The sequence below is a fragment of the Salmonella sp. SAL04157 genome (genome assembly GCF_046551635.1).
Taxonomy (GTDB): Bacteria; Pseudomonadota; Gammaproteobacteria; order Enterobacterales; family Enterobacteriaceae; genus Salmonella; species Salmonella enterica.
This window is the reverse complement of sequence record NZ_JBGDVS010000002.1, coordinates 1-57,671: the sequence shown is the minus strand read 5'-3', so window position 1 is coordinate 57,671 and position 57,671 is coordinate 1. Positions and strand designations below refer to the sequence as shown.

General features: G+C 53.0%; 42 protein-coding genes, 1 tRNA gene and 1 pseudogene. 14 read left to right on the top strand and 30 right to left on the bottom strand.

What is annotated here, in order from left to right:
* Positions 1-21: 21 nt before the first annotated feature.
* From mukB to cmoM, 4 genes are read right to left on the bottom strand one after another with little or no spacing between them, the layout of a single operon-like run.
* Positions 22-4,488: a chromosome partition protein MukB gene (gene mukB / locus ACLJRE_RS03730; RefSeq protein ID WP_000572739.1), complete on the bottom strand. Its 4,467-nt coding sequence runs from the start codon at positions 4,486-4,488 to the stop codon at positions 22-24.
* Positions 4,488-5,192, bottom strand: a complete 705-nt coding sequence (mukE, locus tag ACLJRE_RS03725; protein WP_000060025.1) for a chromosome partition protein MukE — start codon at positions 5,190-5,192, stop codon at positions 4,488-4,490. The genes mukB and mukE overlap by 1 nt, the downstream gene beginning before the upstream one ends.
* Complete coding sequence (gene mukF, locus ACLJRE_RS03720) at positions 5,173-6,495, bottom strand: chromosome partition protein MukF (RefSeq protein ID WP_023212159.1); 1,323 nt, start codon at positions 6,493-6,495, stop codon at positions 5,173-5,175. The genes mukE and mukF overlap by 20 nt, the downstream gene beginning before the upstream one ends.
* Complete coding sequence (gene cmoM, locus ACLJRE_RS03715; protein ID WP_001154025.1) at positions 6,488-7,291, bottom strand: tRNA uridine 5-oxyacetic acid(34) methyltransferase CmoM; 804 nt, start codon at positions 7,289-7,291, stop codon at positions 6,488-6,490. The genes mukF and cmoM overlap by 8 nt, the downstream gene beginning before the upstream one ends.
* Before the next feature lie 135 nt (positions 7,292-7,426).
* Here cmoM and elyC point away from each other — a divergent pair, with 135 nt between their 5' ends.
* Positions 7,427-8,203 carry an envelope biogenesis factor ElyC gene (gene elyC, locus ACLJRE_RS03710; RefSeq protein ID WP_000899567.1) on the top strand — a complete coding sequence of 259 codons (777 nt, stop codon included), beginning with the start codon at positions 7,427-7,429 and terminating at the stop codon, positions 8,201-8,203.
* On the opposite strand, the gene ACLJRE_RS03705 is transcribed toward elyC, so the two are convergent.
* From ACLJRE_RS03705 to ACLJRE_RS03640, 14 genes are all read right to left on the bottom strand, one after another.
* Complete coding sequence (locus ACLJRE_RS03705) at positions 8,183-9,076, bottom strand: YcbJ family phosphotransferase (protein WP_023212158.1); 894 nt, start codon at positions 9,074-9,076, stop codon at positions 8,183-8,185. The genes elyC and ACLJRE_RS03705 overlap by 21 nt on opposite strands.
* 210 nt (positions 9,077-9,286) lie before the next feature.
* A complete protein-coding gene (gene kdsB, locus ACLJRE_RS03700; protein WP_023212157.1) occupies positions 9,287-10,033 on the bottom strand; it encodes a 3-deoxy-manno-octulosonate cytidylyltransferase in 747 nt (248 codons plus the stop codon).
* Positions 10,030-10,212, bottom strand: a complete 183-nt coding sequence (gene ycaR, locus ACLJRE_RS03695) for a protein YcaR (protein WP_000350055.1) — start codon at positions 10,210-10,212, stop codon at positions 10,030-10,032. The genes kdsB and ycaR overlap by 4 nt, the downstream gene beginning before the upstream one ends.
* A 51-nt stretch (positions 10,213-10,263) precedes the next feature.
* Positions 10,264-11,496, bottom strand: coding sequence for a winged helix-turn-helix domain-containing protein (locus ACLJRE_RS03690; RefSeq protein ID WP_023212156.1), 1,233 nt, complete (start codon positions 11,494-11,496; stop codon positions 10,264-10,266).
* A 43-nt stretch (positions 11,497-11,539) separates the two neighbouring features.
* A complete protein-coding gene (gene lpxK / locus ACLJRE_RS03685) occupies positions 11,540-12,517 on the bottom strand; it encodes a tetraacyldisaccharide 4'-kinase (protein WP_000561679.1) in 978 nt (325 codons plus the stop codon).
* Complete coding sequence (gene msbA / locus ACLJRE_RS03680; RefSeq protein ID WP_000551246.1) at positions 12,514-14,262, bottom strand: lipid A ABC transporter ATP-binding protein/permease MsbA; 1,749 nt, start codon at positions 14,260-14,262, stop codon at positions 12,514-12,516. Before msbA ends, lpxK begins: the two co-directional genes overlap by 4 nt.
* Positions 14,263-14,298: 36 nt before the next feature.
* Positions 14,299-16,563, bottom strand: a complete 2,265-nt coding sequence (locus tag ACLJRE_RS03675; RefSeq protein ID WP_023212495.1) for a ComEC family protein — start codon at positions 16,561-16,563, stop codon at positions 14,299-14,301.
* A 229-nt stretch (positions 16,564-16,792) separates the two neighbouring features.
* On the bottom strand, positions 16,793-17,077 hold the full coding sequence (gene ihfB, locus ACLJRE_RS03670; protein ID WP_000167332.1) for an integration host factor subunit beta: 285 nt from the start codon (positions 17,075-17,077) through the stop codon (positions 16,793-16,795).
* Between the two features lie 155 nt (positions 17,078-17,232).
* The gene (gene rpsA, locus ACLJRE_RS03665; protein WP_000140324.1) at positions 17,233-18,906 is read right to left on the bottom strand and encodes a 30S ribosomal protein S1; all 1,674 of its coding nucleotides are present in this window, start codon (positions 18,904-18,906) and stop codon (positions 17,233-17,235) included.
* Positions 18,907-19,019: 113 nt separating this feature from the next.
* Positions 19,020-19,703, bottom strand: a complete 684-nt coding sequence (cmk, locus tag ACLJRE_RS03660; protein ID WP_000125007.1) for a (d)CMP kinase — start codon at positions 19,701-19,703, stop codon at positions 19,020-19,022.
* A 172-nt stretch (positions 19,704-19,875) separates the two neighbouring features.
* The gene (locus ACLJRE_RS03655) at positions 19,876-20,637 is read right to left on the bottom strand and encodes a M48 family metallopeptidase (RefSeq protein ID WP_023212494.1); all 762 of its coding nucleotides are present in this window, start codon (positions 20,635-20,637) and stop codon (positions 19,876-19,878) included.
* A 143-nt stretch (positions 20,638-20,780) separates the two neighbouring features.
* Positions 20,781-22,064, bottom strand: a complete 1,284-nt coding sequence (gene aroA / locus ACLJRE_RS03650; RefSeq protein WP_000445192.1) for a 3-phosphoshikimate 1-carboxyvinyltransferase — start codon at positions 22,062-22,064, stop codon at positions 20,781-20,783.
* Positions 22,065-22,134: 70 nt separating this feature from the next.
* A complete protein-coding gene (gene serC, locus ACLJRE_RS03645; RefSeq protein WP_000079585.1) occupies positions 22,135-23,223 on the bottom strand; it encodes a 3-phosphoserine/phosphohydroxythreonine transaminase in 1,089 nt (362 codons plus the stop codon).
* A 185-nt stretch (positions 23,224-23,408) separates the two neighbouring features.
* Complete coding sequence (locus ACLJRE_RS03640) at positions 23,409-24,101, bottom strand: DUF421 domain-containing protein (protein WP_000642868.1); 693 nt, start codon at positions 24,099-24,101, stop codon at positions 23,409-23,411.
* A 136-nt stretch (positions 24,102-24,237) separates the two neighbouring features.
* Between ACLJRE_RS03640 and ycaO the strand changes: the two genes are divergently transcribed.
* The 3 genes from ycaO to pflB all read left to right on the top strand — a co-directional run bounded on the left by ycaO (position 24,238) and on the right by pflB (position 29,602).
* Positions 24,238-25,998 (top strand): 30S ribosomal protein S12 methylthiotransferase accessory factor YcaO, encoded by a 1,761-nt coding sequence (ycaO, locus tag ACLJRE_RS03635; RefSeq protein WP_001530487.1) that lies wholly within the window; start codon positions 24,238-24,240, stop codon positions 25,996-25,998.
* 404 nt (positions 25,999-26,402) lie between these two features.
* Positions 26,403-27,260: a formate transporter FocA gene (focA, locus tag ACLJRE_RS03630; protein WP_000642539.1), complete on the top strand. Its 858-nt coding sequence runs from the start codon at positions 26,403-26,405 to the stop codon at positions 27,258-27,260.
* A 59-nt stretch (positions 27,261-27,319) separates the two neighbouring features.
* Positions 27,320-29,602, top strand: coding sequence for a formate C-acetyltransferase (gene pflB, locus ACLJRE_RS03625; RefSeq protein ID WP_001292803.1), 2,283 nt, complete (start codon positions 27,320-27,322; stop codon positions 29,600-29,602).
* A 71-nt stretch (positions 29,603-29,673) separates the two neighbouring features.
* Here the strand turns inward: pflB and sopD2 are convergent, their stop codons facing one another.
* Positions 29,674-30,633: a type III secretion system effector SopD2 gene (sopD2, locus tag ACLJRE_RS03620; protein WP_001145572.1), complete on the bottom strand. Its 960-nt coding sequence runs from the start codon at positions 30,631-30,633 to the stop codon at positions 29,674-29,676.
* Between the two features lie 130 nt (positions 30,634-30,763).
* On the opposite strand from sopD2, the pseudogene ACLJRE_RS03615 reads away from it, so the two are divergent.
* A pseudogene (locus ACLJRE_RS03615) lies at positions 30,764-31,090 on the top strand (cytoplasmic protein).
* Between the two features lie 118 nt (positions 31,091-31,208).
* Positions 31,209-32,006 carry a pyruvate formate lyase 1-activating protein gene (gene pflA / locus ACLJRE_RS03610; protein ID WP_000067928.1) on the top strand — a complete coding sequence of 266 codons (798 nt, stop codon included), beginning with the start codon at positions 31,209-31,211 and terminating at the stop codon, positions 32,004-32,006.
* Between the two features lie 291 nt (positions 32,007-32,297).
* Here the strand turns inward: pflA and ACLJRE_RS03605 are convergent, their stop codons facing one another.
* The 10 genes from ACLJRE_RS03605 to lrp form a co-directional block, all read right to left on the bottom strand.
* Complete coding sequence (locus ACLJRE_RS03605) at positions 32,298-33,719, bottom strand: APC family permease (protein ID WP_001134263.1); 1,422 nt, start codon at positions 33,717-33,719, stop codon at positions 32,298-32,300.
* Between the two features lie 217 nt (positions 33,720-33,936).
* A complete protein-coding gene (locus ACLJRE_RS03600; RefSeq protein ID WP_000109271.1) occupies positions 33,937-35,085 on the bottom strand; it encodes an MFS transporter in 1,149 nt (382 codons plus the stop codon).
* Between the two features lie 349 nt (positions 35,086-35,434).
* Positions 35,435-36,298 carry a dimethyl sulfoxide reductase anchor subunit family protein gene (locus ACLJRE_RS03595; RefSeq protein ID WP_000534681.1) on the bottom strand — a complete coding sequence of 288 codons (864 nt, stop codon included), beginning with the start codon at positions 36,296-36,298 and terminating at the stop codon, positions 35,435-35,437.
* Between the two features lies 1 nt (position 36,299).
* Positions 36,300-36,917 (bottom strand): dimethylsulfoxide reductase iron-sulfur subunit DmsB, encoded by a 618-nt coding sequence (gene dmsB, locus ACLJRE_RS03590; protein WP_000213069.1) that lies wholly within the window; start codon positions 36,915-36,917, stop codon positions 36,300-36,302.
* A 10-nt stretch (positions 36,918-36,927) separates the two neighbouring features.
* On the bottom strand, positions 36,928-39,372 hold the full coding sequence (gene dmsA / locus ACLJRE_RS03585) for a dimethylsulfoxide reductase subunit A (RefSeq protein WP_000850250.1): 2,445 nt from the start codon (positions 39,370-39,372) through the stop codon (positions 36,928-36,930).
* Between the two features lie 237 nt (positions 39,373-39,609).
* Entirely contained in the window at positions 39,610-40,902 is a 1,293-nt protein-coding gene (gene serS / locus ACLJRE_RS03580; protein ID WP_000886699.1) for a serine--tRNA ligase, read from the bottom strand.
* 258 nt (positions 40,903-41,160) lie between these two features.
* Positions 41,161-42,504, bottom strand: a complete 1,344-nt coding sequence (gene rarA / locus ACLJRE_RS03575) for a replication-associated recombination protein RarA (protein WP_000067786.1) — start codon at positions 42,502-42,504, stop codon at positions 41,161-41,163.
* A gap of 9 nt (positions 42,505-42,513) precedes the next feature.
* Complete coding sequence (gene lolA, locus ACLJRE_RS03570) at positions 42,514-43,125, bottom strand: outer membrane lipoprotein chaperone LolA (protein ID WP_001519746.1); 612 nt, start codon at positions 43,123-43,125, stop codon at positions 42,514-42,516.
* A 142-nt stretch (positions 43,126-43,267) separates the two neighbouring features.
* Positions 43,268-47,341, bottom strand: a complete 4,074-nt coding sequence (ftsK, locus tag ACLJRE_RS03565; RefSeq protein WP_023212493.1) for a DNA translocase FtsK — start codon at positions 47,339-47,341, stop codon at positions 43,268-43,270.
* Positions 47,342-47,475: 134 nt separating this feature from the next.
* On the bottom strand, positions 47,476-47,970 hold the full coding sequence (gene lrp / locus ACLJRE_RS03560; RefSeq protein WP_000228469.1) for a leucine-responsive transcriptional regulator Lrp: 495 nt from the start codon (positions 47,968-47,970) through the stop codon (positions 47,476-47,478).
* A 546-nt stretch (positions 47,971-48,516) separates the two neighbouring features.
* Here lrp and trxB point away from each other — a divergent pair.
* The 5 genes from trxB to infA all read left to right on the top strand — a co-directional run bounded on the left by trxB (position 48,517) and on the right by infA (position 54,367).
* A complete protein-coding gene (gene trxB, locus ACLJRE_RS03555; RefSeq protein ID WP_000537393.1) occupies positions 48,517-49,485 on the top strand; it encodes a thioredoxin-disulfide reductase in 969 nt (322 codons plus the stop codon).
* A gap of 114 nt (positions 49,486-49,599) precedes the next feature.
* Positions 49,600-51,366 carry a heme ABC transporter permease/ATP-binding protein CydD gene (gene cydD, locus ACLJRE_RS03550; RefSeq protein ID WP_001044531.1) on the top strand — a complete coding sequence of 589 codons (1,767 nt, stop codon included), beginning with the start codon at positions 49,600-49,602 and terminating at the stop codon, positions 51,364-51,366.
* On the top strand, positions 51,367-53,088 hold the full coding sequence (gene cydC / locus ACLJRE_RS03545) for a heme ABC transporter ATP-binding protein/permease CydC (protein WP_001202249.1): 1,722 nt from the start codon (positions 51,367-51,369) through the stop codon (positions 53,086-53,088).
* A gap of 44 nt (positions 53,089-53,132) precedes the next feature.
* Positions 53,133-53,837, top strand: a complete 705-nt coding sequence (gene aat / locus ACLJRE_RS03540; RefSeq protein ID WP_001241643.1) for a leucyl/phenylalanyl-tRNA--protein transferase — start codon at positions 53,133-53,135, stop codon at positions 53,835-53,837.
* Positions 53,838-54,148: 311 nt separating this feature from the next.
* Positions 54,149-54,367 carry a translation initiation factor IF-1 gene (gene infA, locus ACLJRE_RS03535; protein WP_001040187.1) on the top strand — a complete coding sequence of 73 codons (219 nt, stop codon included), beginning with the start codon at positions 54,149-54,151 and terminating at the stop codon, positions 54,365-54,367.
* A gap of 90 nt (positions 54,368-54,457) precedes the next feature.
* Here the strand turns inward: infA and ACLJRE_RS03530 are convergent, their stop codons facing one another.
* Positions 54,458-55,369: a LysR family transcriptional regulator gene (locus tag ACLJRE_RS03530; RefSeq protein WP_000597928.1), complete on the bottom strand. Its 912-nt coding sequence runs from the start codon at positions 55,367-55,369 to the stop codon at positions 54,458-54,460.
* A gap of 108 nt (positions 55,370-55,477) precedes the next feature.
* Here ACLJRE_RS03530 and ACLJRE_RS03525 point away from each other — a divergent pair, with 108 nt between their 5' ends.
* The 3 genes from ACLJRE_RS03525 to ACLJRE_RS03515 all read left to right on the top strand — a co-directional run bounded on the left by ACLJRE_RS03525 (position 55,478) and on the right by ACLJRE_RS03515 (position 57,271).
* Positions 55,478-56,338: a pirin family protein gene (locus tag ACLJRE_RS03525; RefSeq protein WP_000809969.1), complete on the top strand. Its 861-nt coding sequence runs from the start codon at positions 55,478-55,480 to the stop codon at positions 56,336-56,338.
* Positions 56,339-56,357: 19 nt separating this feature from the next.
* A complete protein-coding gene (locus ACLJRE_RS03520) occupies positions 56,358-57,035 on the top strand; it encodes a hydrolase (RefSeq protein WP_000097893.1) in 678 nt (225 codons plus the stop codon).
* Between the two features lie 148 nt (positions 57,036-57,183).
* A tRNA-Ser gene (locus ACLJRE_RS03515) sits at positions 57,184-57,271 on the top strand.
* Positions 57,272-57,671 lie beyond the last annotated feature (400 nt).

Here is a 57,671-nt window from a genome sequence, read left to right as displayed (position 1 = left end):
ACTTCATTATTTCTGCCGTATTTAACTCGCTTCTGAAGGCGTATCTTCCGTCCGCGTACCGGGAAGCGTTTCCGGAAGCTGCGGCGCAAAGCCACGCAGCCCGACAACATGAACATGCTCAGTATTCTGAAACACTTTACGCACCAGTTTATACGTCGTGCCCTTCTCCGGACTGATGTTTTCCGGCGCGGCGATGATGAGCTGCATCTGCAAACGTTCGCATAGTTCAAACAGCGTGGCGATAGAGCGCGCATCCAGACGCGCCGCTTCATCGAGGAACAGCAGGCGACATGGCGAAATATCTTTCCCGCGCAGTCTGCGCGCTTCGTCTTCCCAGCTTTGCACCACCATCACCAGAATTGACATCCCGGTCCCGATAGCTTCACCCGTGGATAGCGCGCCGGATTCCGCACGCAGCCAGCCGTCAGACCCACGGTTAACTTCAACTTCCATTTCCAGATAGTTACGGTAGTCCAGCAACTCCTCGCCGATGGTCTGCGGCGTGCGTTGCCCCATATCGATCTGCGGATTCAGACGCTGGTACAGTTTCGCCAGCGCTTCAGAGAAGGTCAGACGATTGCTGTTAAACAGATCCTGGTGCTGCTCTTGCTGTTCTGAAAGCACATCCAGCAAGGTGGCATGCGTTTCACGCACGTTGACGTTTAACCGCACGCTATTCACCTGGCCAAACGAGACGCTTTGCAAACCCTGGTTCAGCATACGAATACGGTTCTGCTCACGCTGGATAGTCTTGCGGATGATGTTTGCCACGCTGCGGGAACTGATCGCCAGCTTTTGCTCACGCGATGTCAGCTCTTCCGTCAGACGGCTCAGCTCAATCTCCATTTGTTCAATGGCTTCAACCGGATCGTCGGTACGAATAATATCCTGACGAATACGTTCGCGCAGATGCTGGTAAACGGCCACAAAGAACTGGATTTTACGTTCCGGGCGTTTCGGATCTTCCGACAGACGCAATACGTCGCGCAGATGTTCGTTATCCGCGACGGCCAGGCGCAGCGCGCCCAACGCCTTATCCGACATGGAGCGCAGTTCATCCGCCGACAGATAAGCCAGCTCACGACGGTGCAGACGGCGTTCCACGCCATTGTCTTTCACCATCCGCATGACTGCGCACCAGCCGGCTTTCGCGGTTACGACCTGCTCGCGCATTTCATGATAATCGCGCTCCAGCTTGCGCAGCTTACGGGTCAGGTTCTCCATCTCCGCTTCGCAGAAAGTGAGCGCTTTCTCAAGCTGATTGCGACGCGAACGGTTATTGCTCAACTGAGCGTGCAGTTCATCGCGACGCTGGCGAGCGCGCTCTTCCGCCCCGCTATCGGCGCGAACGCCAATATCCTGTAATTCGCGCTGCAAATCGTTAAGCAGCTCTTTTTTCGTGTCGTAAGAGCTTTTTAGCGAGGCCAGGACCTGGCTGTACTGACTTAACTGCGCGGCATGGCTGCGCAGCGCTTCGCGGGCGCGGGTACGCTCGGCTTCCGCCTGCTCCAGCCGCTGGCGCAGCTTTTCGTTGAGATCGCTGTTGCCGCTCAACATTTCCGCCGAGTCGGAATAGCTGAAATGCGCCCGACGTTCGACGACTTCAGCCAGCGCAAAAGCCTGCTGGCGCGCGTCGCGCTGCATTTGCTGCGACCATGCATAGTCTTCTTTTAACTGCTCAAACTGTTCCGGATCGCTTTGCAGAACGGAAACCACCGGCTCCAGTTTGGCTAACTGGTTGCCATATTGCTGCACAAATCGCGCCGCTTCCTGCGCCTCATCCAACCGTTCCTGAATTTCATCGACCCGATCGGCCAGCGTTTCATCGGCCAATAAATTCAGCCGCGGCAGCAAACGGTTAAGCGCGGAAACGCCCTCTTTCGCCTGCTCAAACTGAAGGCGCTGCTGCTGGTTGTCGCTTTCATGCGTCGCCAGCGCGCGCTCCAGTTCGACGCGACGCCCGTTCAGTCGGCGAATTTCCGCTTCCGGATCGTCCTCAAAAGCAACGGAAAGGTGGCTGCCGATAAAACGGCTGAACGCCTGGTGCAAACGCTGGGTTTTCTGAACGTCAAACGAGAGCGTGGCAAAGCGCTCGGAAAGCACTTCCCGTTCCGCATGGAGACTTTCAATACGGTTCTCGCGCGCCGCGCGGCCAAAAATAGGCAGCGACGGGAAACGCGAATAACGCCACTGACGGTCGGCAATTTTCACGACCACCGCCTTTTCCAGCTCGTCAACGCTGAATACGCTGTCATCAAAAGACTGCGGATCGCCTTCGATCAGGTACAGATCTTCCGGGCAGTCGGTCAGACCTTCAAGCTGTTCGGCTATTTGCGATAAATCCGGTACGACGATCGCATGGCGCGACGGGCCATACAGTGCGGAAAAGTACGGCGCATCTTCAAGACTGACATCATCGTAGATTTCCGACAGCAGTACCCCGCCAAAACGCTCCGCCAGCGCATTCAAACGCTGATCTTCCGCGCCGCCCGGCTGGCTTAAACGTTCGATCTCTTCATCAACCGCATTTTTACGCGCGCCCACTTCGTCGCGTTCGACAATGGCTTCGCGCTCACGCTCCAGCAGCTGTTGCAGGTATTCGGTCACTTCCTGGCTGGACGTAAACTCCTCGCCACACTGTTCGCTAAGCTGGTTAAGGCTGTTTTGCGCCGCCAGCCAGACAGGAGCGCGTTGCATCAGATGCTGGATACGGGATTGAAGCTGCTCCTGCTCCTGACGCAAGGCCATACGCTGTTCGCTGGCTGACGATACGCTATCAGACAAGGACGCGATGCGGGCTTCCAGCTCCTGATGCAGCGCTTCCAGTTCGTCAATATCAAAATTTTTGCCCTGTCGCTTACAGAACTCCGCCAGCAGACGTTCCGCCTCTTGCTGCTCGCGCAGCCGCTGTTCCAGTTCGCTCAGGCGCATCCGCAGCGGCTGTACCTGTTCCGCCAGATGACGCTGGTTCACGCCGTCCCGTAACAGCTCGCGCGCCACGTCCCAGGCTTCGCTACGCGCCAGCGGGCCGTTGATCGCCGCCACCAGCTGGTAAGCCTGCTCAAACTGACTGTGCGCGGTTTGCGCCACGCTCATTTTTTGTTCCAACGACAGCAGTTTTTCCGTAGCTTCCTGCTCTTTTGCCTGGAAAGTATCCAGCCATTCGGCGGCGCTTTCCGGCGTTAGATCCGGCAGATGGCAAAGTTCTTTAGCGCGGGCAAGCGCTGATATCGCCTGGTTATACTGAATCGCGCGCGTTTGCTGTACATCCAGCGCCTGCTGGTAATCCGCAAGCTGGCTTTTGAGTTCATCGACTTCCAGCTCGGCGGCTTCGGCACGCGCTTCATTTTCGTCCTGCATTTCGGCGGCTTCCGCCACCACTTCGTTTTGCTCTTCGAGTCGAATCTGCAGCTCTTCAAGATCTGCTTCGTAGCGTTCAATTTTTTCCTGCTGGCGCAGCGCGGTTTGCACCAGATTCAGGTGATCGCTCGCCGCCTGATAATCCGCTTCAAGAGAACCTTCGGCGCCGTTATGTTCGCCCAACTCACGGGCCATATCGACGTGCTTATACTGCTCTGCCGCCAGTTGCTTGCGCGATGTGTACAGTTCGCGTCGAAACGCCAACGCCTGATCAAGGTGAACCCGACGCTCATTGGCGTGGCGCATATAATCCGCCGCCACATAATCGGTGGCTTCGCTGATCAAATGCTTAAACAGATCGCGATCGGATTGGGTAACACGAATCGCTTCCAGCGTGAGTCGGTTCTCGCGCAGCGCCGCTTCCATATCCTGGAATGCCTTGCGCACGCCGCTGTTTTCTGGCAATAAATAATCGCGCAGCGATCGGGTAATGGCGCTGGAGATCCCGCCGTACAGCGAGGCCTCTATCAAACGATAGAATTTACTACGATCGGAAGCGGAGCGCAGACGACGGGCGATAATCCCTAAGTCAAACATCAGCGAATGATAATCGGTGATGGAGTTAAACTGCTTAAACTGCACGCCTTCCATCTCGTCAAGCTTGTCTTTCAACTCAGCAAGCGACAGTACGCGCGCCTGACGTTCGTTTAATGTCTCCGTCACCAGTTGTGTCGGCTGTACCGACATCGGCAGCCCCTGGATAGCGAACGGTTTGATGTCCACTTTGCGATCGCGCCCAGCGACCTGCTGCAGACGCACGCCGACCACCACCCGCTGATGGCGGGAATTAATGGTGTCGAGCATGGAGTAACAGACGCCCGCCTTCAGCTTACCGTGCAGACCTTTATCGCGCGAACCGCTGGTGGCGCCGGCTTCCGTGGTGTTACGAAAGTGCAGTAATGTGAGATCCGGGATCAGCGCCGTGACGAACGCCGCCATCGTCGTGGATTTTCCGGCGCCGTTGCCCCCGGATAACGTCGTGACCAGTTCATCCAGGTCAAAAGTGCGGGCAAAAAAACCGTTCCAGTTAATCAGCGTTAGCGAGCGAAATTTACCGCGTTCAATCATTATTCTTCCTCTCCACTGTCCGGCTGACTCTCTTCGGTCTCATCATTAAGTTGCAGATGGTTTTCAATGGGCATCGCTTCCCCGTCGCGGATGAGACGACGCTGCGCCTCGCGAGGATCGTCGCCGGCGCGGACATCCGCGCCAAAGCGGAAGACCGATTCGGTAATGCGGAATTTGCTGCTGTCGTGGCCCATAAACCATACCATGCCCAAACGACGCAGGCGGTTCAAAGAAGAACGCACCTTTTCCTGCAGTTTCTGACGATCAACGTCAGATCCCGTCGAGCGGTTATTCACCAGCTTTAGCAGTTTGGCTTCGTCCGCAAGGGTAAGCAGCTCGTCGTACAACTCTTGCTGAGTAAAGATCCCTTCGTTGGCCAGACGCTCCGGGCTAAGATAGAGGTAGCAGAGAATTTTACCGACCATCATATCCAGTTCGGATAACACCGAGCGCGGGATAAGCGTGGTAGAACGCGGACGCAGGTAGAAGAACCCCTCCGGCGCGCGAATCAGCTCCACGTTATAACGCGCGTAAAACTCTTCCAGGTATTCCTGAAAATCCATCAGAAAGGCATGATTATCCAGTTCGTCCAGCCCGATGTGGCGGCCCGAACGTAATGCGCTATCCAGCGCCGGAAATAACGGATTCGCCAGCGCCTGCGCCAGCTTAACCGGCATCACTTGTTCAATATTTGTCAATGACATGCGCCTGTACCTTGGCTCCGTAATCATTAATCGGCTGCCATTTGGCTGGCAGTCCGGTGAAATCTGCTTGCGCTACGCCAAGACGTACCGCTTGATCGATAACAATACGCGCCACGTCGAAATGACGCGCGCGCGGGTATTGCGCCAGATACTCGCGCACCACCAGCCCAAGATCCAGTGGCGTTTGTCTGGTTTTGTAGATAGCCAGCTGTTCTTCAATGATGGCCGCTAACTGCTCGCGGATCTCGTTAAACTCTTCATATTCCAGATCCGGCGGCAACTCCCCGGTGACTTCATCGTCACGCAACGCCATCTCTTCATCGCGCATATCCAGCAGACGATCGGCATTCGCGTAGGTTAGCGCCCACGGATCGTCAAAATAAGTCTGTACGGACTGGCGCAACCGCTGGGCGAAGACACGGTTTTTATCCATATCGATCGCGGTACGGATAAATTTATGCACGTGACGATCGTAGCCGATCCATAAATCAATAGACTGCTGACCCCAACTGATAATGCGGTCAAGTTTACTTTGTAAGTCAAACACCAGCCTGTCGACAAAATGCAGATCATCGTGCGTCATCGTGGCATCCTGAATGCGCAGCAGGTTAGCCTGCAGCTTATCGCCCGCCGCCTCCAGCGTATCCTGCAACTCGCGCAGCGTACCAGACGTTTCGGAAAGCAGCAGTTCACAGCTGGAAATCGCCGCCCGCCAGTCTTTATTCAGCAGTTGTGCGATATCGTCTTTCACCTGCTGCTGCTGTTCATCCATGATGCGCTGGGTCAGATCGATACTGTCGAAAATCTCCGCCACCGAATATTTCAATGGCGCGTAAACGTTGCGATGCCAGTGGAACTCATCGCCACCCTCCGCTGCCGCATCCGCCGCGCGCTTCAATTCGACGGCCACAATCGACAACTGCATAGAAAGACGCAGCGTAGAGAATTCGCGTTGACGAATGTAGTAATCGGTGATGCCAATCCCGAGCGGGGTTAATCGGTAAATCGCATTGCCTTCCGCCTGCTCGCTGGTAAAGCGGTTCAGCAGACGTTGACGCACCATATCGTTAATCGCGTTATTAGCGCGCACGCCGATGGTTTCGCTGGTTTGCTCAAACGCATCACTCACATGGCGGAATGCATCCACCAGCTCGCCTTCACTCATCTCGCCGTCAAGGCGTTCGCCGTTCAACGTGGCGACCGCCAGCAGAAAGGAAAGTCTGTCTACCGGCAGCGAGATGGAAAAGTCGTTTTTTCTGGCCCAGGCAACCAGTTCGGGGACTGTCTGGGAAAATTCACTCATAGGTTATCCTTGCATCTGCGGCTAGCGCCGGGCTTTTAATCGCGGTGACATGAATGTAGCGCCCAAGGCTAATATACGGCTCCTGGCGGCAATAACGCGTTTCCAGTTCGACCAGGGTCTCATAACAGTCACGCTGCTGGTGTTTTTCACGCAGATAATCATGAAACACACGCACGCCGGTTTTACCGGTAATCTGCCAGCCAATCGCCTCCAGCCACTGGTACACCTGCGCGGGGTCGCGCGGGTAGTCAGGCGACAGCGTGCGCTTCTTGCGTTTAGGCATCCCCGCCTGCACGTAGTCAAAATTACCCGCCACCATATTGTGCATCAGCAAACCGTTAGCGTTATAGAACATCAACGACAGCGCGCCGCCAGGGCGCAATACTGACCAGAGCGTTTCTAATACGCCGACAGGATCGGCTACCCACTCCAGCACAGCATGAAACAATATCAGATCAACCGGGCTTTCCAAATGCGAAGCGACGTCCTGAGCCGGGCATTGTATAAAATGCATGTCTTTGCTCACACCTTTTGCCTCGGCCGCCTGCCGCGCGCGGGCGATCATTTCGCCAGACAGATCGCATAACGTCACCTGATGGCCGCGTTCCGCCATCTTAATCGCCGTTTGCCCTTCGCCGCCGCCGGCATCCAGTACCCGCAGTTTTCGCCCGCCAATCTCCTCCAGCACGCGATCCAGGTCTTGCCACAGAATGGCTTGCCGTAGTTGTCCTTTGGTCGTGCCGTAAATGTTACGGGAAAACTTTTCAGCAATGTCATCAAAATTGCGATCCTGCATCGGACTCTCCACAGGCTGGCTTAGGCGTTATCTGATAAAACCGCTATTTTGTCACAGCCACGGCGAGAATGAACCTGTCTGGTGTAATATCATCGTTAATCCTCCGCTATATGGTTAAAAAAGGAACCAAAAAGGATGCTTTTTACGCTAAAGAAAGTGATTGGCGGTATGTTATTGCCGCTTCCGCTGATGTTGCTGATGATTGGCGTCGGCCTGGCGCTGGTCTGGTTTAGCCGCTTTCAGAAGACCGGAAAAGTATTTATCAGCGTAGGTTGGCTGGCGCTATTGCTATTAAGCCTGCAACCCGTCTCTGACCATTTGCTGCGCCCAATAGAAAACCGCTACCCTACCTGGCAGGGTCCGCAAAAGGTGGAATATATTGTGGTTCTCGGCGGCGGCTATACCTGGAACCCGCAGTGGGCGCCGAGCTCCAATTTAATTAACAATAGCTTACCGCGGCTGGCGGAAGGCATTCGGCTGTGGCGTGCGAATCCGGGAGCAAAGCTGATTTTTACCGGCGGCGTAGCAAAAACCAATACGGTAAGCACGGCGGAAGTCGGTGCGCGGGTGGCGCAGTCGCTGGGCGTACCGCGTAACGATATTATTACGCTGGATAAGCCAAAAGATACGGAAGAAGAAGCCGCCGCCGTTAAGCAGGCCATCGGCGACGCCCCTTTCCTGTTGGTAACCTCCGCCTCGCATTTGCCGCGTGCGATGATTTTCTTTCAGCATGCCGGGCTGAATCCGCTTCCCGCACCGGCGAATCAGTTGGCGATCGATTCGCCGCTCAATCCCTGGGAGCGGGCAATTCCGTCCCCGGTCTGGCTGATGCACAGCGATCGCGCTGGGTATGAAACATTAGGGCGACTTTGGCAATGGCTGAAAGGCATATCAGGCAAGCCAGGGGAGTAATGATTTCGCCGCCAGATTAAAATTGGTACGGTTAAAACGTCCGGTATTGACCAATTGCGCAACCTCGTCCCACAGCACATAGAGCCAACGCCGCCAGATGAATGACTCCGCCACTGGCGCGCGTTGCAGATAATGCCAAAGCAATCCCTCCGCCAATGGATTATCCATCAGGCGAAACAGTTCGAACTCTCTCGGCGCCCACAGCATCAGCCCGGGGCCGACCATCGCCAGAAGCTGATCGCTACGGGCGTCTTTAAGCATACTGCGCAGGCAGAAGTTGCCATGCACCAGTACGCAGTTGTCGTTAAACCCTTCAAATAACGAAGGAAGACATTCTCTGGTACGAAACAGAATGCGTTTGTCCTGCATCGTCAGGCCAGTATTGCTGAACTGATTTAGCGTCGTCCACAGCACCTCCACACGCTGACGATACCAGGAAGGCCAGATATTCTCCTGAGTATGGTCTACGGCGCCAACGCAACCGCGGCTATCCTGCCGATGCCAGGCTAACAGCCCTTCGACAATCTGATCTTTTAGCTGTTCCCAGCGTTCCGGAGTGCGCGCCGGCGCCTCGACCGGCACACCGCGCAGTCGTTCCAGTAGCAGCACATCCGGACCAGGATGCTCTTCATGCGTCAATACGCCATAGATTACCGGCATCCTCACCGTACCGCTACGCGCCAGCATTGAGGTTTTCCATGCCAGTTGCTGCGCAACGCCGGGAGTAGTAAAGCTTCGCGCCATCAGCGGCATCGGATTTCCCTGGCTGTCATATAATGACCACAATGCGGAATCCGCTTTCTCATTCACGCACTCTATACGGCTAAGTTTTTCACCCAACAAATGACTGAGTTCGGCCCGCAACTGTTCCATTCCAGATTACCCCCATTAGTGCTACTGCTTTAATAATGAGCGTCGTATGGACAGATGTCACCCGTATCAGATCAAGGGAAGAAAAGAAAAATGAGGAAAATCGTAACGGTACGAGAAAACCGCCACTGATGAGCAAACGTGAGTATTCATCTTTGCGCTATCATACCGCGCTGTTCATGACCGTCTAAGACGATCATGAACAGGATCATGTTAACGCATTTCAGCGCGCACGCGCTCCAGGTCGTCGGCGGTGTCTACGCCCGTGCCGGGCACCGCTTTGGCGACGGCGACATGAATTTTTTCGCCGTACCACAGCACACGGAGTTGCTCCAGCATTTCAATATGTTCCAGCGGGCTGGGTTGCCAGCTCACGTAACGGCGGATAAAACCCGCGCGATAGCCGTAAATGCCCAGATGGCGCAGGCAAGTATCCCCTACCGTTTCCATACTTTTTGCAAAGCGGTCGCGATCCCAGGGAATCGTCGCCCGGGAAAAGTAAAGCGCATAGCCTTCGGCATCCAACACGACTTTTACCGCATTCGGGTTAAACGCTTCTTCGGCGCTGTGAATCGGCACCGCCAGCGTCGCCATGCCAACCTGGCGCTGCGCCAGATTTTCCGCGACCTGGCGAATAATAACCGCCGGGATCATCGGCTCATCGCCCTGAACGTTCACAATAACGGTATCGTCGCTGAATCCGCACTTCTCTACCACTTCCGCCAACCGTTCGGTGCCGGACTGGTGATCGGCGCGCGTCATGCACACTTCGCCGCCAGCCGCTTCTACCGCACGAGCCACGTCTTCATGATCGGTCGCGACAATAATGCGTTCCGCGCCAGATTCACGCGCCCGCTCCAGGACATGAGCAATCATGGGCTTACCATTAATATCCACTAATGGTTTGCCTGGCAGTCGGGTAGATGAAAAACGGGCCGGAATGATGACGACGAAACTCATGATTTACTCTCATCAGATGTCAGGGCGCGAGCTTCATTTTCCAGCAATACAGGAATGCCGTCGCGTAACGGGAAAGCGAGATTATCCAGTTTGCAAATTAATTCTTGCTTTTCCTGGTTATACCAGAGTTTGCCGTTACATACCGGGCAGGCGATGATTTCAAGCAGACGATGATCCATAGTTCCTCCAGATGGACCGGATTGTGAATCCTTCAATATTAACATAATCGGTTATGATGCAGGGTCTATTTCCCAGCCATGACGCATGGCGCTAAACAGGCCTGGCGGACATTGTCCCAGCGTCACGCGCGATGCCCGTTGCCAGGCAGCAAACGCGCTAATAGCCTGCCAGATTCCTTTTTGCAGACTAACGCCAGGGCGGATATCGTCCTCCAGATACAGCGAGATAACCTCAAGCACCCCCGTTTTACGGTGCATTTTGGCATCCATTCGCCCGACTAAACGGCCCTGGTATAATAGCGGCAGCACAAAATAACCGTACTGGCGCTTCGCCGCAGGCGTATAACATTCCAGCCGATAGTTAAATCCGAAAAGCTGCGCTGCCCGCTTGCGATCCCATACCACAGGATCGAAAGGCGACAGTACTGCGCTATGGGTCGCCTTTAAGGCGTTATTCAGCGCCGGTTCCAGCTGCGAAAGAAGATCGGCATGAAGCCACATCCGCCCCAACGTTTCCACCTCGACCGGAATAATCTGCTGCTGTTCCGCCCGGCTCTCCCGCCATCCCTTCAGGTCAGGACGTTTCAGGCGGTAGTAATCCGCCAGCCACTGTTCACGGAAAATCCCCAGACTGCGCGCGCTATTATCCAGCATCAGGCTTTCCGCCTGCGGCTGTGACAGTCCATCGCGTTCATCATCCCAGTGCGGCATCACACGGGGCGTTAAATCATATACACGTTGAAAATTACGCCGCTCAACAACCATGACTTTTCCGGCGGTAAATAAACCCTCAAGGTGGCGTTTATGTGGTTTCCATTCCCACCAGCCGCTGACGCCTTTCCGCGCATGTTCAAAATCGGCAGAACGCACCGGACCGTGCTCCTGAATATGCCGAACCAGCTGTTCTATTTCTTCCGCGTGTTCATGCATCCATGCCGCGCGATATTTCCAGCCCATCTTTTCCGGCGACAGCATACGATGGCGGATAAGTTTAAAGTCGCGGCGTGGTAAGAAACAGGCCTCATGCGCCCAGTATTCCATTAACTCGCCGCGTCGCAGCGCCTCATCCAGCCAGGCCTGCGGGTACGAACCGAGACGGCTAAACAGCACCAGATAGGGGCTACGTGCGACAACATTGATGGTATCAATTTGCAACAACGCCATGCGTGAGATGGCGGCAAGAACATCGCCAGGCATCGCGTTACGGCGCGGCTTTTTCAATAGCCCCTGCGCAGCAAGGTGAAGACAACGGGCCTGGGAAAGAGAAAGGTACGGCAATGACATTCATGACTCCATAAATTCATCACTGCCGCAGCATTGGGGTACGCTAGCGAACCAGCGAGGTGATATGTTCAAGCAGCTTATCAGGCTGCTCACCGGACAAACGCGCATCAACCGGTAAGAACCACCAGTTATCTTCGGCAAAAGCACGGCATTTCACCGCGTCTTTTTCCGTCATTACCAGGGTCTGCCCTTCACCGACCAACGCCTGAACGTCAGCAGGGGCGAGCGTTTGATGATCGGCCAGCGGGACGCACTTTTGCGGATGCGCGCCACAGGCTTCCAGCGTCGCGAAAAAGCGCGGCGGATGACCGATGCCCGCCATAGCCACAATATTGCTCAGTTGCGCCACATCGCAACGCGCTCCCGTACGTAAGTTCACCGCCAGTCCAGGCGCTAGCTGCATGGGGATTTCGCCCGCCCGGGCGACGCCGCCATTCACGATAGCGGCGTCCACGGTTTTCAGGCGACTAGCGCGTTCGCGCATAGGACCGGCAGGAAGCCACCAGCCGTTGCCAAAGCGGCGCACGCCGTCAATCACCACAATTTCAATATCTCGCGCGAGTCGGTAATGCTGCAACCCATCGTCGGTGATAATAATCTGCACATTATGCGCCGCCAGAATCGCTTTCACCGCCGCGGCGCGTTCAGGCGCCACCGCGACAGGCGCGCCGGTCCGTTGATAAATCAATACCGGTTCATCTCCCGCTTCTGCGGTTGTCGTCTCCGGCGTCAGGAGCAGCGGATAAGCGGCAGCTTTCCCGCCGTAGCCGCGGGAAACGACCCCCACGCGCACGCCACGCTGTTGCAGCTTTTCCACCAGCCAAATGACTACGGGTGTTTTACCGTTACCGCCAGCCGTAAGATTCCCTACCACAACCACCGGTACCGGCGCTCGCCAGGCGCGTTTAAAACCAAGCTTATAGCTCAGACGAATCGCCCCGCTCACCAGGCCATACAGCCAGGAGAGCGGCAGCAGTAACCGCCATAGCGGGGATTCACCCGACCAGATACGCGCAATCATTGGCCAAATTGCATCTTATGTAGCTGGGCGTAAACGCCGTGTTGCGCCAGCAGCTCGCTATGAGTGCCGCGCTCAACGATAATACCGTCTTCGACTACAACGATCTCATCCGCCTGTTCGATGGTAGAGAGACGGTGCGCAATCACCAGAGAGGTACGGTTTTTCTGCAGCTCATCCAACGCGGCCTGAATCGCACGTTCAGATTCGGTATCCAGCGCGGACGTAGCTTCATCAAGGATCAAAATCGGGCTGTCGCGCAGTAAGGCGCGGGCAATCGCGATACGCTGGCGTTGACCGCCGGAAAGCAGTACGCCGTTTTCGCCGATGATGGTATCCAGGCCATTATCCATCTTGTTGATAAAGTCCATGGCATAGGCCATGCGCGCCGCCTCTTCAATCTGCTCGCGGCTGTATTCTTCCGTCCGGGCATAAGCAATGTTATTAGCGACCGTGTCGTTAAACAGATGCACGTTTTGCGAAACCAGCGCCACCTGATTACGTAGCGAGGCCAGAGTGTATTCGCGTAGATCGTGACCATCCATCAGGATGTGTCCTTCATCAATATCGTAGAAACGGGTGATCAGGCTGGCGATAGTTGATTTACCCGATCCGGAACGCCCCACCAGCGCCACGGTTTTCCCGGCAGGAATTTTCAAATTGATGTTACGCAATGCCGGCACTTCACGGCCCGGGTAAGTAAACGTCACATTGCGGAATTCGAGATCGCCGGTCGCGCGGTCAATGACACGTTTACCTTCATCTTTCTCCTGTTCGCTGTCCAGAATCGCAAACAACGTCTGACAAGCCGCCATCCCACGCTGGAACTGCGCGTTAACGTTTGTCAGCGATTTTAATGGACGCATCAGCGCGATCATGGAGGAGAACACCACGGTGATGGTCCCTGCCGTCAGGCTATCCATTACGCTTGGGAAGCTCGCAGCATAGAGAACAAACGCCAGCGCCAGCGAGGCAATGAGCTGAATGATAGGATCAGAAATTGACGAGGCAGAGACCATTTTCATGCCTTGCAGTCGCATCTTATTGCTGACTTTATCAAAGCGTTTAGTTTCGACTTCCTGACCGCCAAAAATCAGTACCTCTTTGTGTCCTTTCAGCATTTGTTCAGCGCTGGTAGTCACTTGTCCCATCGTGTTCTGCATATTTTTACTGATGCTGCGGAACCGCTTTGAGACAACGCGAATCGCAATCGACACAATCGGCGCCAGAACAACCAGGATGATCGACAGCTGCCAGCTGTAATAGAACATCATGATAAACAATCCGATGATCGATGCCCCTTCACGCACCACGGTAATCAGCGCGCCAGATGAAGAAGAGGCAACCTGTTCTGAATCGTATGTAATACGCGACAGCAGCGTACCGGTAGACTGTTTATCAAAGAAGGCGACGGGCATTCCCATCATATGGCCAAACAGGCGACGGCGCATGGTCATTACCACCTTGCCTGACACCCATGAAATACAGTAGCTGGAGATATAGCTAGTGATGCCTCGTAATATCATCAGCCCAATAACCACCAGCGGCATCCACAGCAACACTGAGCGATCCGTTTTACCGAAACCATCATCCAGTAATGGCTTGAGGAGCGATAGCATGAAGGTATCGCTGGCTGCGTTGAGAATTAACGCTATGCCCGCCACGATCAGACCTGCTTTAAAAGGCGCTATGGTTGGCCACAGTCGGCGGAAGGTCTGCCACGTAGAGAGATCTTTATCGTTATGCATTCAAAAAACCAGCATTTGTTGAAATAGCCGCATATTCTACCCGTTATCCTCGGACACGCCAAACCACTGATGATACCAGCGAGGTAAAATTTGATCCCGCAAGCCTTGTATGCGCCAGCCCTGCGGAGAAAACCGCAGCGAAATTTGCCCCTGGTGGGGTGTATCAAACCACTGATACGCCTGTTGTCGGTAGCGCTGTTTTACCTTGCGGGACGGCAGCCGCCATGCGTTATAGCGCGATGCGGACGCCAGCGCCGCTTCACCATGTACGCGCTGAATAAATGGTAGCGACGACGACGTATTACTACCATGATGCGGCACCTGGATAAACGTCGCCGCAAGATGTCGCCAGTAACGACTTAGCATTTTTTGTTCAGCGCCCGCTTCGATATCGCCCGTGAGCAGGATGCTATGTACGCCATCATCCACTTTGACCACACAGGAGCGGTTATTTCCTCGATCGGCACTTTTGCGTAACGGCCAGTGCGCCTGAAACGTTAGCCCCTGCCATTGCCACTGCTCGCCGCGAAAACAGGGCAAATGTCCCTGCCAGCCTAATGGGCTGCGAATCCACATTGACGGCCAGACCTGCTGTAGCGAACGCAGCCCGCCCCGATGATCCAGATGCTCATGACTCAAAATAACGCCCTCCGGCGTCAGATTATGCCAGCGCAACCAGGGAATAATAACCTGTTGCCCGCTGTCGCCCTCCGGCCATGCCCGACCGGTATCGTAGAGTATTACTTTATCGCCCCTGACGATCGCTATCGCCAGCCCCTGACCGACATCCAGCATATGCACCTGCCATCCGCTGGCGTTTATCGGTCGCCAGAGTGGCCAGCTCATCAACAATAACCCGCATAAACAGACCGCCGGCCAGGTACGCCAGACGTTTAATCGCCACGCGATAAGCATTAGCCAGGGCAAAAACGTCAGCCACTGCCAACGGTTATCAATATTCACCCAGCCCTGCGGTAAAGCATTCAACAGGTAAAATAGCGCGGCTAACGCGCGATCGGTCAGGTACCATACCCACTCTTCAAGAAAAAACGGCCCGGTTAAATGCAGAATCATTCCCGCCAGGATGAGTGGAACCGTCACAAATGTGACCCAGGGTACGGCAAAAAGATTCGCCAGCATTGCGGTAACGCTTATGCCATGAAAAAGCGCCACCTGGAGAGGCAAAAGCAGAAGTGTAATGCCTGCCTGTAGGTGAAGCAGGTTAAGCAACCAGCGTAAGCCCCGTGGAAAATTTCCGTTTGGCGCAGGAAACCACTGATACCAGAATAACAGGCCGGCAACCGCAAATGCTGACAGCCAAAGACTTTGTGATATAACCGCCACAGGGTCGGCGAAAATAATCGCGGCCAGACAGCAGCACCAGACTTGCCAGCCGCTCCACTGTCGTCCGCTTAATTTTAATCCTCCCCAGACGCTCAGTGCCGCCACCGTGCGCAGCGCAGGCGGTTGTAAACCGGTAAGCCAGGCATAACATATCGCGCAAAGAATGCCGCCCAGCAATGGCGTCTGCCAACGAATCCATCTGGCCGGCAAAAAGAATTGTCCGCCACGGATTAATCCGGCAGCCAATAACGCGGCAAAAGCGATATGCAGGCCGGAAATCGCCATCAAATGGGCAGTCCCCGTATCGCGCATAACGGCCTTCACCTCCTGCGACACCTCTCCCCGCTCCCCCATTCCCAACGCCAGAATAACCTGTTGCCACGGATAAGGCGCAAGCGTAGCGCGAAGCGAAGCAAGATAGCGCCCACGCAAACTACACTCAGGGTTAATCGCTTTAGCCTGTAGAAAACGCCCGGTCAATGGTTGGTGCTGCGCCAGCGCGTAACGTTGGCTATCAAAACCGCCTTCGTTAAGCTGTCCGTGTACCGCTCTGACCTTCAGCGTCATCGCCCACTGTTGCCCGGCACACACTTCCGTGGGTAAGTACTGGCCATGCAGGACAATCCCTACAGCAGGAAAGAGCGGCTTTCCGCGCAAATGGGTGATTCGCCCATAATGAGTGGTCATATGATCGGTGGCAGTAATGACGACTGTCGCCTCCTGCGTCGCGGCGGGCAGGACGTTTCCCGCCCAGATGGCCTGCCTGGCGGCAAATATCCCCCACATGAAAAAGAGCAAAGTTAATGCCGCGTAGCGCGCATAGTGATGAGGTATGAGGCAAAGCAAACATGCCAGACAAAACAGCACCGCCAGAATCCACGTGTCAGGTAATACTGGCAATATCATGAGCGGAAGTATGCCGCATACTACGCATACGCTGACCGTCGTTATCTTCATAGACACCTCCCTGTGCGGGAAAGTGTGCAGGTTCAGGACGCCATTGTCTGGAGGGGATTTTGTGCTATACGGCGCGGATTCCAGGTTTTTTACCTGATAAATGTAAGACGCAGCAAAAAATGCGAAACGTTTTCCAGTTTTCGGTCGAATAGCGTTTGCGCCTGACGGCGTATAAATGAAAAAAGCACCCTGGAGGTGCTTTTTTCGGGTTCAAGTTTTGCGTTAAAACTTAACCGTAAATATTGGCGCGATCGCGCAGTTCTTTACCCGGTTTAAAGTGAGGAACGTATTTTCCTTCCAGTTCCACTTTATCGCCGGTCTTGGGGTTACGTCCGGTACGAGGCGCGCGGTAATGCAAAGAAAAACTGCCGAAACCGCGGATTTCAATACGCTCGCCCTGCGCAAGAGTCGAGGCCATATGCTCCAGCATCTCTTTTACCGCATCTTCAACCGCCTTAGCGGGAATGTGAGATTGCTGGGTTGCAAGTCTTTCAATCAATTCTGACTTGGTCATGATTCCTCCGGTTCCTTAAAGGCAAATTGGCTGCAGCCGTGAGATTGATTAAGGGCGGCCGTAGCCGCCCTTAGTGCTTGATTACAGGCCGAAACCTGCAATCTGTCAAGTAATCTCGTTATACTTCGGACTAAAAGGCCCGAAGTTTCAGAGGATTACTCGCCTTTAGCTGCTTTGAATGCTTCAGCCATTGCGTTGTTAGAGAAGTTTGCATCTTCCTGTTTGTTAACAGTTGCGATGGCATCTTTCTCGTCAGCTTCGTCTTTCGCACGAACAGACAGGCTGATTGCGCGGTTTTTACGATCAACGCCGGTGAATTTAGCTTCAACGTCGTCGCCAACGCTCAGAACCAGAGTCGCATCTTCAACGCGGTCACGGGATGCTTCAGAAGCACGCAGGTAACCTTCAACGCCGTCAGCCAGTTCTACGGTTGCGCCTTTCGCGTCAACTGCAGTGACTTTACCGGTTACGATAGCGCCTTTCTTGTTCAGAGCAACCCAGTTGTTGAACGGATCTTCTGCGAGCTGTTTAACGCCCAGGGAGATACGTTCACGTTCTGCGTCAACCTGCAGAACAACTGCAGCGATTTCGTCGCCTTTTTTGTATTCACGAACTGCTTCTTCGCCTGCAACGTTCCAGGAGATGTCAGACAGGTGAACCAGGCCGTCGATGCCGCCGTCCAGGCCGATGAAGATACCGAAGTCAGTGATAGACTTGATTTTACCTTCAACGCGGTCGCCCTTGTTGTGGGTTTCTGCGAACTGCTGCCACGGGTTAGATTTGCACTGCTTCAGACCCAGGGAGATACGACGACGTTCTTCGTCGATATCCAGAACCATCACTTCCACTACGTCGCCAACGTTAACCACTTTGGACGGGTGGATGTTTTTGTTGGTCCAGTCCATTTCGGAAACGTGAACCAGGCCTTCAACGCCTTCTTCGATTTCAACGAAGCAGCCGTAGTCGGTCAGGTTGGTCACGCGACCGGTCAGTTTGGTACCTTCCGGATAACGTTTAGCGATAGCTACCCACGGATCTTCGCCCAGCTGTTTCAGGCCCAGGGATACACGGGTACGCTCGCGGTCGAATTTCAGCACTTTCACGTTGATTTCGTCGCCAACGTTCACGATTTCGCTCGGATGCTTAACGCGTTTCCAGGCCATATCAGTGATGTGCAGCAGGCCGTCAACGCCGCCCAGATCAACGAATGCACCGTAGTCAGTGAGGTTCTTAACGATACCTTTAACTTCCATGCCTTCCTGCAGGTTTTCCAGCAGCTGATCGCGTTCTGCGCTGTTTTCGGATTCGATAACGGCACGACGAGAAACCACAACGTTGTTACGTTTCTGGTCCAGCTTGATTACTTTGAATTCAAGCTCTTTGCCTTCCAGGTGCAGAGTGTCACGCACCGGACGAACGTCTACCAGAGAACCTGGCAGGAACGCGCGAATACCGTTCAGCTCAACAGTGAAGCCACCCTTAACTTTGCCGTTGATAACACCGGTAACAGTTTCAGCATCTTCGTAAGCTTTTTCCAGCGTGATCCATGCTTCGTGACGTTTAGCTTTCTCACGAGAGAGCAGAGTTTCACCGAAGCCGTCTTCTACTGCATCCAGAGCAACGTCAACTTCGTCACCAACCTGGATTTCCAGTTCGCCCTGGGCGTTTTTGAACTGCTCAGCCGGAATGGCAGACTCAGATTTCAGACCGGCGTCAACCAGTACTACGTCTTTGTCGATAGCAACAACAACACCACGAACGATGGAACCCGGGCGGGTTTCGATTTCTTTTAAGGATTCTTCAAAGAGTTGAGCAAAAGATTCAGTCATGTTTAATCTTCAGGTTTCATATTTAACGTCCACCTGGCTCCGTGCCGGATGGGGTTGTTTAACATACCCGCTGTCAATCCTTTGCAACGGGGGTACTACAAATTCGGTCGCATTTAAGCGAGAGCCAATTTTTGGCGCGCATATTGTAACGCTTTTTCAATCACTTGCTCAATGCTTAATCGGGTAGAATCCAAAACTAATGCATCAGCAGCAGGAACTAACGGCGCTACAGCGCGATTACGATCGCGATCGTCGCGTTCCTTGATCTCGGCCAAAAGGCGTTCAAAGTTAACACTAAAGCCATTCTCCTGCAACTGTAGCATACGTCGATGCGCACGTTCCTCCGAGGAGGCGTCAAGGAAAATTTTTACCGGCGCATCCGGGAAGACCACGGTCCCCATATCGCGTCCATCGGCGATTAAACCAGGCGCTTCGCGGAATGCACGTTGGCGGCGAAGAAGCGCTTCACGCACGCGTGGGAATGCCGCCACCTGGGATGCCGCGTTCGCGACTTCCTGCGTACGGATTTCGCCGCTAACGTCCTCGCCTTCCAGGATAACTTCCAGGTTGCCGTCCGTTGAGACGAAACGCACGTCCAGATGGGACGCCAGCGGCACCAGCGCATCTTCAGAGGCGAGATCGACATGGTGATGCAATGCCGCCAGCGCCAGTACGCGGTATATCGCGCCGGAATCCAGCAGATGCCATTGCAATGCTTCCGCCATTGCTTTGCACAAGGTGCCTTTACCTGCACCGCTTGGGCCATCAATGGTTATTACCGGGGCAATTGCCGTCATCTTTATCTCCTTAAACAGGCGTACCGTTAACGTAAACGCCGCGCATTATACGCGCCAACGCTCGCGACCGTTAACGTTGCGTGCAAAAACCAGTTTTGTCTGTAATCAGATGCGGAATAATTGCGCAATTATAGCGGGCCGGCGAGAAACCAGCCCGAAAGATGACAATGATTTACTTTTTATCTTCGGCAATTCTGTCGCGCATATGCTGCGCGCGATCGGCTGAAGCCGGGTGGGAGTCCATCAATGATTTTGCATGATCTGCGTCCATTGTGGCGAATTTTTCGAATGCCGTGACTAAGCCCTGGGTGTTAATCCCACGTTTTTTCAGCAGATCGTAAGAGAAGTCATCCGCATCCGACTCCTGACTGCGAGAAAACGCCGAATTGATGACGCCTTCCGCCAGATCGCCCAATTGAGACTGGGAAAGCTGCGCTGCGACACCGCTGGTGGCGGAAATCGCATCGCGAGCCGCCAGCGTGGCATAGGCGGTCTGCATTGCCTTGCGGGAGTGCCCTAAAGAGACATGGCCCAGTTCATGGCCCAGTACGCCTTCAATTTCATTATCGGTCATCAGATCCATCAGGCCGGAGTATACGCGAACGCAACCGTTCGCCATCGCCCATGCGTTGATATCGCTGGTCATATAGACTTTATAGCTAACCGGCGTACCGTCAATGTTGTTACCCAGCGCTTTGGCGATTTTGCTCAGACGTTTGGTGTATTTGCTTTTCGTACCTGCCAGTTGATTCTCGCTGTCCATTTGTTTACAGGCATTATTAGATAATGCCTTAACATCCGCATCGGACAGTGTGGCGGCTTTGTAGGCTGACATGCCGGAACTGGCGATTAAATTGCCATTCACGCCATTTTTACATCCTGCCAGTAGCGTAGCGGAAATCGCCACCGCCAGTAATAATGATTTATTTTTCATACTAATCTTCCGTTGATAACTATTATAAAAAACACATAAATCAATGTGTTAAATCATCAACAAATTAGCATTAGTCATAATTGTAAAAATAGTGCGAATGCGGACCTCGATGCGCCAGCCTGTCGACTGGCACAACAGAAGGATTAGGCAGGCGTACTCATCCGCGCCAGTTGTTCAAAATAATCAGGGAACGTTTTTGCGGTACATTTCGGGTCCAGGATCGTGACTGGCGTATCGGACAGTGCGACCAGTGAGAAGCACATCGCCATACGGTGGTCGTTGTACGTGCCAATATCCGCGTGATGGAGCTTCGCCGGCGGCGTGATACGAATATAGTCGTGCCCTTCTTCGACTTCAGCGCCCACTTTACGTAGCTCGGTCGCCATCGCGAACAGGCGATCGGTTTCTTTCACTCGCCAGTTATAAATATTGCGCAACGTCGTGGTTCCTTTCGCAAACAGCGCCGTGGTGGCAATCGTCATCGCCGCATCCGGAATATGGTTCATATCCATATCTATGGCGTGCAATTCGCCGCGCGTGCAGGCAATAAAATCATCGCCCCAGGTAATGGTCGCGCCCATTTTCTCCAGCACATCGGCAAAACGAATATCGCCCTGCATACTTTTGCGGCCAATCCCGGTCACTTTTACCGTGCCGCCTTTTATCGCCCCGGCGGCGAGAAAATAGGACGCTGACGAGGCATCGCCCTCGACCAGATAGCGACCCGGAGAGTGATACTGTTGACCGCCCTTCACGACAAATTGTTGGTAGTGATGGTTCGCTATCTCCACGCCAAAGGTTTTCATTAAATTTAGCGTGATATCGATGTAAGGTTTTGATACCAGTTCGCCTTTAACGCGAATAGTTGTGTCTTCAGGCGCCAGCGGCGCCGTCATCAGCAGAGCGGTCAGGAACTGGCTGGAAACGCTACCATCAACCTCAATCTCGCCGCCGGTAAAACCGCCGCGCAGACGCAGGGGCGGATAGTTTTCCTGCTCCAGGTAATCAATATTCGCCCCGCCCTGACGCAGCGAATCAACCAGATGGCCTATCGGACGCTCTTTCATACGCGGTTCGCCGGTTAACACTATCTCATTTTGCCCCAGACATAGCGCTGCCGCTAACGGACGCATCGCGGTTCCGGCATTACCGAGAAACAGTTCCAGAGCGCCTGGCGCACGTAATGCGCCGCCATTACCCGTGATATCACAGCGGGTGCGATCGGCAGAAAGGGTGTAATTGATCCCCAACGCGCTCAGGGCATTGAGCATATGGCGGACGTCATCGCTATCCAGCAGATTCGTCAGAACGGTTTTACCACAAGCTAAAGCCGCCAGGAGCAAAGCACGGTTTGAAACACTTTTGGAGCCAGGTAAATTAATGGCGCCATCGACCCGCGCGATGGGTTGTAACGTCAGGGATTCCATGAAACTCAACTCTCAAAAAACAGAAATAAAAACCCCACAGACTGGCCGTGGGGATGAAAAAAGAAACGTATTAGCCGTGGCGACGCTCAAAATCGATCATGAAATCGGTCAGCGCTTTTACCCCTTCAATCGGCATGGCGTTATAGATAGAGGCGCGCATACCGCCAACAACACGGTGCCCTTTTAAGGCGTGCAGACCGGCGGCGAAAGACTCTTCCAGAAAGACCTTGTCCAGCGCATTGTCCGCTAACTGGAACGGAACGTTCATCCGCGAACGGTTGGCCTGTGCGACATCGTTACGGTAGAAATCGCTGTTATCAATCACACCGTACAGCAACTCCGCTTTTTGCTGATTGATTTTGTGCATCGCCGCCACGCCGCCCTGCGCTTTCAACCATTTGAACACCAGGCCGGAAAGATACCAGGCGAAAGTCGGCGGCGTATTAAACATCGAGTCGTTATCATTCAGGACGGTGTAGTCGAGGATGGACGGGCAACTCTCATGCGCCTTGCCTAACAAATCCTCCCGGACGATAACCAGCGTCAGTCCTGCCGGACCGATATTCTTCTGCGCGCCAGCATAAATTACGCCATAGCGAGAGACGTCCAGCGGCGCAGACAGGATGGTAGAAGAAAAGTCCGCCGTGACGATCACCTCTGGGCCAAAATCAGGCGTTTCATCAATGGCGATGCCGTCAATGGTCTCATTCGGGCAATAGTGTAAATAAGCGGCGTTATCGGAAAGCTGCCACTCGCGCATCGGTTTTACGGCACGTTTGCCGTCCACGGTGATTTTGGCGTCGATAATCTGCGGCGCACAGTATTTTTTGGCTTCTTTGATGGCGCTCGCCGCCCAGTAACCAGCATCGACATAATCCGCCGTGGTTTTATCGCCCAGCAGATTGAGCGGCACGCCAGCAAACTGCCCGCGACCGCCGCCGTGACAAAATAAAACTTTATAGTTGGAGGGGATATTAAGGAGATCGCGAAAATCCTGCTCCGCTTCTTCAGCGACCTGGATAAACTCTTTGCCTCGATGGCTAATTTCCATTACCGACGTACCAAGACCGTGCCAGTCACGCAGTTCCTGTTGCGCCAGTTTAAGTACTTCCGCCGGTAGCATCGCCGGACCTGAACTAAAATTAAAGACCTGAGCCATTTCCCCTCACCACGCTGCATTGTTTCCTGCCTGACAGACATCAGGCAAACGTTATTCATGTGAATATCGGTTTTATCATTCAGTGACACGCGCCGCAATGGGTAAAACAATGCGAGGAGAAAATGCGGCATGCGTCACACAACAGAATCTTCCGGATTAACCGTATAAATCCGATATTTTCGCTGTTAAACAACGCGTTTAGCCCGGCTTGCCTTCGTCCATTCTGGATTTGCGCAGCGCGGACATAATTGCTTTTCCCCGACGTTCATGCGTATCACTTCACTACAACGTACGCAGGCATAGTCGCCAGCCTCCGGCGCCACGATAAAGCGTGGCGTACAGTGCTCAGGAAGAATGCTTAACCCCGGCTTAACGTCTTTATTTTCAAAGAAATAGACGCTGATTTGTCCGTTTGTCTCCAGGATGGCCAGTCTGACCTGCCCCAGTTGCTCAACGCCATTCAAGCGAAGCTCCATAAAAAACTCAAACTCCGTCATGTTCGAGCGCTGCAGTTTTTCCCACGCCAGTTCGCCGTCTTCAACAATGACCACCGACTTGCCTTCCAGCAGATCTTCCAACTTTTCACTATGCGCCATCAGCCACATGACCAGGCGATAGAGCAGCGCCAGGGTGATGAATACCACCAGAACAGGGAGCATCGGAACGTCATCATAAAACGCGACGTCGCCTGCCGCCGACCCCAATGTCAAAATGATCAGCACTTCAAAAAGCGACATTTGCCGTACGCCGCGTCGTCCTGTCACCTTTAAGAAAAGAAACACCAGAACAAAGGTGTAAAAGCTACGTAGCGCCACTTCCCCCAAAAACGCTACCGGCACGTTATCCAGCGCCATTCGTTGCAAATCAAATGCTTTCATTTTTTATGCTCTTCCTGTGAATTCCAGTGTAAAAGCATAGCCAATACTTTTATTTCCGCCGACGTCCCGGCGAGATAGCGCCCGTCACATAAAACCCGTATCATTGCGCGCTTTCCGTACGACAAAAGTGATTTTCATGACGCAAACATTTATTCCCGGCAAAGACGCCGCGCTGGAAGACTCCATCGCCCGCTTCCAGCAAAAGTTACTCGACCTCGGCTTTCACATCGAAGAGGCCTCCTGGCTGAACCCGGTGCCAAACGTCTGGTCAGTGCATATTCGCGATAAAGAGTGCGCGTTATGCTTTACCAACGGAAAAGGCGCGACCAAAAAAGCGGCGCTGGCCTCGGCGCTGGGCGAATACTTCGAACGTCTGTCAACCAACTACTTTTTTGCTGATTTCTGGCTTGGCGAAACGGTTGCCAACGGGCCATTCGTGCATTATCCGAATGAAAAGTGGTTCCCGCTGACTGAAAATGACGACGTACCGGAAGGCTTGCTTGATGCCCGTCTGCGCGCGTTTTACGATCCGGAAAATGAACTCACCGGAAGCCAGTTAATTGATCTTCAGTCCGGCAATGAAGAACGCGGCGTCTGCGGCCTGCCATTTACCCGTCAGTCCGATAACCAGACCGTGTATATTCCGATGAATATTATCGGCAACCTGTATGTCTCTAACGGAATGTCCGCCGGCAATACGCGTAATGAAGCCCGCGTTCAGGGACTGTCGGAAGTCTTCGAGCGCTATGTGAAAAATCGCATCATTGCAGAAAGTATCAGTCTGCCGGAGATTCCCGCAGAGGTGATGGCGCGTTATCCGGCGGTAATGGAGTCAATCGCCACGCTGGAAGCCGAGGGTTTCCCGATTTTCGCCTATGACGGCTCGCTGGGCGGTAAGTATCCGGTTATCTGCGTCGTGCTGTTCAACCCGGCTAACGGTACCTGCTTTGCTTCTTTTGGCGCCCATCCTGACTTTGGCGTTGCGTTGGAACGTACAGTGACCGAACTACTCCAGGGACGCGGTCTGAAAGATCTTGATGTCTTCACCCCGCCAACGTTCGATGATGAAGAAGTCGCGGAGCACACTAATCTGGAGACCCACTTCATCGACTCCAGCGGCCTGATTTCCTGGGATCTGTTCAAACAGGACGCCGATTACCCGTTCACGGACTGGAGTTTTTCCGGCACTACCGAAGAAGAATTCGCCACGCTGATGGCCATCTTTGCTGCTGAAGATAAAGAAGTTTACATTGCCGATTACGAGCATCTCGGCGTATACGCCTGTCGTATTATCGTACCGGGAATGTCTGATATTTATCCTGCCGAAGATCTGTGGCTGGCCAACAACAATATGGGTAGCCATCTTCGTGAGACTCTGCTTTCGCTGCCCGGTAGCGCCTGGAATAAAGAAGACTATCTCAATCTGATTGAACAATTGGATGAAGAAGGTTTTGACGATTTCACCCGCGTGCGTGAACTGTTGGGTCTGGCGACCGGAGCGGACAATGGTTGGTATACACTGCGCGTCGGCGAATTAAAAGCAATGCTAGCGTTAGCGGGCGGCGATTTGGAGCAGGCGCTAATCTGGACAGAATGGACGATGGAGTTCAATTCGTCGGTCTTTAGTCCGGCACGCGCAAACTATTACCGTTGCCTGCAAACGCTGCTGCTCCTGTCGCAAGAAGATGCGCGTCAGCCGCTGCAATATCTCAATGCTTTTATAAAAATGTATGGCGCGGAGGCTGTAGAAGCCGCCAGCGCTGCGCTTAGCGGTGAAGCGGCTTTTTACGGGCTACCGGCTGTCGACCACGATCTACAAGCGTTCCCGGCGCATCAGTCCTTGTTAAAAGCGTATGATAAATTACAGCGCGCGAAAGCGGCATACTGGTCAAAATAAGGCCATATGAGTGACTTAGGGTAGGTTTACCCTCTCGGCTGCGTTATATTACGGGGCGCCTTTGCGGCCCCGTTTTATTTATTTTCGCTAAACGGTGAAAAATGTAATAACAAGGTTAAATATTGGTTGTTGATATTAAATTAATTGACATAGTGATGTTACTTTATTTGTTGATTACTCCATATTAATTAACCGTGCAGCAGGAGGAGTCAGGAAAAAATTCAACTCTATTTATAATTTTTAAAATTTATTTTCATTAGGATAATCAAAAAGTTACACCGTAATTGCATAAAAGCCATGCGACTTACGGGCCTATAAGCCAGGCGAGATATGATCTATATCAAATTCTCATCTATAATGCTTTGTTAGTATCTCGTCGCCGACTTAATAAAGAGAGAGTTAGTGTGAAAGCTGACAACCCTTTTGACCTTTTACTCCCTGCAGCAATGGCCAAAGTGGCTGAAGAAGCAGGCGTCTATAAAGCAACGAAACATCCGCTTAAGACTTTCTATCTGGCGATTACCGCCGGCGTATTCATTTCAATTGCCTTTGTTTTTTATATTACTGCGACAACCGGTACTGGCGCGATGCCTTATGGTATGGCGAAACTTATCGGGGGTATCTGTTTCTCTTTGGGACTGATTCTCTGTGTTATTTGCGGCGCTGATCTTTTCACCTCTACTGTTCTGATCGTTGTAGCTAAAGCTAGCGGTCGCATCACCTGGGGGCAACTGGCTAAAAACTGGTTAAACGTCTATTTTGGTAACCTGATTGGCGCTCTGCTTTTCGTGTTACTGATGTGGCTTTCCGGCGAGTATATGACTGCCAACGGTCAATGGGGACTTAACGTCCTGCAAACCGCCGACCACAAAATGCACCACACTTTTATTGAAGCTGTCTGCCTCGGTATTCTGGCGAACCTGATGGTTTGTCTGGCCGTGTGGATGAGCTACTCAGGTCGTAGCCTGATGGACAAAGCGTTCATCATGGTACTGCCCGTCGCCATGTTTGTCGCCAGCGGTTTTGAGCACAGTATCGCAAACATGTTTATGATTCCTATGGGTATTGTAATACGCGATTTCGCTACACCGGAGTTTTGGACCGCAGTCGGTTCGTCTCCGGAAAGTTTTTCTCACCTGACCGTGATGAGCTTCATCACTGATAACCTGATTCCGGTCACGATCGGTAATATTATCGGCGGCGGTTTGTTGGTCGGGTTGACATACTGGGTCATTTACCTGCGTGGTAACGAGCATCATTAATCTGTTGATGCCCATTACACGCAGTAAATAAAAAATCCACTTAAGAAGGTAGGTGTTACATGTCCGAGCTTAATGAAAAGTTAGCCACAGCCTGGGAAGGTTTTACCAAAGGTGACTGGCAGAATGAAGTAAACGTCCGTGACTTCATTCAGAAAAACTACACTCCGTATGAGGGTGACGAGTCCTTCCTGGCTGGCGCTACTGACGCGACCACCAAGCTGTGGGACAGCGTAATGGAAGGCGTTAAACAGGAAAACCGCACTCACGCGCCTGTTGACTTTGACACCTCCGTTGCTTCCACCATCACTTCTCACGACGCTGGCTACATCAACAAAGCGCTTGAGAAAATTGTTGGTCTGCAGACTGAAGCTCCGCTGAAACGTGCGATTATCCCGTTCGGCGGCATCAAAATGGTTGAAGGTTCCTGCAAAGCGTACAATCGCGAGCTGGACCCAATGCTCAAAAAAATCTTCACCGAATACCGTAAGACCCACAACCAGGGCGTATTCGACGTTTATACTCCGGACATCCTGCGTTGCCGTAAATCTGGCGTTCTGACCGGTCTGCCGGATGCGTATGGCCGTGGCCGTATCATCGGTGACTACCGTCGCGTAGCGCTGTACGGTATCGACTACCTGATGAAAGACAAATTCGCGCAGTTTACGTCTCTGCAATCCGATCTGGAAAACGGCGTAAATCTGGAAGCGACTATCCGTCTGCGTGAAGAAATCGCTGAACAGCACCGCGCTCTGGGTCAGATCAAAGAAATGGCAGCTAAATACGGCTGCGATATCTCTGGCCCGGCGACTAACGCTCAGGAAGCAATCCAGTGGACTTACTTCGGTTACCTGGCTGCGGTTAAATCTCAGAACGGCGCAGCAATGTCCTTCGGTCGTGTATCCACCTTCCTGGATGCGTACATCGAACGTGACCTGAAAGCAGGCAAAATCACCGAGCAAGACGCACAGGAAATGATTGACCACCTGGTCATGAAACTGCGTATGGTTCGCTTCCTGCGTACTCCGGAATATGATGAACTGTTCTCCGGCGACCCGATTTGGGCAACCGAATCTATCGGTGGTATGGGCGTTGACGGCCGTACTCTGGTCACCAAAAACAGCTTCCGCTTCCTGAACACCCTGTACACCATGGGGCCGTCTCCGGAGCCGAACATCACCGTTCTGTGGTCTGAAAAACTGCCGCTGAACTTCAAGAAATTCGCCGCTAAAGTCTCCATCGACACCTCTTCTCTGCAGTACGAGAACGATGACCTGATGCGTCCGGACTTCAACAACGATGACTACGCTATCGCATGCTGCGTAAGCCCGATGATCGTTGGTAAACAAATGCAGTTCTTCGGCGCGCGTGCAAACCTGGCGAAAACCATGCTGTATGCAATCAACGGCGGCGTTGATGAAAAACTGAAAATGCAGGTTGGTCCGAAATCCGAACCGATCAAAGGCGATGTTCTGAACTTCGACGAAGTGATGGATCGCATGGATCACTTCATGGACTGGCTGGCTAAACAGTATGTCACCGCGCTGAACGTTATCCACTACATGCACGACAAGTACAGCTACGAAGCCTCTCTGATGGCGCTGCACGACCGTGACGTTATCCGCACCATGGCGTGTGGTATCGCAGGTCTGTCCGTTGCGGCTGACTCCCTGTCTGCCATCAAATATGCGAAAGTTAAACCGATTCGTGACGAAGATGGTCTGGCTATCGACTTCGAAATCGAAGGCGAATACCCGCAGTTTGGTAACAACGACGCTCGTGTAGATGACATGGCGGTTGACCTGGTAGAACGTTTCATGAAGAAAATTCAGAAACTGACCACCTACCGTGGCGCTATCCCGACGCAGTCTGTTCTGACCATCACTTCTAACGTTGTGTATGGTAAGAAAACTGGTAACACCCCGGATGGTCGTCGTGCTGGCGCGCCGTTCGGACCAGGCGCTAACCCGATGCACGGTCGTGACCAGAAAGGCGCTGTCGCTTCTCTGACCTCCGTTGCTAAACTGCCGTTTGCTTACGCGAAAGATGGTATTTCTTATACCTTCTCTATCGTTCCGAACGCACTGGGTAAAGACGACGAAGTTCGTAAGACTAACCTGGCAGGTCTGATGGATGGTTACTTCCACCACGAAGCGTCCATCGAAGGCGGTCAGCACCTGAACGTCAACGTCATGAACCGTGAAATGCTGCTGGACGCGATGGAACATCCGGAAAAATATCCGCAGCTGACCATCCGTGTATCTGGTTACGCAGTACGTTTTAACTCCCTGACGAAAGAACAGCAGCAGGACGTTATTACTCGTACCTTCACGCAGACCATGTAATGGGTTTGACTGAAATTACGCTATAAAAAGCGTACAAAAAAGGCTCCATGTCAGTGGGGCCTTTTTAATTTTTATAAAAGCATATTTCGACAACCAGAATTTTTACTTATAAATAAAGTGTTATTATGTGATCTATATATTCTTCTCAGAATAGCATCAATTTCTCTTTTATTATTTTGATAATCATCATAATCCTTATTTAATACATCAGAAAACAGCATGGTGTTAGCTTCTGTAAAATCACATGACAATGACGGCATATATCCATGTAGCAGATAGATAAGTGTTGGATGAAACATATCAAACAGGACTTCTCCCTCTAATTCCCAGTAACCTATTTTACAAAATTGGGTAGAAATCTCAAAAGACCCCATTTGAAGACAGCGTAGTTTATCCATCTCATCCTCAGTAAGCGTACCATTCCATTCAACACATGCCATTTTTCGATCTTCTCCAGATCGCATAAGCTTATAAACTTCATCCTTAATTTCATCATCTTCATTAACTTCCTGCCTAAGTTTAAAAGCAAAGTTTTCTAATAATTCTGGATAGCAAGCAATTTTTTCTCCATACTTAATACATACTTTAAAAAACAACTCTTCTTCATCTTCTTCCATCACTTTAAAAATACAGTTTTCTGAAACATTGAGGATACGATGCAAATTACATTTATCAATAACCTTGCCATCAATCTCAAATGAAACTTGTGTCTGACTCACATCAAAACGCATAACAAAGCGGTCTTGTTGAGATGGATTAGCATATTGTTTTAATTGTGCAAAGGCATATATCTTCTCCATACCGACTGTATCAACATTAAGGTCAGCTTGATTTTCACGTTCACATCCATGGATGAGTGTATATAATACCTCCAGTACCTCTCTTTTTTTGTGTGTTCTGAAGCAGTCCTTAAATCTATCCCATACCCCCATGTATAGCGCTTCTTCTTTGTCAGAACTCATCAAACGGACTAGCCGTGAAGCATTAACTTCATAGTTATGACGATTACCAAAACTTAACGTAACTGGCATAATAACTCCTTTGATTATTTACCGCGAAAGCAAAATTCAATCCGTTGCTCTCATTTTTTGATTAAAGCCACACTCTATTTAAGAGATTGAATCAGTCCGGCTTTAGAAATAACATCAGATTTAGACCTGATTGCATGTTGAATGCGGCGCCAGGCGCTGGACAGCGCATAACGTTCTTTGGACACATCTGAATTATGTTGAGAATTATTTTCGTTCTGACCACAACAAAACGGCGCCAACCATTTGAAAAAAGAGGCGGATCATAAACAGCAAAACCAGGGCGCTATGGATGATACACTTGCAGTATGTATTGCGGTTCGGGCGTTACGAGCTGATGAATGAGCCAGAATTTCTGGTGGTGCAAGTTATACAGCATAGATTTGCCGTATATTTTATACTGAATAGAGGTAAAATAGCTCCATTGCAGCACATTCTGGAACAGCCACACATTCTGTAGTCCAAAATTTACGCTCGCAGTACCGCTTTTTTACAGGATGCAACCCCCTTACCAGGGTGCTCAACATGCCCGGAATGTGTCCATAAACCCCATGTTATTTAGAGCTAGCCGAAGCGATATGAGTAACTTAACCGATTGTATTACAAATGAAAGTGTTGCAGTAACTGCTGATAAAAAGCCGGTTATTGGTCGCATTCACTCCTTTGAATCCTGTGGCACCGTTGATGGCCCAGGCATCCGCTTTATTACCTTTTTCCAGGGCTGCCTGATGCGCTGCCTGTATTGCCATAACCGCGACACATGGGATACGCATGGCGGTAAAGAAATCACCGTTGAAGACTTAATGAAAGAGGTGGTGACCTATCGGCATTTTATGAATGCTTCTGGCGGCGGCGTGACGGCATCCGGCGGCGAGGCCATTTTGCAGGCAGAATTTGTACGCGACTGGTTTCGCGCCTGTAAAAAAGAAGGTATCCACACCTGTCTCGACACCAACGGCTTTGTGCGCCGTTATGACCCGGTGATTGATGAATTGCTGGACGTTACCGATCTGGTGATGCTCGATCTCAAGCAGATGAATGATGAGATCCACCAGAATCTGGTCGGTGTCTCTAATCACCGGACGCTGGAATTCGCTCAGTATTTATCAAAGAAAAATGTGAAGGTCTGGATCCGTTACGTTGTCGTTCCCGGCTGGTCTGACGACGATGATTCCGCGCATCGCCTGGGTGAGTTTACCCGCGATATGGGGAATGTCGAAAAAATCGAACTGCTGCCCTATCATGAGCTGGGCAAACATAAATGGGTGGCAATGGGCGAAGAATATAAACTGGATGGCGTGAAGCCGCCTAAAAAAGAGACCATGGAGCGTGTGAAGGGCATTCTTGAGCAGTATGGTCATAAAGTGATGTATTAATCGCCTGCTATCTTATCCGCTTTTAAACGGCTACCCGTGACGGTAGCCGTTTTGCTGTCTGGATAACGCTCTTACCGCTAAAATACCCGACTCCGCCGTCAGACAGGCCTGGTTAACAATATTGCGCTTACCAGGTATTAAATACAGAGTCGCTTATCTGCTGCTGGGTTGAAGGTCTGACAACTATTGCTGACCCGGTGCCTGTTAATACCATGGTCTCCGCCTGGAACCCAGGCACCTGTGACCTTAAAAGGCGCTCGCCTGACAGGAGCGCCGTGGAAAAGAGCGTCGTTATGTGTTTCTACGCGCCAGCAGTGGGAAAATTAACCCCAACCCGACCAGGACAAAAGGCGTCACGATGTTCAACGTCAGCTGGAATGTCCACTCCGGTGTGAACGCCTCCATTTTGGGGAAAATACCGGTAAGGCAGGCAAACGCGGTGAAGGCAAAACACCATATTCCCACAGTTAACGCCAACGCCCGGTTGCGAATAAACACATATTCGGGTTTGTACTTTTTCGCCAGTCGAATGACAGCAATAAAGGCGACAAATACCCACAGATAGCGCAGCGGCATAACAACTGAGTTGAGATTAAGCAGCCATTTGTACAGGTTGTTCATATCGCCGATGCCAAGCGTTGGCAACATAATCAAGATAGCGACCAACACCAATGTCAGCAAATAACCGTTAACTGGCGTACCTGAAGCGTTAGTACGGCATAAGCGCTGCGGGATATATTTACTGTCTGCATCACCCAGCAATACTTTTAGTGGCGCATCAATAGAAAACACCAGCGCGGCGATTTGCCCCAGAGTATTGGCAATGGCATAAATCACCATTAATGAATTACCCATATGGTAATACTCACCCAATTTCTGGAATGCATAATATTGCCCATTGGTCATTAAATCGTCAGGTATATGCCGGGAATCAAACATCATTCCCATCGCCAACGAACCGAGGATAGCGCAGACCGCAACCATGACGGCTAAAAAGAGCATCCCCTTCGGAAATTCTTTTCCTGGATTCCGCGTCTGGTTAACGTAAGGCGAGATCTTCTCTGCCCCACCAACCGCAAAGACCAACATAGAGATGGTGGTGATATAGGTAAAATCGATATGAGGAATAAATGACTGCCAGGTGATGTTAGTGGTCGCAATTTCAACGTTTGTAATTGCTGGCGCGGTCACTGCCATCACAACATATAAAATTGACATGATAAACATGGCAATTCCGGCCACAGATCCAACAACCTTTAGCGATTTCATCCCCCGGGAAGCAACCCACATAAAGAAAACAAACAATGCCAGCGTCAGCCCCTGCAAGGCAACGACGGTATATTCTTTTATCAACGAGCCGTCGCCTTTTAAAGCCCATCCCAATGCAATGAGTATCGCCTGCGGCTTTTGCGCCAGGTAGGGAATATGCACGACCCAATACGTCCATGCCGCAAGGTAAGCCAACCCCGGCCCCATCGTATGCTTAATCCAGGTACTGACGCCCCCTTTTCCCTCTTTGAAGGTTGAGCCCAGTTGCCCCACGATTAAGGCATAAGGAATAAAATAGAGCGCAAAAATAAACACCCAGGAGAAGACAACCACTAACCCCTGGTTAGCATAGTTATTGACAACATTGCCGAATCCCCAAACGGTAATAAACGACATCAGGGCGATGTTGTACCATCGCAACTGTTTTTCCTGCACATTCGGCATAACGTGATCCTTCGTGAACACAATGCTATTACTATAAATGAAGCGGGGAATTATGCGCGGTAAAGACGAAGAGAGAAAATAGAGGAGCGCAAAATTATAACCTTCGGCACATTTTATTTTTCAGTAAAGCAAGAAAATTATGCAGGTCAATTATTTTACGTAAAACATAAACAAAGAGTATGCAAGACTCACGTCCTGCATACGATTCAGAGAACAGTTAGATGTGGGCGACAGGATTAGGCGTCTGGCCGGCGTTACGTAACAGCATCAGCAGATAAATAAACGATACGCTGGCGATCATAATAAACAGCAGATTATCTGAATAATTCTGCATTAACATCGCAGCAAAAGACGGCCCCAACAGGCTCCCTACTGTATAACTTAACAACAGCGCCTGGTTCATTGCCACAAGCTGGTGATGTTCGACTTTTTCACAGGCCCAGGCCATTGCGACGGGATAAAGCGTAAAACCCGCCGCCCCCAGAATAAACAGAGCTGGCGCCATCGCCGCCTGGGTTAACATGGCAATACTACCGAGTATGACAACGAAGACCTGTACGCGTAACACCAGCAAGCGACCAAATTTGTCCGCCAGACGTCCCATTGGCCATTGCCCCAAAATGCCGGCGCTCACCAGCACCGCCATCCAGAAACCGATGCTGGCGTTAGCCATCCCCTGATGCTTCAGATATAACGGCATCAGGCCATATAATGAACCAAGAACAATGCCGGAAATAATGCAACCATTCACGCCAAGACGCGCCTGGCGTAGCTTCAGCATGGCGCTAATAGAAGAGGAATGACGTGCCTGCGTTTGCTGATTTACAATTCGGGTAAAGAGTAGCGGCAGAATTCCCGCCAGAATCATTCCGGTCACCCAGGGAAGAACGTGCAGCAATTCACCAGATACTTTACTGACCAATAATTGTCCAAGGAAGGTCCCCATGTAATAGACCATCATATAGGCAGCCAGCAGGCGCCCGCGATTATGCGAGGTTCCGCTGCACATCAACGCGCTTTCGACAACCACCCAAATCATGGCGCAGCCGATACCGGCAATAAAACGCCAGCTCATCCAGCTCCAGAACCCCACCATCACGCCCAACCCGACACAACCCGCGGCGAAGATCAGCGAGGCAAGATAATAGCTACGGTTAAACCCAATGCGTTTAATTAAATACCCGGTAAATAACGTCCCGACCAGATTGCCGGTAAAATAAGACGAGCTGACCATCCCCACCTGCCAGGTCGGAAGGTTTGCCTGAGCAAGCCACAGCGGCACAAGCGTATTCAGTACCGCAATGGCCAGGGTCAACAAAAGTAGCCCGCACAGCAAAAGCATGACGGGACGGGTATAGGTGGACATGAATAAAAACCGTGAGGAAGTTCAAATTTCATGCGCATCATGCCATCGCCAAAAACATTGTCAATCGGCTCCGCATGGGCGATCCGCAAGTTTTGAGACTATCGATTTGATTTACTTATTCTGCACGTGAATATATTAAAAGGCTAAAAATTCATCCCCTTGTTTTTATTGATCTAACCCGCAAAATCGGCGTTTTGTTCAGTCGAAAAATTTCATGGTTCCTTTAGCTTCGTTTTCTTCTCTATGGATTTATATGCACCTTCTCCGCCCCGGTTATATCCCTTAAATTGATGGCGGCTAAAGGCGTATTCGGCCTGCACGTTCTGCAGGCCGAATACGCGTCAACGCGTTAGCTGGCTACCGCCATGCCCACGGTCATATGCAGCCCATAGAATACGCCGCGGCCAATCAATTCCCCCGCCAGCATCAGAATGAAGGCGACAGAGAGCAACGGTACCGCAGGTTGATACCCTTTTAACTGTGGCACAATCCAGCAGCACAACGCCGCCGCAAGCAGCACCATACGCCAAGCCATCAGCGAGCCATAATCCGGCACCAGAGCAGACGCCTGCTGAATGGAACTGTGAATCGTCGCCAGTTCCGCGCCCTGCATGGCCACCATAATGGCAATAACCACCAGCGCCAGCACCGACACCGCAGGCAACAGACGCATCGCCCAACCGTTCACGCCCGCGATGCGCAGCAGCAGATAACCCAGTAGCGGCCCCCCCATAAAGAGCGTCAGGAAGAAGCCCAGCGGCGTCCAGACGCTATACCAAGTCGGTACTGTATCGATGCTGTTATAGACGCGTACCATCATCCAGACGAAGACGACGCCCAGTACCATCGTGATAATCAGCCAGAGTGTGCGCAGTGCCGGCGGCAGCTTTTTCAGTACCGCCAACAGCCAGCCAATCCCGCCGACCGCAAAAAACACCGAGCCACTGGCAATTTCATTGCTCAGTGCGGAAGCACCCACGCGGTTAAGCGAGTTAAACGCGCGCATCGGCGAGCCCAGATGCAGCATCGAGGCGATAAAGCCAATCCCCATCAGCACCCACAGACCAAACATACAGGCGATCACCCGCTGCTGCGTTTCCGCGCGCAGGTCGCCCTTCATCAGCGCCAGAGCCAGAACAATAAAACCACCGGCCACGCACTGACCAAAGACCGTGAAGATCATCAACGGCCATTCATGCCATCCACTTCCCATCTTATACCTCCTTCGGATTGGCCAGATAACCGGTGGTGTCCCCGGTCGGGCGGCTGTTGGCGTTGGGTTTAATCACAATATTCGGCTTCGTGAAATGCGCGCGCGGCAGCGGCGCGACGGCAGCCAGCTCACCGTGTTTTTTACGCAGCTCGTCGATAGGACCAAAGTCCAGCGCTCGCAGCGGACAGGATTCGACGCAGATCGGTTTTTTGCCTTCCGCCACCCGGTCGTAACAGCCGTCGCACTTGGTCATATGACCTTTGGCCGCGTTGTACTGCGGCGCGCCGTACGGGCAGGCCATGTGGCAGTAGCGGCAGCCGATACAGACCTCTTCGTTCACCACCACAAAACCGTCATCGCGCTTGTGCATCGCGCCGCTCGGGCAGACTTTGGTACAGGCCGGGTCTTCGCAGTGGTTACAGGAGATGGAGAGATAGTAGGCAAAAACGTTCTGATGCCAGACGCCGTTATCCTCCTGCCAGTCGCCGCCTGCATACTCATAAATGCGGCGGAAGCTGACATCCGGGGTCAAATCTTTGTAGTCCTTGCAGGCCAGTTCGCAGGTTTTGCAACCGGTGCAACGGCTGGAATCAATAAAAAATCCATACTGGGTTGTCATCGGTTACTCCTTACGCCTTTTCAACCTGAACGAGGTTCGTATGTGACGGGTTCCCCTTCGCCAGCGGAGAAGGACGTTGGGTCGTCAGTACGTTAATACATCCGCCCTGATCCACGCGTTTTGCATCCGGGTCATACCATGCGCCTTCTCCCAGGGCGACCACCCCCGGCATCATGCGCGGCGTCACTTTAGCCTCGATATGTACTTCGCCGCGATCGTTGAAGATGCGGACTTTATCGCCATTGTTGATACCGCGTTTCTGCGCATCCATTGGGTTAATCCACATTTCCTGGCGACAGGCGGCTTTCAGTACGTCTACGTTGCCATAAGTGGAATGCACACGCGCTTTATAGTGGAAACCCGTCAACTGCAGCGGGAATTTATCCGTTAGCGGATCGTTATAGTTTTCAAAACCTGGCGTGTAGATCGGTAATGGATCGATCACGTCGCCTTCCGGCAGCTCCCAGGTGGCGGCGATATCCGCCAACGCCTGTGAATAGATTTCAATCTTGCCCGATGGCGTTGTAAGTGGATTTGCTTGCGGATCTTCGCGGAAGTCTTTATAGGCGACATGGTGGCCTTCGGGGTCACGCTGTTTGAAGATGCCTTGCTTACGGAACTCCTCAAAGGTGGGCAGATTCGGAATGGATTTACGCGACTGTTCGTACAGATGACGCATCCACTCTTCTTGCGTCCGTCCTTCGGTAAACTGTTGTTCCACGCCAAGACGTTTCGCCAGTTCGCTGGTCATCTCATAAATCGTCTTACACTCGAAGCGCGGTTTAATCGCCTGGTCAGTGAAGATAACGTAAGACATGTTTCCGCAGGAGGCATCCAGCGCAAAGTCCATCTGCTCAGAAGCAGTGCAATCAGGCAACAGAATATCGGCGTATTTTGCCGACGATGTCATATGACAGTCGATAACGACGATCATTTCGCATTTCTTGTCATCCTGCAGGATTTCGTGGGTGCGGTTAATCTCAGAGTGCTGGTTAATCAAACAGTTGCCAGCATAGTTCCAGATCATTTTGATCGGCACGTCCAGCTTATCTTTCCCCCGCACGCCATCACGCAGCGCCGTCATTTCCGGGCCGCGTTCAATGGCATCGGTCCACATAAACATGGAGATGCTGGTTTCAACCGGGTTTTCTAACGTGGGCATACGTTCAAATGGCAGGGCATAAGACCCTTCGCGCGCGCCGCTGTTACCGCCGTTAATCCCAACATTACCCGTCAGGATCGCCAGCATTGAGATGGCGCGCGTGGCGATTTCTCCATTAGCATGACGTTGTGGTCCCCACCCCTGGCAAATATAGGCGGGTTTAGCGCTGCCGATTTCTCGCGCCAGCTTAATAATGCGATCCGCCGGGATACCGGTAATTTGCGCCGCCCACTCCGGCGTCTTCGCGATACCGTCTTTACCCTGGCCCAGAATATAGGCTTTGTAGTGACCGTTTTTCGGCGCGCTGGCAGGCAAGGTTTTTTCGTCATAACCGACGCAATATTTGTCCAGGAACGGCTGATCGACCATGTTCTCGGTGATTAAGACATATGCCAGACCATTGACCAGCGCCGCATCGGTACCTGGACGAATCGGAATCCACTCATCTTCGCGACCGGCGCCGGTGTCGGTGTAACGAGGATCGATAATGATCATCCGCGCGTTTGATTTCTGCCGCGCCTGTTCAAGATAATACGTTACACCGCCCCCGCTCATGCGGGTTTCGCCAGGGTTATTACCAAACAACACCACCAGCTTACTGTTTTCAATGTCGGATGGACTATTGCCATCCGCCCAGCCGCCATAGGTGTAATTCAGACCCGCTGCGATTTGCGCGGAAGAGTAATCACCGTAGTGATTAAGATAACCGCCGCAGCAGTTCATCAGACGGGCGACCAGCGTTTTTCCTGGCGGCCATGAACGTGTCAAAGTGCCGCCCAGCGTACCCGTGCCATAGTTCAGATAAATGGACTCGTTGCCATACTCTTTGATAAGACGCTGCATATTGGTAGCAATGATATCGTAGGCTTCGTCCCAGCTAATACGCTCAAATTTACCTTCGCCGCGCGCGCCGACGCGCTTCATCGGATACTTGAGCCGATCCGGGTTATAGACGCGACGACGCATAGAACGACCGCGCAGGCAGGCGCGAACCTGGTGCAGGCCATCGTAATCATCGTTTCCGGTATTATCCGTTTCTACATATTTGATTTCGCCATCCACAACATGCATACGTAGCGGACAACGGCTGCCACAGTTTACCGTACAGGCGCTCCAGACGACTTTCTCGCCGGTTTTCGCCGGGCTTATCGCCTCTGCGGCGTTAGCGATGCGGGTAAATGGCAGGGTAAATGCGCTACTGGCCATCGCCAGGCCGCCTATCGCGGTGGTTTTGACTAAACCACGACGGCTCACCTCGGCTGCCAGCACGGCATCAGGGATCTTAGTTTTCATAAGGGCTCACTCTGCTGCTCACAATAAAAAAAACAATAAAACGATGTATAGAATTTTATATAGCGATAACGTCGCTATAAAGTCTGATATATATCGAAAAAATAGAAAAATAGCGTTAAAAACTGACCTTCATTCGAAATCAGTATTACCCCTAATAGGGTAGGGATTATTGTCCGGTATCAAACTGGCATAAAAAAAGCGCCCGAAGGCGCTTTTTAGAAGAAGAGAAAGCGAGGATTAGCCGATATATTCCAGTCCGTTCATGTACGGACGTAATACTTCCGGCACTTCAATGCGACCATCAGCCTGCTGATAGTTTTCCATCACGGCCACCAGGGTACGACCTACCGCCAGACCAGAACCATTCAGGGTATGGACCAGACGGGTCTTTTTGTCGGACTTACTGCGACAGCGTGCCTGCATACGACGCGCCTGGAAGTCCCAGACGTTAGAGCAGGAAGAGATCTCGCGGTAGGTATTCTGCGCCGGAACCCAGACTTCGAGGTCATAGGTTTTGCAGGCGCCGAAGCCCATATCACCAGTGCACAGAATAATTTTACGGTACGGCAGTCCCAGTAGCTGGAGCACTTTTTCCGCGTGACCGGTCATCTCTTCCAACGCAGCCATAGAATCTTCCGGGCGAACGATCTGCACCATTTCCACTTTGTCAAACTGATGCATACGAATCAGGCCACGGGTATCACGACCATAAGAACCTGCTTCAGAACGGAAACAAGGCGTATGCGCCGTCATTTTAATTGGCAGCTGATCTTCGTCGATGATTTCATCGCGTACCAGATTGGTCAGCGGAACCTCCGCCGTCGGGATCAAAGCATAGTTGCTGCTGTCTGCTTCTTCTTCCAGCGGACGGGTATGGAACAAATCGCCTGCGAATTTCGGCAGTTGACCGGTGCCATACAGCGTGTCGTGGTTAACCAGATACGGCACGTAGTTTTCGCTATAGCCGTGCTGTTCCGTATGCAGATCCAACATGAACTGCGACAATGCGCGATGCATACGCGCAATCTGTCCTTTCATCACTACAAAACGGGAGCCGGTCAGCTTAACCGCGGCGGCAAAGTCGAGGCCGGAGTGCATTTCCCCTAAGGTGACGTGATCGCGGATTTCAAAATCAAACTCACGCGGGGTACCCCAGCGGCTGACTTCAACGTTGTCGTTTTCATCTTTACCTACCGGCACTTCATCCGCAGGCAGGTTTGGGATGGTCAGCGCGATATTGCGGATCTCCGCCAGCAAGGTATCCAGCTCGGCTTTCGCCGCATCCAGCTCTTCGCCCAGTTTATTCACTTCCAGGCGTAAAGGCTCGATATCTTCCCCGCGCGCTTTCGCCTGGCCGATGGATTTCGATCGAGAATTACGCTCCGCCTGCAGGTTTTCCGTGTTGACCTGCAAAACTTTACGACGCTCTTCAAGAGCGCGCAGCTTATCTACATCCAGCTTAAAGCCCCGGCGTGCCAGTTTTTCAGCGACTGCGTCTGGCTCATTACGCAGCAGATTGGGATCGAGCATGCTTATCCTGTGCTTATCGAATAATAAAAGGAAACGCGATCAATTGATGATCGCCTCTGATTGTATTGATGAACATAAACCACGTTTACGTAATAGCGACGTTTTCGCCTTACCTGACCGACGACAGCAACAACGCATCCATTGCGCTATACCTGCGGACCTCATAAGCAACGTGCTATCAAGCATAACGAGATTCATCATCAACGCCATGATACCTGGAGCATCATATTTAGAGATAACCTTACCGCAACGTTTACACTAGCGGTAGCGTTTTGTGGGGCTATTTTGATCCTGTTCAGCCAGCCAGGCGAGCTTTTCGCCAATCTTGCCTTCCAGACCACGATTTGTCGGATGATAATAGCGCGTTTGCGCGATTTCCGGCGGGAAGTACACTTCACCCGCAGCATAGGCATTGGGCTCATCGTGGGCATAGCGGTACTCCTGGCCATAACCCATCTCTTTCATCAGTTTGGTTGGCGCATTACGCAGATGGACAGGAACGTCATAATCAGGACGTTCGCGCGCGTCGGCCAGCGCAGCCTTAAAGGCGGTATAGACGGCGTTGCTCTTCGGCGCGCAGGCGAGATAAACGATAGCCTGCGCGATCGCCCTTTCGCCTTCAGCCGGACCAACGCGGGTGAAACAATCCCACGCGGCAATAGCGACCTGCATCGCGCGCGGATCGGCATTACCCACATCTTCCGAGGCAATCGCCAGGCAGCGACGCGCCACGTACAGCGGATCGCCTCCCGCGGTAATGATACGGGCATACCAATAGAGGGCGGCATCCGGCGCGCTGCCGCGCACTGATTTATGTAAGGCGGAAATAAGATCGTAGAAGCGATCGCCTTTGTTATCAAAACGCGCGCTGCGCTCGCCGGCGATCTCGGTCAACAAGGAGGGCAATAAAACGCGTTTGCCGCTATCATCCGCCTCCGCCATATCGGCCATCATTTCCAGCGTATTTAAGGCGCGCCGCGCGTCGCCATTGACCAGCTCAGCAATCGCTCGCCGTGTCTCATCCGGTAACACGATATCCTGATCGCCGTAACCACGCGTTTTGTCCTGCATCGCCTGGTCCAGTACTTGCTCAATATCGTCAGTGGTCAACGATTTCAGCAGATAGACCCGCGCTCGCGACAATAGCGCCGAGTTCAGCTCAAAAGAGGGATTTTCCGTGGTCGCGCCGATAAAGGTGATAGTGCCATCTTCGATATGCGGTAAAAAGGCGTCCTGCTGGCTTTTGTTAAAGCGATGCACTTCATCGACAAACAGGATGGTACGGCGACCGGCATTACGATTCTGGCGGGCGCGCTCGATAGCTTCGCGAATCTCTTTTACCCCAGAAGTGACGGCGGAAATACGCTCGACATCGGCGCTGGCGTAGCGGGCGATCACTTCAGCGAGCGTGGTTTTCCCCGTCCCTGGCGGCCCCCATAAAATCATGGAGTGCAGATGCCCGGCCTCAATAGCGCGAGGCAACGGCTTACCTGCGGCCAGCAAATGCTGCTGGCCGATATACTGCGCTAAATTTTCCGGCCGCATCCGCGCGGCCAGCGGTTGAAACGTATTATCAGAAAAATCGAGCGACAGATTGCTCACTCATCGCCTCTACTTACGTTGGTCGTCTATCGTTACCCCTTGCGGCGGAGTAAACGTAAATTTTGACGGATCAACAGCGCCGTTTTGCTGGGATTTTAGCTGATAGGCGCTACGCTGATCGTCTTGTTCTACGGCGCTAAACTGGTGGATAGTCCCGTCGCGTCCCACATTGATGGTGAACTGTTTCAGATTGCCGTTGCTGGCTTTCGGCGTCAGCACAAAATTATCGCCATCCTGCTTAATATTATACTGCTGCCAGTCGCTGGCCTGGTTGCGGGCAATCAGCATAAACGGTGTATTTCCGGTGGCATCTTTCAACCACGTGGCGGTAGCCTGTTCTACAAACGGGTTATAGAACCATAACGTTTTGCCGTCAGAAACCAGAATACTCTCGTCAGGTTGCGTCATATGCCAGTTGAATAGATTTGGCCGCTTAACCCATAAATCACCCTGTCCCTCCTGCACCGCGGCACCGCTGCCATCGGTGACTTTTTGAGTAAAGGTGGCATGAAAGCTGCTCACTTTATCCAGACGGCTTTTCAGAGAGCTGGCGGCGTCAGCCCATACGCTGCTGGCTACAACGCTTGAAAGTAATGCACAGGCGATTGCCATTTTTTTCATCATTATTCCTCAGGTTTCGACACTCCCGACCAGGAGCTCCTTTTGCTTTCTATTCCAGGCCAAAAATCAGCATGAGGAAAGAAGAAAATACTGAATTTTGTTGCCGGATGGCAGCCTGCACAGCGCCATCCGGCTTACAGGTTTACTCAAAAGGCGGCGGAGCCAGCACTTCACGATTACCGTTATGCCCCTGAGCGCTGACAATACCCTGCGCTTCCATCTGTTCGATAATACGCGCCGCACGGTTATAGCCGATGCGGAACTGACGCTGAACGCCTGAAATGGACGCTTTACGCTTCTGGGTGACGAAATTAACGGCCTGATCGAATAGCGCATCTAATTCTTCGCCGCCGTCAAAACCGCCACCGCCACCTTCGCTTTCGCTGTCGGAGGTAATGCCATCCACATATTGCGGACGACCGCGCGCTTTCCAGTCCTGAACCACCGCATGGACTTCCTGGTCACGCACAAACGCCCCATGGACACGTACCGGCATGGTGGAGTTTGGTCCGGAATAGAGCATGTCCCCCATTCCCAATAACGACTCAGCGCCACCCTGATCAAGAATGGTGCGGGAGTCGATCTTACTGGATACGGTAAAAGCGATACGGGTTGGAATGTTGGCTTTAATTAAACCAGTAATCACATCGACCGACGGACGCTGCGTCGCCAGTACCAGGTGAATCCCCGCGGCGCGCGCTTTCTGCGCCAGACGCGCGATCAGCTCTTCAACTTTTTTACCGACGGTCATCATCAGGTCGGCAAATTCATCAACCAGTACCACGATATACGGCAGTTTTTCCAGAACCGGATGCTGAACATCCATACTGTCGCCCGGCTTCCAGTACGGGTCCGGAATCGGACGCCCCATGCGGGCCGCTTCGGCGATTTTCTCGTTATACCCAGCCAGATTACGCACGCCGAGCGCGGACATCAGCTTATAGCGACGCTCCATCTCATTGACGCTCCAGCGTAACGCGTTAGCCGCGTCTTTCATGTCGGTAACAACTTCTGTCAGCAGATGCGGTATACCTTCATAGACCGAGAGTTCTAACATTTTCGGGTCGATCATGATAAAGCGAACGTCTTCCGGCTGCGCTTTATACAGCATACTGAGGATCATGGCGTTAACTCCGACCGACTTACCGGAACCGGTCGTACCGGCCACCAGCAGGTGAGGCATTTTCGCCAGATCCGCCACTACCGGATCGCCCGCGATATCCTTACCTAACACCACGGTAAGCGGCGACGGATTCTCGCGGAATTTGGCGTTATCCAACACTTCGCGCAGATAAACGGTTTGCCGTTTCTTGTTCGGCAATTCCAACCCTACGTAAGGTTTGCCTGGAATGACCTCCACAACGCGTACGGCTACCGTTGACAATGAGCGCGCCAGATCCCGGGAAAGGTTGGAGATACGCGCCGCTTTAACGCCCGGGGCCAGATTCAGTTCAAAGCGAGTAATGACCGGGCCTGGCGAATAGTTCACCACATCAGCTTTAATGCGGAAATCCGCCAGACGCGCTTCAACCAGACGCGCCATTTGCTCCAGCGCAAAGGTATCTACCGGTTCAACTTCGCTCGGCGGCGGCGTCAGAAGATCTAACGAAGGCAGCGGCGTCGTCGGACGCTGTAATGGACGACTGTCGCCGTTACGCATCAACAGCGGGTGAATCAGGCTGTCTTGCGGCGCTGTCGGCTGTTGCGGCTGCTGATACTGCGGTTGCGGCGCTACCGGCTGTTGCGGCTGCTGATACTGCGGCTGCGGCGCTGTCGGTTGCTGCGGCTGCTGATACTGTGGCTGCGGCGCTACCGGCTGCTGCGGCTGCTGATACTGTGGCTGCGGCGCTACCGGCTGTTGCGGCTGCTGATACTGCGGTTGCGGTGCTATCGGCTGCTGCGGCTGCTGGTACTGTGGCTGCGGCGCTACCGGCTGTTGCGGCTGCTGATACTGCGGCTGCGGCGCTACCGGCTGTTGCGGCTGTTGATACTGCGGCTGCGGTGCTACCGGCTGCTGAACAGGCGTTGATTCGGGCATGACACTCGGCGTGAACAGCGGTTCGTGCGGACCTTCATCAACCAATACTTTCATTGGCGAGAAATCCAGATCGTCCAGTGAGAACGGCTGCGCGCCAGCGGGTTGCTCGCCGGAATATCGCTGCTGTTGCGAAGCGGCAAACTGGCGGGCTAATTCAGCTTCCGCAGCGGTATCGTCATCTTCTGCCTGTTGAGTATCATGCTGATACGTCTCACCATAACGATGCTGCTGCGACTGCGCAAACTGACGGGCTAACTCGTCCTGATGCATTGCATCTATTTCTTCATCGGTTAGCTGCGCGCCCGTCTCGTACTGATTGCGCTCCGCCTCGCGGGCTTTTTCTTCTGCAATCCTCTGTGACGGCAGCTTAATACCGTACGACGCCAGTTCCCGTCGGGTCGGCACGCGAACGCGGTTCGGACGCGGCAGTTGCGGACCAATCCCCTCTTTCACCTGCGGACGCGGCGCGCCGCCGGTAGCCAGACCAAATGCAGGCGCAGCGGCCGCGGTGCCTGCTGCCAGAGCGCCACTCTTAATACCTGCGTCAAGCGACGCGGCGGCGGCTACCGCTTCCACTGGCGGTATGGATGGCGCGACAGATACCGTAGGTTTGACCGGCACGTTCTCTTTTACCGGCTCCGGAATCGGTTGATACCATGCCGCCAGTTGTTCGCGCTCACGGGCGCGTTTCTCTTCCACCTCTTCAAAATAGTAAAGCGGAGGACGGGCGGGTCTGGTCTCTTCTATGACAGGTTCAGGCTCGGTGGCAACCGGCTGTTCGATAACCGGCGGCATGTGGGAAGGTTCAGCCGCTATCGGCTCCGGCTGATAAACCGGCGTCGGCTGATGGGTCGGCTCCGGCTGCCAGTGTTGTTCGGCATCCGGCGCCTGCCATTGCGGCTGTGTTTCCTGCGGCGCAAGAGAGTCATACTCTGCTGCGGTCGCTGGCGTCGCGGCGTATTGCGGCGCGGAAGCGACAGGCACAGGTTGCTGCCACGGCGCACTTTGCGCCTCCTGCGGTTGAGCATATTGCGGATGCGGCTGATACCCCTCCGGCGCAGGCGCGATAACCGGCTCGCCGGTTTGCGGCCCCGGTACGGGCTGCCACTCCACGGTCGGTTGCGCGACAACCGGCTCAGCCCCCGGCATGGGCGGCGTTTGCATTATGGGATCGGCGGACGCTGCCCACGTCTGGGTGACGGCAGTTGCGGCCGCAGCGGCGGCAACCGGTTCGGTGACAGAATGGCCGTTTAACAGCGGATCATATTCATCATATTCCGGCTGCGTCGCACGGTTGCCCGAAAACAGAACGTCGTCGGGATCGGCAGCGACGCCGCGCGCGCTATACTGAATGTCCTCGTCATCATCCATCCGTTTGCCGGAAAAGAGCGCGGCATCGGTCTGACGGCCCCGTGGATTGCTGAATTTTTCAGCCAGTCGCTTACGACGCGCCAACGCGCCGCGCAAAATACGCGCCCGGCGAGATTCACGCTGCACGCCGTCGGTTTCTTCATCGTATTCGTCATCATACTCTTCGTCGTCAACCCACGTATCATCACGCCGGGTACGGTTGCTGGCGAAGGTCAGTATATTAAGCAACCAGCCGCCTAATTTTTCGGCGATACTAACCCAGGACCAACCGGTAAAGAGCGTCAGCCCGGCAGCCCAAATACAGAGAAGCATTATCGTTCCGCCGCTACTATGCAACAACGGCTGCAGCGTGGTGCTTAACAGGCTGCCAATTACGCCGCCGGAGGCGAAATACCAGATATCGTCGGCATTAATGGCCGCCAGACCGCAGGAAGTGAGAATCAGCGCCAGCACGCCGATAAGGCGTAGCGACACAGCAAAATAGTCGATGTAATCATCCGTAGACTGATGACGCCACGCAAACCAACACCCGCCGACAATAATGACAGGGATGGTGTAGGCCATTACGCCAAAAATAAAGAACAGTGTATCGGCCAGCCACGCGCCCGGCGCGCCGCCTAAATTATGGATGGGTTCATGCCAGGCGGTTTGCGACCAACTGGGGTCCGAAGGGTTAAAGCTCAACAAGGCCGCCATCAGCCAGACGGCAAAAAGGGCAATAAGTATCAACAACGCTTCCAGAAGTCGGCGCCCGCTGCTTAACTTCGTCAATGTGACGTCTTTGTCTTCAGTATATTCCTGGCTCAAAAAAGGCTCTCCAGGTTCCAGGCTTTTCCCGCCCGATGCTAAAACGGACAACAGCACCGGGTTACCCCGGCACTGTTGCTGTATGGATTAACAGGAGTGTAATCAAACTACGGCGATTTTGCACCTGTTCCGTGTTAGCGTGTCTTAATAACCAGACGATTACTCTGTTTTACCTCTTCCATCACTACGTAAGTTCGGGTGTCGTTCACACCTGGCAAGCGCAGCAACGTCTCTCCCAATAGTTTTCGATACGCTGACATATCCGGTACACGGGTTTTCAACAGGTAGTCGAAATCGCCGGAAACCAAATGACACTCCTGAATCTCTTCAAGCTTTTGCACGGCGGCATTAAACTGTTCAAACACATCCGGCGCGCCGCGATTTAAGGTAATCTCAACGAATACCAGAAGTGACGCATCCAGATAATGCGGGTTCAACAGCGCCGTATAGCCCTGGATAAACCCCTGTCGCTCCAGCCGACGCACACGCTCAAGGCAAGGTGTCGGCGAAAGCCCTACTCGTTTAGAAAGCTCGACGTTGGAAATACGCCCATCCTTTTGCAGTTCATTAAGAATGTTACGATCGATACGGTCGAGATCTTTGCCAGGGCGCTTCTTGCTATCTACCATTATTATTGTCTCTCTGTATTCCTTCCCTACTCCTGCCTGACTCTACTCACATCACTGTTCAGAGTCGCTGCCCATCACAATAGACCGAAACCCAGAGGGATTAACGGCGCGCAATGCCTGGTCTATGGTGAGAAGACCGTTGCCTCGCGGCAGCTATCGACATCACGAATGGCGTCTGTCCACGCCATGCGTAGATTTCACTAGCCCGGTAAACATGGTATTTACATGCATGATTATGCAGCACATACATAACACAGTTTTTTTCTTCCTCGAATGTTTTCGCAAAACAGCAGGTGATTGTCAAAGCAAAACATCGATTTTTAGTACAACATGCCAGTTATTCATTAGAGAGGGCGGTAAACTGTCATTTCGTCACCTTATAAGTTACCGATTTCAAGTAAAATTTGTGATGATAACGTCGCTGTCCCGGTCGTTCATCGGTTCATGCTATTACACATATTGTTAACAAAATCGTTATGCTCTTTTTTTACGTCTGTAAATTCCCTACAATTCTGCTCATTGTCTGCCAACAACTATGGGGATCTCATGGGCACGACCAAACACAGTAAGCTGCTTATTCTGGGCTCAGGACCGGCGGGATATACCGCGGCGGTGTATGCCGCGCGCGCAAATTTACAGCCAGCACTTATTACCGGTATGGAAAAAGGCGGTCAACTGACTACCACGACGGAAGTGGAAAACTGGCCCGGCGATCCAAACGATTTGACCGGCCCGCTGCTGATGGAACGCATGCATGAACATGCGGCAAAATTTGAAACCGAGATAATTTTTGATCACATCAACAAAGTGGATCTGCAAAATCGTCCGTTCCGTCTGACAGGTGACAGCGCAGAGTACACTTGCGATGCGTTGATCATTGCGACCGGCGCTTCCGCGCGCTATCTGGGGCTGCCATCGGAAGAAGCCTTTAAAGGGCGCGGCGTTTCCGCCTGCGCAACCTGCGACGGTTTCTTCTACCGCAACCAGAAAGTGGCGGTGATCGGCGGCGGCAACACCGCAGTTGAAGAAGCGCTTTATCTGTCCAACATCGCTTCGGAAGTGCACCTTATCCATCGCCGTGACGGTTTCCGCGCTGAAAAAATCCTCATTAAGCGCCTGATGGATAAAGTTGAAAATGGCAATATCATTCTGCACACCAACCGGACGCTGGAAGAAGTGACCGGCGATCAGATGGGCGTCACCGGTCTGCGTCTTCGCGACACGCAGCAGAGCGATAATATCGAGACGCTGGATATCGCCGGACTTTTCGTAGCCATCGGTCATAGCCCAAACACGGCGCTCTTCGAAGGCCAGCTTGAGCTGGAAAATGGTTATATCAAAGTTCAGTCCGGCACCCATGGCAACGCCACACAAACCAGCATCCCTGGCGTATTCGCGGCGGGTGACGTTATGGATCATATTTACCGTCAGGCGATCACCTCTGCAGGTACGGGCTGTATGGCGGCGCTGGATGCTGAACGCTATCTCGATGGTCTGGCCGACGCGAGCAAATAGTTTTTACAAATCAGTAACAAAAGTAAAAAAGGCGACTATAAGTCGCCTTTATTTTTGCGTCGTTGTAACATTGCCCCTGCCTGAAATTCTAATAACTCACCTGCTAAGCGTGCAATGAATAAAACCCGTCAAAAAGAGCTGACCCGCTGGTTAAAACAGCAAAGCGTAATCTCCCAACGGTGGTTGAATATTTCCCGCCTGTTGGGGTTCATGAGTGGCGTATTAATTGTCGCTCAGGCCTGGATCATGGCGCGTATCCTGCAACATATGATCATGGAGAACATTCCACGGGAAGCGCTGTTGCTCCCTTTTATCCTGCTGATACTGGTCTTTGTCCTTCGCGCCTGGGTGGTGTGGTTGCGCGAGCGTGTCGGTTTTCATGCCGGACAACATATTCGCTTTGAGATCCGCCGTCAGGTGTTGGATCGTCTGCAGCAAGCCGGCCCAGCCTGGATTCAGGGCAAGCCCGCCGGTAGCTGGGCGACGCTGGTGTTGGAACAGATTGACGATATGCATGACTATTATGCGCGCTATCTGCCGCAAATGGCGCTTGCCGTTTGCGTACCGCTCTTAATCGTGGCGGCGATTTTCCCGTCAAACTGGGCGGCGGCGCTGATTCTGCTGGGCACCGCCCCGCTCATTCCCCTATTTATGGCAATGGTGGGGATGGGCGCGGCTGACGCCAACCGCCGCAATTTCCTGGCGCTTGCCCGGCTAAGCGGCCATTTTCTTGACCGTCTGCGCGGGATGGAAACGCTGCGAATTTTCGGTCGTGGAGAAGCGGAAACCGAGAACATTCGCGCAGCATCGCAGGATTTTCGTCAACGCACGATGGAAGTACTGCGCCTCGCCTTTTTATCTTCCGGCGTGCTGGAGTTTTTCACCTCGCTTTCTATTGCGCTGGTCGCCGTTTATTTTGGCTTCTCTTACCTGGGCGAGCTGAACTTTGGTCATTACGGTACTGGTGTGACGCTCGCCGCCGGGTTCCTCGCTTTGATCCTCGCGCCGGAGTTTTTCCAGCCGTTACGCGACCTCGGCACGTTTTATCATGCTAAGGCGCAGGCGGTTGGCGCGGCGGATAGTCTGAAGACATTTCTGGAAACACCCCTCGCCCACCCGGCGCGCGGCGAAGTTGAGCTGGCGGAAAACGAACCTGTAACCATTGACGCAGTCAATCTTATTATCACCTCGCCAGAAGGCAAAACGCTTGCCGGGCCGCTGAATTTCTCATTAGCGGCAGGAGAACGCGCCGTCCTGGTAGGACGCAGCGGTTCCGGTAAAAGCTCTCTGTTGAATGTATTATCCGGTTTTCTCTCCTATCAGGGATCTTTGCGTATTAACGGTGTCGAGCTTCGCGATCTCTCGCCGGAATCCTGGCGCCAGCATCTCTCCTGGGTCGGACAAAACCCGCAATTACCTGCAGCGACGCTACGCGAAAATGTATTACTGGCGCGCCCGGACGCCAGCGAGCAGGAACTTTATGCCGCGCTTGACGCCGCATGGGTAAGCGAGTTTTTACCGCTGCTGCCGCAGGGAGTAGACACCCCGCTCGGCAATCATGCCAGCAGACTTTCCGTCGGCCAGGCACAGCGTGTAGCGGTCGCCCGTGCGCTACTTAATCCCTGTCAACTGCTACTGCTGGATGAACCGGCGGCAAGCCTGGACGCTCACAGCGAGCAACGCGTCATGCAGGCGTTAAAAGCGGCGTCAAAACGCCAGACCACATTAATGGTGACGCATCAGTTGGAAGATCTCGCCGACTGGGACGCTATCTGGGTTATGCAAGATGGCGCGATTGTCGAACAAGGCAGTTATGCCGAACTCAGCGCTGCCAACGGCGCTTTTGCGACGTTATTGGCTCACCGTCAGGAGGATATTTAAATGCGCGCGCTACTCCCTTATCTGACGCTTTATAAACGCCACAAATGGATGCTAACGCTGGGAATTGCGCTGGCAATCCTGACCCTGCTTGCCAGTATCGGGCTGCTGACGCTTTCCGGCTGGTTCCTGTCCGCGTCCGCTATCGCAGGCTTCGCGGGAATTTACAGTTTTAACTATATGCTCCCGGCAGCCGGCGTGCGCGGCGCGGCCATTACCCGTACCGCTGGTCGTTATTTTGAACGTCTGGTAAGTCATGACGCCACGTTCCGCGTGCTGCAACATCTGCGTATTTATACCTTCAGCAAACTTTTACCGCTCTCCCCCGCGGGTCTGGCGCGTTATCAGCAAGGTGAACTGCTGAACCGCATCGTTGCCGACGTCGACACGCTGGACCATCTCTATTTGCGCGTCATCTCCCCGCTGGTCGGCGCTTTTGTAGTGATTATGATTGTCACCCTGGGGCTTAGCGTTCTCGACGTGACGCTGGCGATCACGCTGGGCGGCATTATGCTGTTGACGCTGTTTATTATGCCGCCGGTGTTTTATCGCGCCGGCAAAAATACCGGCCAAAATCTGACGCATCTACGAGGTCAGTATCGCCAACAGCTCACGTCATGGTTACAGGGCCAGGCGGAACTCACCATTTTTGGCGCCAGCAAACGCTATCGGGCGCAAATGGAAGCCACCGAATTACAATGGCATGAGGCCCAACGCCGACAGTCTGAACTGACCGCCTTATCGCAGGCGTTAATGCTGCTGATTGGCGCGCTGGCGGTGATGTTAATGTTGTGGATGGCCTCCGGCGGCGTTGGCGGCAATACGCAGCCCGGCGCGCTCATCGCGCTGTTTGTCTTCTGCGCGCTGGCGGCTTTCGAGGCGCTTGCGCCCGTTACCGGCGCATTCCAGCATCTGGGGCAGGTTATCGCCTCTGCGCTTCGTATCACTGAATTAACGGAGCAAAAACCGGAGGTGACCTTTCCACAGGCAGAAACTCCCGCGCCGGAAAAGGTCACACTCACCCTGCGGGACGTTTCGTTTCGTTATCCCGACCAGCCGATTAATGCGCTCAATGCCCTCTCATTACAGGCTAATCCTGGCGAGCATGTCGCTATTCTGGGGCGTACCGGCTGCGGAAAATCAACGCTGTTGCAGCTACTCACCCGCGCCTGGGACCCGCAACAAGGCGAAATTCTGCTCAACGATCTTCCGCTATCCTCGCTGAGCGAATCCGCCTTACGCCAGACTATCAGCGTGGTGCCGCAGCGTGTCCACCTGTTCAGCGCCACACTGCGTGATAATTTATTACTGGCGGCGCCCAATGCCAGCGACGAAGCCCTTTCCGACATGCTGCGTCGCGTCGGCCTCGAAAATCTGCTCGAAGATAGTGGGCTTAATAGCTGGCTTGGCGAAGGCGGTCGTCTGCTGTCCGGCGGCGAACTTCGTCGCCTGGCCATCGCCCGCGCGCTGTTGCACGATGCCCCGTTAATGCTGTTGGATGAGCCCACTGAGGGGCTGGATGCGACCACCGAGAGCGAAATGCTGGAATTACTTGCCGATGTGATGCGCGAGAAAACCGTCCTGATGGTGACTCACCGTTTGCGCGGCCTGGCCCGTTTTGATCAAATCATCGTAATGGACGACGGGCGCATCATTGAGCGAGGCACTCATGCAGAATTGTTAGCCGGACAAGGGCGCTATTATCAGTTTAAACAACGTCTGTAAGCTATTATTGAACGATCCGACTTGCGTACTGGAGTTTCGCCGTCATGCGTCTGGTTCAGCTTTCCCGACATTCTATCGCCTTCCCTTCGCCGGAAGGCGCTTTACGCGAGCCTAACGGTTTACTGGCGCTGGGCGGCGATCTCAGCCCTGCCCGGTTGTTAATGGCCTACCAGCACGGGATTTTCCCGTGGTTTTCGCCGGGCGACCCGATTCTGTGGTGGTCGCCCGATCCGCGCGCCGTGCTGTGGCCTGAAAAGTTTCACCTCAGTCGCAGCATGAAGCGCTTTCACAACGCATCCCCTTACCGCGTGACGCTCAATTACGCTTTCGATCGGGTCATTGATGGATGCGCCAATCACCGTGACGAAGGCACCTGGATAACGCGTGGTATTGAGGAAGCCTATCGCCGATTACATGAATTGGGCCACGCGCACTCCATTGAAGTGTGGCGTGATCAGGAACTGGTCGGCGGGATGTATGGCGTCTCGCAGGGGGCGCTGTTTTGCGGCGAATCGATGTTTAGCCGCCAGGAGAATGCCTCTAAAACCGCACTGCTGGTTTTTTGCGCTGAATTTACCCGTCACGGCGGTAAACTTATTGATTGTCAGGTAATTAATAGTCATACCGCCTCGCTCGGCGCCATTGAAATTCCACGTCGTGACTACCTCGATCACCTCGCAGCCTTACGCCAACAACCGCTGGCCTCCCGTTTTTGGGTGCCGCGGACATTATTTTTGCCCCGGAAGTGAATGTTTTCGGCACATTTTTTATTGGGGTGTTATAATTGCTGCCGCAGAATTGGTTTAGCATATTATCCCGCAGCCCGTTGTCAGGTAACGCCCATCGTTTATTTCACCGTTCCCTTATATGTTGCGCTTATGTCGATACATCAGGCGGTAGTATCAGGGAAAAGGTGTATAACGCGGCGTTGTCGTGTGTCGCGGAATCATGTGCTAAACCTGGTTTGCTGTGTTTTAAACGCACAAATCTTTACTTATCAAAAGAAGTTCGGCATTATCTTGCCGGTTCAAATTATGGTAGTGATACCCCAGAGGATTAGATGGCCAAAGAAGACAATATTGAAATGCAAGGTACCGTTCTCGAAACGTTACCTAATACCATGTTCCGCGTAGAGTTAGAAAACGGTCACGTGGTTACTGCACACATCTCCGGTAAAATGCGTAAGAACTACATCCGCATCCTGACGGGCGACAAAGTGACCGTTGAGCTGACCCCGTACGACCTGAGCAAAGGCCGCATTGTCTTCCGTAGTCGCTAATTGTCTCCTCACGCCCTGAAGGGCGGCTGGATAAAAGGTCGGTTTAACCGGCCTTTTTTGCGTCCATTAAGTCGATGAATGACGAGCAGGTTACTCTTCCACCATCCGCGCATACTCTTCCGTCAAAAAATCGACCAACGCGCGTACGGAAGGTAATAATCCTCGCCGGGATGGGAACACAGCATGAATAACCTCCCGCCGGGGCTCCCACTCTTCCAGCACCGCGACCAGTTCACCGGCGGCCAGTTGTTCTTTCACCATTAAGACAGGTAACTGCACAAGCCCCACGCCCGCCATCGCCGCCTCGCGTAGCGCCAACATGTCTGTAGTAATCATACGCGGGGTAAAATGGACTTCCGCACGCGCGCCCTGCGGGCCGTAAAGTTCCCAGCGGTGGATATGCTTGCCGGATGCAAGACTTAGCCCTGGCCAATGACTCAACTCCGCCGGCGCGGAAGGGATTCCCATCCGTGCGATGAGATCCGGGCTGGCAAACAGGCGATGCCCTCTGTCAGCCAGGACGCGCATCACCAGATCGCTATCCTCAAACGGGCGCGGCCTGACGCGAATCGCCACATCCACCCCCTCCCCTACGACGTCCACCCGACGATTGGTCGCTTCAAGCTGTAGCGAAACATCAGGATAACGCGCCATAAACTTCGCCAGCATTGGGCCGATGTGTACATGCAGCAGCGTAACCGGGCAGGTCAGCTTCACGATACCGCGAGGTTCTACCTGCAATGCGGCAATGGCATCCTGCGCCGCCTGAGCTTCCACCAGCATCGCTTTACAGTGCTCATAGAATGTTTGTCCCACTTCGGTAACGTTAAACTGCCGGGTGGTTCGCTGAATCAATCGCACGCCCAGCCGTTCCTCCAGTTGCGCAATACGCCGGCTCAGTTTTGATTTTGGTTCATCAAGCGCACGCCCCGCCGCGGCAAACCCACCCTCTTCGACCACATGCACAAACCACGCAAAATCATTGAGATCCGTTTTTATCATTACATTGTCCTATTAATGGAACGGTATGAGCCATTTTAGCCACTACCGAACCTTTTGTCATGAATATAAGCTTATTCACATCAAGACAACGCCACTGAGGAGAACACCATGAAACAGATTACAGGCGTCTATACCGCACCTCGCCCGCACTGGGTTGGCGATGGATTTCCGGTTCGTTCACTCTTTTCTTATCAGTCACATGCGCAGCAGTTGAGTCCATTCCTGCTGCTGGATTATGCCGGGCCGCACACATTTACGCCGGGTAATGAAAAACGCGGCGTTGGAGAGCATCCACACCGCGGTTTCGAGACCGTGACGATTGTTTATAGTGGCGAAGTCGAGCACCGGGACTCTACCGGTCGCGGCGGCGTTATCGGCCCGGGCGACGTTCAGTGGATGACCGCAGGCGCAGGCATTTTGCATGAAGAGTTCCACTCCGACGCGTTTACCCGTCGGGGCGGCGAACTGGAAATGGTGCAGTTGTGGGTTAACCTTCCCATGAAGGACAAAATGACCACCCCGGGTTATCAAAGCATTACCCACGATGTTATCCCGACCGTTACGTTGCCGGATGACGCCGGAGTCGTGCGGGTCATCGCAGGGCGTTATGAAGAGACAAAAGGCCCAGCGCACACTTTCTCGCCGCTCAATGTCTGGGATATGCGCCTGCAACGCAATCGCCAGCTTACATTGGCACAGCCGGAAGGATGGAGCACCGCGCTGGTGGTACTGAAAGGCAATATCACGGTGAACGGCACGACGCCGGTCAACGAAGCGCAACTGGTGGTATTGAGCCAGCAAGGGAAAACGCTGCACCTTGAGGCCAGCAGCGACGCCAGCGTATTGCTGTTATCAGGCGAGCCGCTGAATGAACCGATTGTGGGTTACGGCCCATTTGTTATGAACACGAAACAAGAGATCGCAGAAGCAGTCCGCGATTTCAACTCCGGCCGTTTTGGCCAAATCTGAAAACATGAAGGAGAACACGATGTCAAGTCCTGCTAATTTTAATGGTTTGCGCCCGGTAATTGATGTTAACGATTCCGTGATGCTTTTAATCGATCATCAAAGCGGTCTTTTCCAGACCGTAGGCGATATGCCAATGCCGGAATTACGCGCTCGCGCCGCGGCGTTGGCGAAGATGGCGACGTTAGCGAAAATGCCGGTCATTACCACGGCATCCGTACCGCAAGGTCCGAACGGCCCGCTGATCCCGGAGATCCACGCTAATGCGCCACATGCGCAGTATATTGCGCGCAAAGGTGAAATTAACGCCTGGGATAACGAAGATTTCGTTAAGGCGGTAAAAGCGACGGGTCGTAAGACGCTGATCATTGCCGGGACGATTACCAGCGTGTGCATGGCATTCCCGGCCATTAGCGCGGTAGCGGAAGGTTATAAGGTATTTGCCGTGATCGACGCATCCGGTACCTACAGTAAGATGGCGCAGGAGATCACCCTGGCGCGTATCGTACAGGCTGGCGTCGTACCGATGGATACTGCCGCGGTCGCCTCTGAGCTGCAAGGCACCTGGAACCGTGAAGACGCCGCCGCGTGGGCCGACGTTTATACTCAGGTATTCCCGGCCTATCAACTGCTGATCGAAAGCTACAGCAAAGCGCAGGATGTGGTGAAAAACAACGAAATGTTGGATTCACAGCGCTAATTTGCCTCCCCGCGCCAGTTTGGGCGGGGATTATGTCTATTGCATGAGCAAACGACAGTGAATATGTAAATTCTGCTTGACCGTTTTAGCGCAACTCCCTATAGTAGCGCCCCGTTGCCCCCCAAGTGGTCAGGCAGCAATACAATATGGTGAGGTGTCCGAGTGGCTGAAGGAGCACGCCTGGAAAGTGTGTATACGGCAACGTATCGGGGGTTCGAATCCCCCCCTCACCGCCATATTCAAGAAAGAGCTCGTACGAAAGTACGGGCTTTTTTTTTCACATAAAGCCACCCTACAGGGGGGATGAGAACACCCGACCGGGGTTCGACAACTGGCGCAGCCAGTTGGACAGACGACGAGCCTGCGAGGAGACTGCCCGAAGGGCGAGCGCAGCGAGTCAATCCCCCCCTCACCGCCATATTTAAGAAAGAGCTCGTACGAATGTACGGGTTTTTTTTTCGCATTACCCCCCCGTCGATTACCGGATGATGACGCAATTTACAAGCGCCTTGTCCGCCTACCGCGAGCACAACGCCATCAGGCTAACTATTAGCCGGCGTAAATAAATATCCTCCGGCATAGCCGGAGGTTTTTCAGATGCGCCTGTAAGGCTCTCTTACCAGCCGCGCCCTAACA

Bases quoted from the DNA above. Each gene is read 5' to 3' on its own strand.
- mukB (WP_000572739.1), bottom strand. From the start codon at position 4,488: ATGATTGAACGCGGTAAATTTCGCTCGCTAACGCTGATTAACTGGAAC.
- mukE (WP_000060025.1), bottom strand. From the start codon at position 5,192: ATGTCATTGACAAATATTGAACAAGTGATGCCGGTTAAGCTGGCGCAG.
- mukF (WP_023212159.1), bottom strand. From the start codon at position 6,495: ATGAGTGAATTTTCCCAGACAGTCCCCGAACTGGTTGCCTGGGCCAGA.
- cmoM (WP_001154025.1), bottom strand. From the start codon at position 7,291: ATGCAGGATCGCAATTTTGATGACATTGCTGAAAAGTTTTCCCGTAAC.
- elyC (WP_000899567.1), top strand. From the start codon at position 7,427: ATGCTTTTTACGCTAAAGAAAGTGATTGGCGGTATGTTATTGCCGCTT.
- ACLJRE_RS03705 (WP_023212158.1), bottom strand. From the start codon at position 9,076: ATGGAACAGTTGCGGGCCGAACTCAGTCATTTGTTGGGTGAAAAACTT.
- kdsB (WP_023212157.1), bottom strand. From the start codon at position 10,033: ATGAGTTTCGTCGTCATCATTCCGGCCCGTTTTTCATCTACCCGACTG.
- ycaR (WP_000350055.1), bottom strand. From the start codon at position 10,212: ATGGATCATCGTCTGCTTGAAATCATCGCCTGCCCGGTATGTAACGGC.
- ACLJRE_RS03690 (WP_023212156.1), bottom strand. From the start codon at position 11,496: ATGTCATTGCCGTACCTTTCTCTTTCCCAGGCCCGTTGTCTTCACCTT.
- lpxK (WP_000561679.1), bottom strand. From the start codon at position 12,517: ATGATTGCGCGTATCTGGTCGGGTGAATCCCCGCTATGGCGGTTACTG.
- msbA (WP_000551246.1), bottom strand. From the start codon at position 14,262: ATGCATAACGATAAAGATCTCTCTACGTGGCAGACCTTCCGCCGACTG.
- ACLJRE_RS03675 (WP_023212495.1), bottom strand. From the start codon at position 16,563: ATGAAGATAACGACGGTCAGCGTATGCGTAGTATGCGGCATACTTCCG.
- ihfB (WP_000167332.1), bottom strand. From the start codon at position 17,077: ATGACCAAGTCAGAATTGATTGAAAGACTTGCAACCCAGCAATCTCAC.
- rpsA (WP_000140324.1), bottom strand. From the start codon at position 18,906: ATGACTGAATCTTTTGCTCAACTCTTTGAAGAATCCTTAAAAGAAATC.
- cmk (WP_000125007.1), bottom strand. From the start codon at position 19,703: ATGACGGCAATTGCCCCGGTAATAACCATTGATGGCCCAAGCGGTGCA.
- ACLJRE_RS03655 (WP_023212494.1), bottom strand. From the start codon at position 20,637: ATGAAAAATAAATCATTATTACTGGCGGTGGCGATTTCCGCTACGCTA.
- aroA (WP_000445192.1), bottom strand. From the start codon at position 22,064: ATGGAATCCCTGACGTTACAACCCATCGCGCGGGTCGATGGCGCCATT.
- serC (WP_000079585.1), bottom strand. From the start codon at position 23,223: ATGGCTCAGGTCTTTAATTTTAGTTCAGGTCCGGCGATGCTACCGGCG.
- ACLJRE_RS03640 (WP_000642868.1), bottom strand. From the start codon at position 24,101: ATGAAAGCATTTGATTTGCAACGAATGGCGCTGGATAACGTGCCGGTA.
- ycaO (WP_001530487.1), top strand. From the start codon at position 24,238: ATGACGCAAACATTTATTCCCGGCAAAGACGCCGCGCTGGAAGACTCC.
- pflB (WP_001292803.1), top strand. From the start codon at position 27,320: ATGTCCGAGCTTAATGAAAAGTTAGCCACAGCCTGGGAAGGTTTTACC.
- sopD2 (WP_001145572.1), bottom strand. From the start codon at position 30,633: ATGCCAGTTACGTTAAGTTTTGGTAATCGTCATAACTATGAAGTTAAT.
- pflA (WP_000067928.1), top strand. From the start codon at position 31,209: ATGAGTAACTTAACCGATTGTATTACAAATGAAAGTGTTGCAGTAACT.
- ACLJRE_RS03605 (WP_001134263.1), bottom strand. From the start codon at position 33,719: ATGCCGAATGTGCAGGAAAAACAGTTGCGATGGTACAACATCGCCCTG.
- ACLJRE_RS03600 (WP_000109271.1), bottom strand. From the start codon at position 35,085: ATGTCCACCTATACCCGTCCCGTCATGCTTTTGCTGTGCGGGCTACTT.
- ACLJRE_RS03595 (WP_000534681.1), bottom strand. From the start codon at position 36,298: ATGGGAAGTGGATGGCATGAATGGCCGTTGATGATCTTCACGGTCTTT.
- dmsB (WP_000213069.1), bottom strand. From the start codon at position 36,917: ATGACAACCCAGTATGGATTTTTTATTGATTCCAGCCGTTGCACCGGT.
- dmsA (WP_000850250.1), bottom strand. From the start codon at position 39,372: ATGAAAACTAAGATCCCTGATGCCGTGCTGGCAGCCGAGGTGAGCCGT.
- serS (WP_000886699.1), bottom strand. From the start codon at position 40,902: ATGCTCGATCCCAATCTGCTGCGTAATGAGCCAGACGCAGTCGCTGAA.
- lolA (WP_001519746.1), bottom strand. From the start codon at position 43,125: ATGAAAAAAATGGCAATCGCCTGTGCATTACTTTCAAGCGTTGTAGCC.
- lrp (WP_000228469.1), bottom strand. From the start codon at position 47,970: ATGGTAGATAGCAAGAAGCGCCCTGGCAAAGATCTCGACCGTATCGAT.
- trxB (WP_000537393.1), top strand. From the start codon at position 48,517: ATGGGCACGACCAAACACAGTAAGCTGCTTATTCTGGGCTCAGGACCG.
- cydD (WP_001044531.1), top strand. From the start codon at position 49,600: ATGAATAAAACCCGTCAAAAAGAGCTGACCCGCTGGTTAAAACAGCAA.
- cydC (WP_001202249.1), top strand. From the start codon at position 51,367: ATGCGCGCGCTACTCCCTTATCTGACGCTTTATAAACGCCACAAATGG.
- aat (WP_001241643.1), top strand. From the start codon at position 53,133: ATGCGTCTGGTTCAGCTTTCCCGACATTCTATCGCCTTCCCTTCGCCG.
- infA (WP_001040187.1), top strand. From the start codon at position 54,149: ATGGCCAAAGAAGACAATATTGAAATGCAAGGTACCGTTCTCGAAACG.
- ACLJRE_RS03530 (WP_000597928.1), bottom strand. From the start codon at position 55,369: ATGATAAAAACGGATCTCAATGATTTTGCGTGGTTTGTGCATGTGGTC.
- ACLJRE_RS03525 (WP_000809969.1), top strand. From the start codon at position 55,478: ATGAAACAGATTACAGGCGTCTATACCGCACCTCGCCCGCACTGGGTT.
- ACLJRE_RS03520 (WP_000097893.1), top strand. From the start codon at position 56,358: ATGTCAAGTCCTGCTAATTTTAATGGTTTGCGCCCGGTAATTGATGTT.